At 72.7% G+C, this 57671-nt stretch carries 43 protein-coding genes and 2 pseudogenes (2 of these 45 only partly in view); 30 read left to right on the top strand and 15 right to left on the bottom strand.

All coding sequences use genetic code 11. The features are described 5' to 3' along the window. A protein-coding gene (locus ACFY0F_RS30280; RefSeq protein WP_388801370.1) for a pyruvate carboxylase crosses the window boundary here: on the top strand, positions 1-1387 show its end. 1988 nt of this gene lie to the left of the window's left edge; only the last 1387 of its 3375 coding nucleotides appear in the window; the start codon falls outside the window, past its left edge; it ends in the stop codon at positions 1385-1387. Between the two features lie 189 nt (positions 1388-1576). On the opposite strand, the pseudogene ACFY0F_RS30275 reads toward ACFY0F_RS30280, so the two are convergent. The 7 genes and pseudogenes from ACFY0F_RS30275 to ACFY0F_RS30245 form a co-directional block, all read right to left on the bottom strand. Next, positions 1577-2419: pseudogene (locus ACFY0F_RS30275) on the bottom strand (patatin-like phospholipase family protein). 129 nt (positions 2420-2548) lie between these two features. Beyond that, the gene (locus ACFY0F_RS30270) at positions 2549-2743 is read right to left on the bottom strand and encodes an antitoxin (protein WP_388801159.1); all 195 of its coding nucleotides are present in this window, start codon (positions 2741-2743) and stop codon (positions 2549-2551) included. A gap of 102 nt (positions 2744-2845) precedes the next feature. Then, positions 2846-4951 carry a SpoIIE family protein phosphatase gene (locus tag ACFY0F_RS30265; RefSeq protein WP_388801156.1) on the bottom strand — a complete coding sequence of 702 codons (2106 nt, stop codon included), beginning with the start codon at positions 4949-4951 and terminating at the stop codon, positions 2846-2848. 132 nt (positions 4952-5083) lie between these two features. Beyond that, positions 5084-6388, bottom strand: a complete 1305-nt coding sequence (locus ACFY0F_RS30260; protein WP_388801153.1) for a serine/threonine-protein kinase — start codon at positions 6386-6388, stop codon at positions 5084-5086. 197 nt (positions 6389-6585) lie between these two features. After that, the gene (locus ACFY0F_RS30255) at positions 6586-7245 is read right to left on the bottom strand and encodes a DUF305 domain-containing protein (protein ID WP_388801150.1); all 660 of its coding nucleotides are present in this window, start codon (positions 7243-7245) and stop codon (positions 6586-6588) included. Positions 7246-7337: 92 nt separating this feature from the next. Further along, positions 7338-7736, bottom strand: a complete 399-nt coding sequence (locus tag ACFY0F_RS30250; protein ID WP_388801147.1) for a DUF6153 family protein — start codon at positions 7734-7736, stop codon at positions 7338-7340. A 230-nt stretch (positions 7737-7966) separates the two neighbouring features. After that, positions 7967-8089: a hypothetical protein gene (locus ACFY0F_RS30245; protein WP_388801144.1), complete on the bottom strand. Its 123-nt coding sequence runs from the start codon at positions 8087-8089 to the stop codon at positions 7967-7969. Positions 8090-8222: 133 nt separating this feature from the next. On the opposite strand from ACFY0F_RS30245, the gene ACFY0F_RS30240 reads away from it, so the two are divergent. From ACFY0F_RS30240 to ACFY0F_RS30225, 4 genes are all read left to right on the top strand, one after another. After that, a complete protein-coding gene (locus ACFY0F_RS30240; RefSeq protein WP_388801141.1) occupies positions 8223-8888 on the top strand; it encodes an SDR family NAD(P)-dependent oxidoreductase in 666 nt (221 codons plus the stop codon). Positions 8889-8981: 93 nt separating this feature from the next. Next, on the top strand, positions 8982-9779 hold the full coding sequence (locus tag ACFY0F_RS30235; protein ID WP_388801120.1) for a restriction endonuclease: 798 nt from the start codon (positions 8982-8984) through the stop codon (positions 9777-9779). A 197-nt stretch (positions 9780-9976) separates the two neighbouring features. Further along, a complete protein-coding gene (locus ACFY0F_RS30230; protein WP_388801117.1) occupies positions 9977-11470 on the top strand; it encodes a PP2C family protein-serine/threonine phosphatase in 1494 nt (497 codons plus the stop codon). Then, the gene (locus tag ACFY0F_RS30225) at positions 11467-11826 is read left to right on the top strand and encodes an STAS domain-containing protein (protein ID WP_388801113.1); all 360 of its coding nucleotides are present in this window, start codon (positions 11467-11469) and stop codon (positions 11824-11826) included. Before ACFY0F_RS30230 ends, ACFY0F_RS30225 begins: the two co-directional genes overlap by 4 nt. A gap of 103 nt (positions 11827-11929) precedes the next feature. Here ACFY0F_RS30225 and ACFY0F_RS30220 read toward each other — a convergent pair whose 3' ends face one another. Continuing rightward, positions 11930-12103: a CsbD family protein gene (locus tag ACFY0F_RS30220; RefSeq protein WP_388801110.1), complete on the bottom strand. Its 174-nt coding sequence runs from the start codon at positions 12101-12103 to the stop codon at positions 11930-11932. 199 nt (positions 12104-12302) lie between these two features. Between ACFY0F_RS30220 and ACFY0F_RS30215 the strand changes: the two genes are divergently transcribed. The 3 genes from ACFY0F_RS30215 to ACFY0F_RS30205 all read left to right on the top strand — a co-directional run bounded on the left by ACFY0F_RS30215 (position 12303) and on the right by ACFY0F_RS30205 (position 18831). After that, entirely contained in the window at positions 12303-16751 is a 4449-nt protein-coding gene (locus ACFY0F_RS30215; RefSeq protein ID WP_388801106.1) for an HAD-IC family P-type ATPase, read from the top strand. Between the two features lie 53 nt (positions 16752-16804). Next, a complete protein-coding gene (locus tag ACFY0F_RS30210; protein WP_388801104.1) occupies positions 16805-17074 on the top strand; it encodes a hypothetical protein in 270 nt (89 codons plus the stop codon). Between the two features lie 74 nt (positions 17075-17148). Beyond that, positions 17149-18831: a RecQ family ATP-dependent DNA helicase gene (locus ACFY0F_RS30205; protein WP_388801101.1), complete on the top strand. Its 1683-nt coding sequence runs from the start codon at positions 17149-17151 to the stop codon at positions 18829-18831. 33 nt (positions 18832-18864) lie between these two features. Here the strand turns inward: ACFY0F_RS30205 and ACFY0F_RS30200 are convergent, their stop codons facing one another. Beyond that, positions 18865-20049, bottom strand: a complete 1185-nt coding sequence (locus tag ACFY0F_RS30200; protein ID WP_388801098.1) for an amidohydrolase — start codon at positions 20047-20049, stop codon at positions 18865-18867. Positions 20050-20229: 180 nt separating this feature from the next. Between ACFY0F_RS30200 and ACFY0F_RS30195 the strand changes: the two genes are divergently transcribed. Both ACFY0F_RS30195 and ACFY0F_RS30190 read left to right on the top strand, forming a co-directional pair. Next, positions 20230-21693 carry an aminotransferase class I/II-fold pyridoxal phosphate-dependent enzyme gene (locus ACFY0F_RS30195; protein ID WP_388801095.1) on the top strand — a complete coding sequence of 488 codons (1464 nt, stop codon included), beginning with the start codon at positions 20230-20232 and terminating at the stop codon, positions 21691-21693. Positions 21694-21845: 152 nt separating this feature from the next. Then, positions 21846-22763 (top strand): SGNH/GDSL hydrolase family protein, encoded by a 918-nt coding sequence (locus tag ACFY0F_RS30190; protein WP_388801092.1) that lies wholly within the window; start codon positions 21846-21848, stop codon positions 22761-22763. A 29-nt stretch (positions 22764-22792) separates the two neighbouring features. Here the strand turns inward: ACFY0F_RS30190 and ACFY0F_RS30185 are convergent, their stop codons facing one another. Continuing rightward, positions 22793-23974 carry an acyltransferase family protein gene (locus ACFY0F_RS30185; protein WP_388801090.1) on the bottom strand — a complete coding sequence of 394 codons (1182 nt, stop codon included), beginning with the start codon at positions 23972-23974 and terminating at the stop codon, positions 22793-22795. Positions 23975-24104: 130 nt separating this feature from the next. Between ACFY0F_RS30185 and ACFY0F_RS30180 the strand changes: the two genes are divergently transcribed. Then, positions 24105-25307, top strand: a complete 1203-nt coding sequence (locus ACFY0F_RS30180) for an MFS transporter (protein WP_388801367.1) — start codon at positions 24105-24107, stop codon at positions 25305-25307. Between the two features lie 81 nt (positions 25308-25388). Continuing rightward, positions 25389-25628: a hypothetical protein gene (locus ACFY0F_RS30175; RefSeq protein ID WP_388801087.1), complete on the top strand. Its 240-nt coding sequence runs from the start codon at positions 25389-25391 to the stop codon at positions 25626-25628. A 62-nt stretch (positions 25629-25690) separates the two neighbouring features. On the opposite strand, the gene ACFY0F_RS30170 is transcribed toward ACFY0F_RS30175, so the two are convergent. After that, positions 25691-27496 (bottom strand): hypothetical protein, encoded by a 1806-nt coding sequence (locus ACFY0F_RS30170; RefSeq protein ID WP_388801084.1) that lies wholly within the window; start codon positions 27494-27496, stop codon positions 25691-25693. 311 nt (positions 27497-27807) lie between these two features. Between ACFY0F_RS30170 and ACFY0F_RS30165 the strand changes: the two genes are divergently transcribed. The 4 genes from ACFY0F_RS30165 to ACFY0F_RS30150 all read left to right on the top strand — a co-directional run bounded on the left by ACFY0F_RS30165 (position 27808) and on the right by ACFY0F_RS30150 (position 32598). After that, positions 27808-28653, top strand: a complete 846-nt coding sequence (locus ACFY0F_RS30165) for an RNA polymerase sigma factor SigF (RefSeq protein WP_388801081.1) — start codon at positions 27808-27810, stop codon at positions 28651-28653. A 137-nt stretch (positions 28654-28790) separates the two neighbouring features. After that, positions 28791-29264 carry a carboxymuconolactone decarboxylase family protein gene (locus ACFY0F_RS30160; RefSeq protein WP_388801078.1) on the top strand — a complete coding sequence of 158 codons (474 nt, stop codon included), beginning with the start codon at positions 28791-28793 and terminating at the stop codon, positions 29262-29264. A 181-nt stretch (positions 29265-29445) separates the two neighbouring features. Beyond that, positions 29446-29646 (top strand): DUF6229 family protein, encoded by a 201-nt coding sequence (locus ACFY0F_RS30155; protein WP_388801075.1) that lies wholly within the window; start codon positions 29446-29448, stop codon positions 29644-29646. 105 nt (positions 29647-29751) lie between these two features. After that, positions 29752-32598: a type 2 lanthipeptide synthetase LanM family protein gene (locus tag ACFY0F_RS30150; protein ID WP_388801072.1), complete on the top strand. Its 2847-nt coding sequence runs from the start codon at positions 29752-29754 to the stop codon at positions 32596-32598. Between the two features lie 20 nt (positions 32599-32618). Here the strand turns inward: ACFY0F_RS30150 and ACFY0F_RS30145 are convergent, their stop codons facing one another. Further along, on the bottom strand, positions 32619-35042 hold the full coding sequence (locus tag ACFY0F_RS30145; RefSeq protein ID WP_388801069.1) for a SpoIIE family protein phosphatase: 2424 nt from the start codon (positions 35040-35042) through the stop codon (positions 32619-32621). Positions 35043-35323: 281 nt separating this feature from the next. On the opposite strand from ACFY0F_RS30145, the gene ACFY0F_RS30140 reads away from it, so the two are divergent. After that, positions 35324-36682 carry an alpha/beta hydrolase gene (locus ACFY0F_RS30140; RefSeq protein ID WP_388801067.1) on the top strand — a complete coding sequence of 453 codons (1359 nt, stop codon included), beginning with the start codon at positions 35324-35326 and terminating at the stop codon, positions 36680-36682. A 108-nt stretch (positions 36683-36790) separates the two neighbouring features. On the opposite strand, the gene ACFY0F_RS30135 is transcribed toward ACFY0F_RS30140, so the two are convergent. Then, positions 36791-37636: a CAP domain-containing protein gene (locus ACFY0F_RS30135; RefSeq protein ID WP_388801064.1), complete on the bottom strand. Its 846-nt coding sequence runs from the start codon at positions 37634-37636 to the stop codon at positions 36791-36793. 510 nt (positions 37637-38146) lie between these two features. Between ACFY0F_RS30135 and ACFY0F_RS30130 the strand changes: the two genes are divergently transcribed. Then, a complete protein-coding gene (locus ACFY0F_RS30130) occupies positions 38147-39055 on the top strand; it encodes a serine hydrolase (protein WP_388801061.1) in 909 nt (302 codons plus the stop codon). Between the two features lie 27 nt (positions 39056-39082). On the opposite strand, the gene ACFY0F_RS30125 is transcribed toward ACFY0F_RS30130, so the two are convergent. Beyond that, positions 39083-39877, bottom strand: a complete 795-nt coding sequence (locus tag ACFY0F_RS30125) for a hypothetical protein (RefSeq protein ID WP_388801058.1) — start codon at positions 39875-39877, stop codon at positions 39083-39085. After that, the gene (locus ACFY0F_RS30120) at positions 39867-40454 is read right to left on the bottom strand and encodes an RNA polymerase sigma factor (protein ID WP_388801364.1); all 588 of its coding nucleotides are present in this window, start codon (positions 40452-40454) and stop codon (positions 39867-39869) included. The genes ACFY0F_RS30125 and ACFY0F_RS30120 overlap by 11 nt, the downstream gene beginning before the upstream one ends. 186 nt (positions 40455-40640) lie before the next feature. On the opposite strand from ACFY0F_RS30120, the gene ACFY0F_RS30115 reads away from it, so the two are divergent. The 12 genes and pseudogenes from ACFY0F_RS30115 to ACFY0F_RS30060 form a co-directional block, all read left to right on the top strand. Beyond that, complete coding sequence (locus tag ACFY0F_RS30115) at positions 40641-41486, top strand: maleylpyruvate isomerase family mycothiol-dependent enzyme (RefSeq protein ID WP_388801055.1); 846 nt, start codon at positions 40641-40643, stop codon at positions 41484-41486. 127 nt (positions 41487-41613) lie between these two features. Continuing rightward, on the top strand, positions 41614-44343 hold the full coding sequence (locus ACFY0F_RS30110; protein ID WP_388801052.1) for a SpoIIE family protein phosphatase: 2730 nt from the start codon (positions 41614-41616) through the stop codon (positions 44341-44343). 131 nt (positions 44344-44474) lie between these two features. Then, positions 44475-45212: a flavodoxin family protein gene (locus ACFY0F_RS30105; RefSeq protein WP_388801049.1), complete on the top strand. Its 738-nt coding sequence runs from the start codon at positions 44475-44477 to the stop codon at positions 45210-45212. 66 nt (positions 45213-45278) lie between these two features. Then, on the top strand, positions 45279-45503 hold the full coding sequence (locus ACFY0F_RS30100) for a hypothetical protein (protein WP_388801046.1): 225 nt from the start codon (positions 45279-45281) through the stop codon (positions 45501-45503). A 441-nt stretch (positions 45504-45944) separates the two neighbouring features. Then, positions 45945-46307: pseudogene (locus ACFY0F_RS30095) on the top strand (Ig-like domain-containing protein); the annotation flags it as partial. A 243-nt stretch (positions 46308-46550) separates the two neighbouring features. Beyond that, positions 46551-49112, top strand: a complete 2562-nt coding sequence (locus ACFY0F_RS30090) for a Pls/PosA family non-ribosomal peptide synthetase (protein ID WP_388801043.1) — start codon at positions 46551-46553, stop codon at positions 49110-49112. Further along, entirely contained in the window at positions 49097-52360 is a 3264-nt protein-coding gene (locus ACFY0F_RS30085) for an amino acid adenylation domain-containing protein (protein ID WP_388801040.1), read from the top strand. The genes ACFY0F_RS30090 and ACFY0F_RS30085 overlap by 16 nt, the downstream gene beginning before the upstream one ends. Positions 52361-52411: 51 nt before the next feature. Further along, positions 52412-53419: a TauD/TfdA family dioxygenase gene (locus ACFY0F_RS30080; protein WP_388801037.1), complete on the top strand. Its 1008-nt coding sequence runs from the start codon at positions 52412-52414 to the stop codon at positions 53417-53419. An 8-nt stretch (positions 53420-53427) separates the two neighbouring features. Then, a complete protein-coding gene (sbnB, locus tag ACFY0F_RS30075) occupies positions 53428-54486 on the top strand; it encodes a 2,3-diaminopropionate biosynthesis protein SbnB (protein WP_388801034.1) in 1059 nt (352 codons plus the stop codon). 37 nt (positions 54487-54523) lie between these two features. Next, positions 54524-55558, top strand: a complete 1035-nt coding sequence (sbnA, locus tag ACFY0F_RS30070) for a 2,3-diaminopropionate biosynthesis protein SbnA (protein ID WP_388801031.1) — start codon at positions 54524-54526, stop codon at positions 55556-55558. Positions 55559-55576: 18 nt separating this feature from the next. Next, positions 55577-56527, top strand: a complete 951-nt coding sequence (locus ACFY0F_RS30065; protein WP_388801028.1) for a cyclase family protein — start codon at positions 55577-55579, stop codon at positions 56525-56527. Between the two features lie 144 nt (positions 56528-56671). Beyond that, a protein-coding gene (locus ACFY0F_RS30060; RefSeq protein ID WP_388801025.1) for a SpoIIE family protein phosphatase crosses the window boundary here: on the top strand, positions 56672-57671 show its 5' portion. Its footprint extends 1850 nt past the window's final position; the window shows 1000 of its 2850 coding nt (coding positions 1-1000); it begins with the start codon at positions 56672-56674; its stop codon lies beyond the right edge, outside the window.

The raw sequence follows: 57671 nt of genomic DNA, 5'->3' as shown, positions 1-57671 counted from the left end.
GGTCGCCCTCTGCTACACCTCCGACCTGTCCGACCCGAACGAGCGTCTCTACACCCTCGACTACTACCTCCGCCTGGCCGAGCAGATCGTCGAGGCGGGCGCCCACGTCCTCGCGATCAAGGACATGGCGGGTCTGCTGCGCGCCCCCGCCGCCGCCGAGCTGGTCTCCGCGCTGCGCCGCGAGTTCGACCTGCCGGTCCATCTGCACACCCATGACACGGCGGGCGGCCAGCTCGCCACCTACCTGGCCGCGATCCAGGCCGGCGCGGACGCGGTGGACGGCGCGGTGGCCTCCATGGCGGGTACGACCTCCCAGCCGTCGCTGTCGGCGATCGTGGCCGCCACCGACCACTCCGCACGGCCCACCGGCCTCGACCTGCAGGCCGTCGGAGACCTGGAGCCGTACTGGGAGAGCGTCCGCCGGGTGTACGCCCCCTTCGAGGCGGGCCTGGCGTCGCCCACCGGGCGCGTCTACCACCACGAGATCCCCGGCGGCCAGCTGTCCAACCTGCGCACCCAGGCGGTCGCGCTCGGTCTGGGCGACCGCTTCGAGGACATCGAGGCGATGTACGCCGCGGCCGACCGCATGCTGGGCCGCCTGGTCAAGGTCACCCCCTCCTCCAAGGTGGTCGGCGACCTGGCCCTGCACCTCGTCGGTGCCGGCGTGGACCCGGCGGACTTCGAGGCCGAGCCGAACCGGTACGACATCCCCGACTCCGTGATCGGCTTCCTGCGCGGCGAGCTGGGCACCCCGCCGGGCGGCTGGCCGGAGCCGTTCCGCAGCAAGGCGCTGCAGGGCCGCGCCGACGCCAAGCCGGTGCGGGAGCTGACCGCCGAGGACCGCACCGGTCTGGAGAAGTCCCGGCGTGCCACGCTCAACCGGCTGCTGTTCCCCGGCCCGACGCGCGACTTCGACACCCACCGTCAGGCCTTCGGCGACACCAGCGTGCTGGACAGCAAGGACTTCTTCTACGGGCTGCGTCCCGCGAAGGAGTACACCGTCGACCTCGAGCCCGGCGTACGGCTGCTGATCGAGCTCCAGGCCGTCGGCGACGCCGACGAACGCGGCATGCGCACCGTGATGGCCAGCCTCAACGGCCAGCTCCGGCCGATCCAGGTACGGGACAAGGCGGCCGCCTCGGACGTACCGGTGACCGAGAAGGCCGACCGGTCCGACCCCGGCCATGTCGCGGCACCGTTCGCCGGGGTGGTGACCCTCGCGGTCACCGAGGGCGCGGAGGTCGCGGCGGGGGCCACCGTGGCGACCATCGAGGCGATGAAGATGGAGGCCACCATCACCGCGCCGAAGGCGGGCCGGGTGTCCCGGCTGGCCATCAACCGGATCCAGCAGGTGGAGGGCGGCGACCTGCTGGTGGAGATCGCCTGAACCCGCCGGCGCGCACCAGGGGGTGTCTTGTGGATCAGGCCGGTCCAGACCGACGGCGTCTTCCAGCCGACCCCGGCATGGCCCTGGGCGTTCCCGACCCGCCGACGGCATCGCGCCGGGCCGTCGGCGGGGTTCGGGGCGTCGCCGGCCATGGTGCGCCTGTGGCGTGCACCGGCTCGGGCGACCGCTTCAGGCACGGCTCCACTCGAGCCGCGAGGCGCGTCCCTGCGCGCGCCCGGCCTCGGCGGCCGGGCCGCGTGTGGCCGGGTCGAGCGGGTTGGCGCCGATCGCGGCCCGGGACGCCTCGTCGGGTTCCACGACCGCCACCAGGGAGCCACTGGCACGCAGCTTCTCCACGGCCTGTTCCAGCGGCGCGTCGCTGGGGAACGGCTCGGTGCCCCCCATCGGTGTGATCACCAGCACCCGGGAGGCCCCGGCCGCGTAGTCGGCGTTGGCGACGGAACGGACGCCGCCGTCGACGTACCGGCGCCCGTCGATCGTCACGGGCGGCCACACCCCCGGCACCGCGCAGCTCGCCGCCACGGCGTCCACCAGGTCCACGTCCGAGGACCGGTCGAACACGCGCGGCTCCCCGCTCTCGGCGTCCACCGCGACGATCCGCAACTCCCGCTCGGGCCACCGGTGCAGGGGCAGCCGCGATTCGATGACCGCCCGGCGTTCGGGCTCCGGCACGGTCGTCGCCTCCAGCGCCACCTTGCCGACCGCGCGCCGCATGTCGGCGACGGTCGCCGCGCCGCCCATCGCGCCCGCGATGTCCGCGGCGAAGGCCTCCAGGTCCATCTAGGCCACGATCTCGGCGGCCTGCAGCGCGGGGTCGACCTGCCGGGCGTAGAGCTCCTCCAGCGTCAGTCCACTGCCCAGCTGCGCCGCGACGGCCGACCCGGCCGAGGTGCCGACGATCAGATCGGCCCCCGTCACGTCCTGTCCCGCGTCGGCCAGCCCCGCCAACAGCCCCGTGATCCAGGCGATTCCACCGACCCCGCCACCACCCAGTACCAACGCCTCGGTCATGCCCGCCCTTTTGTCCGTCGACAACGTCGATGTGTCCATGTGCAGCCAAGTATGCGGCGGCGGCCGGCCCTCGAGGTGGTTTCTCCGCCGGCCGCCGGCTTCTCGGCCTGTTCGTGTTCCCGCGGTGGGTCAGGTCGGGGGCGGGTTGTCCCGGCCCTGCTCGCGGCCCAGCTCGTCCTTCAGCCTCTCCTGGGCGGTGTCGACCTGGGAGCGGTACTTGCCCTCGGTCCTGTCGTCGACGTAGTCGCCGGCCTTGTCGACGCCCTTGTCGGCCTGGCTCTCGTGGCCCTTCAGCATGCTCTTGATCTTGTCCATCATGGACATGATGTGCCTCCTCGGTGAAACGGGCGGACGGGGCCCCGTCACCAGGGTCGGCACAGCTCCCCTGATCCGCATCTCGGCGGCGCCGGGCGGCCGCGGCGGCCGTCAGCCGTCCGCGCCCAGGGCGCTGTTGCGGGCGATGAGCAGGGCGACGTCGTCGTGGTTCGCCGGGTGTCTCAGGTCGTGCAGGAGCCGGTCGCAGGTCTCCTCCAACGAGGACTCCGGCGTGTCGAGCAGATGCAGGAGGGTTTCGAGGCGCTCGTCGATGGAGTGCTCGCGGGTCTCGACCAGTCCGTCCGTGTACAGCACCAGCTGGTCACCCGGGACCAGCGGCACCGTCGCGGTCTCGAAGGGCACGCCGCCGACGCCGAGCGGCGCGCCGGACGGCAGGTCCAGCAGCCGGGGGCGTTCGCCCCGGCGGACGAGGACGGGCGGCAGATGACCGGCGGTGGCCAGGCGCCACCGGCCACCGCGGGGGTCGTGGACGGCGTACACGCAGGTGGCGATGTACTGCTCGAGCCGTGAGGTGATCGTGTCGAGGTGGTGGAGCACTCGCGCGGGGTCGAGGTCGAGGTCGGCGAACGCGGTGGTGGCGGTGCGCAGGCGGCCCATGGTGGCGGCGGCGTCGATACCGCTGCCCATCACGTCGCCCACGACGAGGGCCGTCCGGTCGCCGTCCAGCGGAAGGACGTCGTACCAGTCGCCGCCGACCTCGTAGGCGGCCTGCGCGGGCTGGTACCGGGAGGCCACCCGCAGGCCGGGGAGGCCGGGCGGATGGTCGGGGAGCAGGCTGCGCTGAAGGGCCTCGGCCGCGTTGCGCACGCTCTGGTGCGCCCGGGCGTTGTCGATGCACACGGCGGCGCGGGACGCCAGCTCGACCGCGATGGCCATGTCGTCCTCGTCGAACGGCCGTGGATCACGGGCCCGGGCCAGGCCGAGGAAGCCCAGGGTCTCACCGCGGGCGGTGAGCGGCACGGCGAGGTAGGAGTGCACCCCGGCACGGGCCAGCAGGGTCGCGGCCTGCTCGTCCCGGGCGATGCGCGACAGGGCGTTGCCGTCGGCGTGCCGGACCAGGATCGGGCGGCCGGTGCGCACACACCTGGTGGCCAGGCGGTCGGCGGCGTACGTGGTGAGCTCGCCCGGCTGGTCGACGGCGCGGACGGCGTCCGTGGGGTAGGCGGCCTTCACTGCGAGCGCGCGGAAGGCCGCGGGAGCGCCTTCCCGGGAGGCGGGCCGGTGCTCGTCGAGGGCGGAGTCCAGCACGTCGACGGAGACCACGTCGGCGAAGGCGGGGACGCTGACGTCGGCCAGCTCCCGGGCCGTCTGGCCGACCTCCAGGGTGGTGCCGATACGGGCGGAGCCGTCGGCGATGAGGGTCAGCCGCCGCCGCGTCTCACTGGCCTCCTTGGCCGCCTGGTACCGCTCGGTGACGTCCACCACCAGCTCGGCCAGCCCGATGACCCGGCCATGGGTGTCCTCCAGCCGATACAGCGAGAAGGTCCAGGCGTGCGTGTGCTCCGGATCGGCCCTGGTGCGGCCCACCAGCGGCGACTGTTCGACCACCGGTGCCCCGGTCCGCAGGACCTCGCGCATCGCCGTCTCGGCCGTCTCGAACTCCGGGGCGCTCATGATCTGGCGGTACGGCTTGCCGATGTGGTCCCTCGCGGGAATGCCGTGGATCCGTTCCAGAGCCGGGTTGACGGCGAGATACCGCAGACCGGTGTCGAAGATGGCGATCCCTATCGGGGACTGGGAGATCAGCCGTGTGGACAGGGCCAGGTCGCGTTCCATCTCGCGCAGTGTCGGTGAGTCGGTGCCGAGACCCAGGGCGTAGAAGTCGCCGCGGTCGTCCAGCAGCCGCATATTGCGCAGCTCCACCAGCCGGGTGCTGCCGTCCTTGCGGAGGATGGGGAAGGTGCCGCTCCAGCTCCGGCCTGTCTCCATGACCTCGGTGAAGGTCTTGACCACCCAGTCCCAGTGCTCCTCGCGCACCAGCAGCCGCGCGGCGTACTGCCCGAGGGCCTCCTCGGCGCTGTAGCCGTACAGCTGCTCGGCCTGCGGGCTCCACAGGGCGACCCGCCCGTCCGCGTCCAGCAGGACCGCCGCGACCCCGAGCAGGTCCATCAGCCCGCTGGGCTGCGAGGGCTCGCCCTCCGGCCGCCCGCTCCCGGTCGGACCGCGCGTCGCCGGAGCCCGTTCGGCCTGGCTCATCGCAGGCACTCCTTCCGCCGGCCGGCGCCGGACCGTCGGCCGTCGGGAAGGCGGCCCGTCTGCGCCGGAAGACGTTCGCCCTCCCATGGTCCCCCGGATGAGCCGGTCGGCACACCCCGTGGTCGCCGACGGTCAGTGCCTGCCCTTGCCTCCGTGCCGGCCTTCCTTCCCGGCGGCCGCCCGGGCGTCGCCGGCCGGTCCCGGAGGCTGTTCGCCGACGGCCCGCTCGGGGGAGGGGGAGACCGTGAAGTCCGACACGGCGGACGGTGTGGCGGGGGGCGCCGAGGACGGTGCAGTGGAGGCCGGCACGCTCGTCGAGGGCTCGGCTTCCCGGCCCCGCGTCGGACCGCCCCCGGGCGAGAACCACACCATGCCGGCGATCAGTGCCGCGACGAACAGGCCGGCGCAGCTCAGCAGCACGACCGTACGGGGGCTGCGCCGGGAGGACGGGCGGGAGCGGTGCGGCGTGGCCCGGTGCACCGTCGTACGCCACTGGGTGTCCGCCGCCGGGAAGCCCTGGCCCGTGCCGGGACCGGTGGCCGTGGCGGGGGGCGGGGGCCACTGCGATCCGAAGGGAGCGGCCACCCGGTCCTGGCCGGGCTCCTCCCGCGGCAGGGGCTGCGCCGTCCCCCGCCAGGCGCCGCGCCCGAACCAGTCGGCCACCTCCTCGGCCGAAGGGCGGTCCTCGGGCTGCTTGGCCAGGAGCCCGAGGAGGTAGTTCTCGAAGGCGGCCGGCAGTTCGGTGCCGAGCCGGCTGGGCGGCACGGGAGCGGCGTCGAGATGCTGGTGGAGGATCGCCAGGGCGCTGTTCCCCTCGAACGGTGTACGGCCGGTGAGGAGCTGGTAGAGCACACAGCCCAGGGAGTACACGTCCGATGCGGGTCCGGCGGGCTTGCCCAGGGCGCGTTCCGGCGCCAGGTAGAGACTGGTGCCGACGATCTGCCCCGTGGCGGTGAGGGCGGCACCGGGGTCGTCGAGGAAGCGGGCGATGCCGAAGTCGCCTATCTTCAGCGTGCCGTCGGCGTCCAGCAGGAGGTTGGCGGGTTTGATGTCGCGGTGCACTATGCCCTGCCGGTGTGCGGCGGCGAGCCCGGCGGCCGCCTCGGCGGCGATGCGGGCGACGCGCGCGGGGGGCAGGGGGCCGGTGGTGGTCAGCAGCCGGGCGAGGCTGTCGCCCTGGACGAGTTCCATCACCAGGAACAGGTGGTTCTCCTGCTCACCGAAGTCGAGTACGCCGACCACGTTCGGGTGGTGGAGGGAGCCGGCGGTCTGCGCCTCGAGGTGGAAGCGTGAGGTGGCGGTGGGGTCCGACGCCTGGGGCAGCAGAAGCTTCACCGCCACGGGTCTGCCGACCCTCTCGTCGAAGGCCCGCCAGACCTCCCCCATGGCGCCCCGCCCGATCGCGTCCTGCAACCGGTATCGGCCTGCTGCCAGCACCTGTCGTCCCACCCTCTTGCCTACGACGTCTCGACCGCCGCTCGCGGCAACTCCCCACGTGGACAAGGGTGTAGACGCTGCGACGACCCCAGAGTAGCGGCTCCGCGAGGCCGGTACCCCCGGTCCGCGCAGGTGACGGCCCGGGGCGGCCCGCAGGGGAGCCGGCGCGGCGGCCGGCCCCCGTGCACCGACGAGTGTCAGCGCTTGCCGAGGAGCTTGTTCATCTCGGTGATCTCGGCGGTCTGCCCGGTGACGATGTCGTCCGCCATGGCCCGGGCGGGGCCGTACCGGCCCTTGGTCTTCTCGGCCGTGGCCATCTCGACGGCGCCCCGGTGGTGCTCGACCATCATGGTCAGGAACATGGTGTCGAAGTCGGCGCCGGACGCCTTCTCCAGCTTCTCCATGTCCTTGCCGTCCATCATGCCGGGCATGCTCGACCCGTCCATGCCGGGCATGTCCGAGTGGTCCATGCCGGGCATGCCGGAGCCCGTCGAGCTCCCGGACGGCATCTTCTCGTCCCAGGACTTCAGCCAGCCGCTCATCGTCCTGATCTCCGGGTCCTGGGCCTTCTCGATGCGGGCGGCGAGGTCCTTGACCTTGGCGGAGGACGCCCGGGTGGCGGCGAGACGGGCCATCTCCAGGGCCTGCTGGTGGTGGGGGATCATGCCCTGCGCGAAGGAGACGTCCTGGGCGTTGTGGGCGCCCGCCGCGGCGGTGCCCGCCGACGGCGACGCGGAGCCGTGGCCCTGGTGGCCGCTGCCGGCGGTGTCGCTGTCGTTGCCGCAGGCGGCGAGGACGAGGGCGGCGGTGACAGCCGTGGCCGCGAGGGCGGCGCGGCGGATACGGGTGTTGCGCATGGGGGAACTCCTGCTGTGCGTAAGGGATCTGGACATGCCGGGGCGCACTGCGTCGCCGGGTCGTGCCGAGGCCGACGCGATGCGGGCGGTGTCTAGATCCGCAGGAGTTGGAGTTCGGCCAGGGAAGGCGGGGCCCGGGCGCCGTCGGGGGTCGGGGCCCCGCACGAGCGTGCCGCTTCGGCGTGTACGGGTACCGGCGCCGGGTCGGGCGCCAGGGCGGGCAGTGCCGGTCCTCCGCTCACCGCCGCCGCCTTGCAGGTCGGGTCGGCGTGCTGGAGGTGACCTCCGCCGCAGTCGTCGCCGGCACAGCCGTCGTGCGCTCCCGCCACGGCCGTGACATGCGGCATCCCGCCGTGCGCGCGGTTGTCGTGGAGCCCGCCGCCGGGGGCCAGGGCGTGCATGGCCATGAGGCCGGCCAGCACCCCGAGCACGAGCAGCATCCTGGACCACCGCACGGGCGGTCGCTCGGAGTGCTGCTCGGGAGTGGTCATCGGGATCATCCTAGACACGACTGCGTGGCCGTGTTCACACCGGTGCCTCTGACGCTCGTGGAGCGCTGACGCCAGTGGTGCCCGTGGTGCACCCCGTCCGGGGAACCGGTCCGGGGCAGCGCGGACTCGGAAACGTAGCCGAGCCCGCCCAGCAGCGCGCCCGCGAGGACCAGGCCATGAACACACCGGCCACCGCGCCGCCCGCCAGGAGCAGACCGCAGGACGGCAGATCACGCCACCACCAGGGTGAGCACCGCCCAGGGAACAGTCGGTACGGCCGCCATCACCATGCCGACGCGCACCCCGCGCCCCAGCGCGCCCTGCCCGCGTACAGGTCCACCCTGGCCGATCATCGTTGCAGCGGGCAGACTACTCAGGCCCGCCGGCCGGCGGGCCCGGCCCGTTCACGGCCCCCGTGGCCGCACCAGGAACAGGAGGCGAACCGGTGACCGTCCCCGTCAGCCGTACGGCCACCACGGCCGAGTCATGACCGTGATCGCGATCGTCGGAGCCGGCCCCGGCCTGGGCGCGGCCGTCGCGCGGCGGTTCGGCCGGGAGGGCCACGACGTCGCTCTCCTCGCCCGCGACCAGGACCGACTGGACGCCCTGGCCGGTGAACTCGTCGCCGACGGCGTGAGCGCGCGCGGCTTCGCCGCCGACGTACGGGACCCCCAGGCGCTCGCGGCGGCTCTGGAGGCGGCCGCCTCGGCCCTCGGCCCGATCGAGATCCTGCAGTACAGCCCCGTCCCGCATCGTGACTTCATGCGTCCCGTGCTGGTGACCAAACACACGGATCTGCTCGGTCCGGTCGAGTTCTCGGTCTACGGGCCGGTCGCGGCCGTCCAGCAGGTGCTGCCCGGGATGCGTTCCCTCGGACGCGGCACGATCCTGTTCGTCAACGGCGGCACCGCGGCCGTCCCGCACCCCGACCGGGCCGGCACGTCCATCGCGTTCGCCGCCGAGAGCGCGTACGGCCACCTGCTGCACGACCGACTCTCCTGCGAGGGCATCCACGTCGCCCAGCTGATCATTCCCGGGGCGATCGTCCCCGGCCACCGCCGCAAGGACCCCGCCGCGCTCGCCGACGTCCTGTGGTCCCTGCACCGGGACCGGCACGGCTTCCGGCACTTCGCCGACGACCTGGACGGCTGAGCCCGGCCGACGGCGCGGCACCGGTGAACGGTGCGATCCAGGGCACACGGCAGAGTGATCTTCACACTTGCCACAGGGGGGAGCCTCGCCGTCATGACCACACCCGCGCGCCGCCTGAGCCGGTACGGCCGCCGACGCCCCTTCGATCTGCGTGCGACGGCGGTGTACTTCGGTCTTCTGGCCCTGCTCCTGTGCGTCGTGGGCCTGACGGCCCGCGCCGTGGCGGCCGCCTTCGAACGCCGTCCGGTCTGGATCGTCCTGCTGTGCCTCCTCGCCGCGTCGGCCGCCGTGTCACTGCGCCGCAGGCGGCACCGGTGGAACGCCCAGAGGGCCGCGCAGCGGGCCGCCGCCGCACTCGACGCGGCGACGCGCACCGCCGTCGAGGCGCTGGAGCCGCCGCACACGCCCGGTCACCCGTCGGCCGAGCCGGCGCAGACCGCCGCCGAGGCCACGCTGATCGCGTACGGCGAACCCGGCACCGTCGACTGCCACCTCGCCCCCGTCGACTACGACGCCCTGGATCCGGACGAGTTCGAACAGGCGATAGCAACGCTGTGCGAACGGGACGGATGCTCGCAGGTGGAAGTCGTCGGGGGAGCGGGGGACCTCGGTGCCGACATCCTGGCCGTGGCCCCGGACGGGCGGCGCCTCGTCGTCCAGTGCAAGCGATACGCCGACGCGCACCGGGTCGGCTCCGAGGAACTCCAGCGCTTCGGCGGCACGTGCTTCACCGTCCACCGGGCCGACGTCGCGATCATCGTCACCACCAGCGACTTCACCGCTCCGGCGGCCGAGTACGCCGAACTGTGCGGGATCGTCTGCGTCGACCGGCAGGCGCTGGACGCCTGGAGCGACAACGCGGGTCCGCGACCCTGGGCCTGCCCCGGATGACCGGCGGTCCCGGGGCGGCGGAGTGCGTCGTGGCCGCAACGGCCCACCGATGACAGCGCCAGGTGCCGAGCCGACCAGAAATGTTGCTCCAGCAAATCCAGGTGGCGGTCACCGAGTTGGATGCGCACGAGTGATCCGTCTAGGCTGCCTCGGTCTGTGCCGCACCCGTCGGCCCGGGCGACGGAGGTGGAAGGCCGATGACCCAGCAAGCCTCGGCGACCGAACCTGTCCCGGAACGGCGCCCGGAGCTGGTTCTCGACGAGGACGCGGAGGCGAACCGGATCGCGGCGGTACGTCGCTACGACATCCTCGACACACCGCCCGACGGGGCGTTCGACCGGGTGGCGGCGATGGCCGCCCGGCTCTTCGACGTCCCCGTGGCGACCGTCTCGATCGTGGACGCCGACCGGATCTGGTTCAAGGCGGCCCACGGGCTGGAGGGCGTACGGCAGATCGGCCGGGACCCTGGCCTGTGCGACTCGGCCGTACTGCGCGACGACGCGCTCGTGATCCCCGACACGCTGCTCGATCCCGTCGCGATGGGCAACCCGCTGGTGGCGGGGGAGATGGGCGTGCGTTTCTACGCGGCCGCCCCCATCGTCACCCGCGACGGTCACCGGCTGGGCACGGTCAATGTGCTCGACACCAAGCCGCGTGCGATCACCGCGGACGACACCGCCGTACTCACCGATCTCGCCGCGATCGTGATGGACGAGATGGAACTGCGGCTGTCCGCACTGCGGGCGCTCCGTCACGAACAGCAGCAGAGAGAGGCCCAGAGCCGGCACGCGGAGGCCGAGCGGGAGAGGGCGGAGGAGGAACGCGCGGCGCGGGAGCAGGCGGAGAAGGACAAGGCCGCCATCGCCGCGTTCGCCTCCACCCTGCAGCGCACGCTGCTGCCCCCGGCGCTCCCCACCGTGCCCGGACTGGAGCTGGCCTGCCACTACAGCACCGCCTCCGCCTACGACGTCGGCGGTGACTTCTACGACATCTTCCCACTGGGCGACGGACGGTGGGCGTTCTTCCTCGGCGACGTCTGCGGCAAGGGCGCGGAAGCGGCCACCGTCACCGCGCTGGCCCGCCACACCCTGCGCGCCGCGGCGCAGATCGACCCCGACCCGGTCGCCGTGCTCACCGCCCTCAACATGGTGCTGCTCACGGACGTCACCGCCGGCAGCCGGTTCTGCACCGCCGTCTTCGGTGTCCTCAGCCCGGACGAGACGGGCGCCTTCACCGTCACCGTGGCCACCGGCGGCCATCCGCCCGCCTACCGCCTGGGCCGCGACGACACCGGCGCTACGCGGGTGAGGGCGGTGCGCCCCCAGGGGGGCATGCTCATCGGCGCCTTTCCGGACGCGCAGTTCGCCGAGGTCACCTTCGACCTGTCACCCGGCGAGGCCCTCCTCCTCTACACCGACGGCCTGATCGAGGCCCGCAGCGGAGAGGGTGAGATGCTGGGCGACGAGGGGCTGACCGGCTTCCTCCACCGGCGCGACGGCCGCCTCACCGCCACCCGGCTGGTGGAGGACACCGTCACGCTCCTCACCTCGCTGCCCGACAAAGCCGGCGACGACGTCGCCCTGCTGGCCCTGTCCGTCCCGGACGCCCACGCGGCACCGGAGACCGGCACGGCGGCCACCGTCCACACCGTCGCCGCCCCCGAGCACCCGGCAAGGAGTGAGACCACGTGACCGACGACCTCCGTCTGACCGTCCAGCACCCCCGCCCTGGGCTGGCCGTCGCCGCCGTCACGGGAGCACTGGACCTGCAGGCCGCCCCCACCCTGCGGTCCCAGGTCCTGGAGATCGTCCGGCGGGGCCACCCGCATCTGATCCTGGACCTCGACCAGGTCGGCTTCTGCGACTCCACCGGCCTGAGCGTCATCATCGAGGCCTGGCACGCGGCCCGGGAGGCCGGGGGCTCACTGGCCCTCGCCCACGTCCCCGGCCGCCTGATGCGCATGCTCACCCTCACTGGCGTCGACACGCTGCTGCCCGTGCACGCCACGACCGCCGACGCGATGGGCAGGGGCGCGGAAACCGCTTGACGGGCGGCGCCGGGCCGAGCCGTCGCCCGGAAACCGTGACCTTGACGCGGCGAGGCCCCCGTTCCATATGGAACGGGGGCCTCGCCCGGTGGATGCTCGCCGGTCAGTGCCGGAAGGCGTCCTTGGCCTTCTCCTTCGCCTGACGCAGGTCACCCTTCGACTGCTTGGCCTGGCCCTCGGCCGCCAGCCCCTCGTCGTCCGTGGTGCGGCCGACGGCTTCCTTGACCTTGCCCTTGGCCTGCTCCATCTTGGCCTTGGCCTTCTGCTCTCCAGCCACGTTGCTCACTCCAAGTCGCGTTCGACATCGGGGTCACTACGCCGGGTGACCTCCATGCGAAGCCGTAAACCTCGACGCGCTCCGATCGCGGTCGGCCGGGCCCGCCCGGTCCGCTGCCTCCGATCCGGTGACTCGTATGTGATGACCAGGCAAAGCGGGAACCCGGTACTCAGGAGCGCCGTGCGACTGAGGGAGCGAGATGAGGCTTGCGGGAGTGGTGCTGGCCGGTCCCCGCCTGCTGGCGGGCGGCGCCGCGCCGGCGGCGGGCCTGGCCGCCGGCGCGGCCGCGGCGGCGGCACGGGCGGGCGTGCGCGGCGCCGAGAGCACGGCGCGGGTCGGAAGGGTCGTACGGAACGCCCTGCCCGGCAACACCGGTCAGTGGCGGTCGGGCGCGCGGGCCCACCTCTCGCTGCGCCGGGCCGACACCGGACGCCCCGGGCTGGGGGACGACGCCCGGGAGGTCGCGCGGATCGGCCGGAAGGTGGCCGAGGCGCTGGCCGAACACCCCGACGTGGTACTCGCCTACTGGGACGGCGGGCTCGGCCGGCTGGTGGTCACCGCGGCCGACGAAGCGCTCACCGACACGGTCGTGGAGCACGCGGCCACCCTCGCCGAACGCCACGGCCTGGCCGTGAGCGACGACGAACCTGAGGAGTTCGCCCATCCCGGCGACCCGGGCGCCGTACGAACCGCGGCCGCCACCTTGGCGGTCGACGTCATCGGCGCCGCCATCGGCTTCAGCTCGTCCACGCTGCCCCTGCCCCGTACCCCCCGCGTGGTGACCGCGGGCGTGACCCTGCTGCGCGAGAGCCCCCGCTTCCGCTCCTGGCTGGCGAGCCGTGTCGGCCGGTCCCGGATGGACCTGGTGCTCGCCACCGCCAACGCGGCCGCCCACGCCGCCGACCGCACGCCCACCGCCCTGGTGCTCGACGGGACGCTGCGCACGTGCCAGCTCGCCGACCGGGTGGCGCGCGCGGCCGCGTTCGACGCCGCGCACGACAGCCTGTCCGGGCCCGACCGGGCGAGCGTCGCCGCCGACCGCTTCCCGCGCCCCGCGCTGCGGACCGTCCCGGAACAGGAGTACGCCGCCCACGCCTCCGTCGGCAGCGTGCTGGGGGCCCTGGTGACCGAAGTGGTCAAACACGACGTCAACGAGGCCGCGGAGGCGCTGCTGGCCGGCTCGCCGAAGGCCGCCCGCTACGGGCCGGGCGCCTTCCACGCCGTGCTCAGCGGAGCGCTCGCCCGGCAGGGTGTGCTGGTGCGGGAGACCGCGCGGCTGCGCGAGCTGGAAACGGCGCAGACCCTCGCGCTGCACGCCGACGCGCTGCGCACACCGGACGGTGTCGCGGACCCGTGGTGCGAGGCCGTGCTCGACGCCGCGCGGCACGCGGGGCTGCGCGTGGTGATGACCGAGGATCCGGCCCTGACCGACTTCGCGGGGCTCGCCGACCAGGTCGTCGAGGCCGGCCGGCCGTGGCACGAGGTGGTGCGCGAGCTGCGCGAGAACGGGGGCACCGTCATCACGGTCGCCCGGCCCGTCTCGCCCGACGACACCGATGTGCTCGCCGGCCTGCTCGGCGGTGACGTGGCCATCGCCCTCACCGACCGCGACGGGGCCGTCGTCTGGGGCGCGGACGTCCTGGCCGCCCACGGCCTGACCGATGTGTGGCGGCTGCTCACCGCCGTCCCCGCCGCACGCGACGTGGGCCGCAGGTCGCAGACCCTGGCCCGGTCCGGCGCCGTACTGTCCGGGCTGATGGTGGCCGTCGGTGAGGCCAGGAAGAAGACCCCCGGGCCACTGCCCGGGCTGCGGCACGCGCCCGTCGACGCGGGCGCGGCCGTCGCCCTGCTCAGCGGGGCACGCGCGGCCCTCGGCGTGGCGACGGCCCGCCCACCACACCCCAGCCCGCGTGTCGCATGGCACGCCCTGGAACTCGACGAGGTCCACGAGCGACTGGCCCAGCAGACGGAACCACAGCCCACGACCGTCGAGCGGACCACCGCCCGGGTACGCGACGCGGCCGTGGCCGCCGGCCGGCACCCCGTGCTCGGCCCCGCGTCCGCCCCGGCCCGCTGGTCGGTACAGCTCGGCCGCGCGGTACGCCGCGAACTCGACGATCCGCTCACCCCGGTGCTCGCCGTCGGTTCCGCCGCGTCGGCGATCCTCGGCTCCGCCGTGGACGCCCTGCTGGTCGTCGGGGCGCTCGACCTGAACGCGCTGATCGGCGGCGTCCAGCGACTGCGGGCCGAACGGGCCCTGTCCGGGCTGCTGGCCGAACACAAGCAGAAGGCACGCCTCAGCCGCCCGGCCCGGCAGCCGGGCGAACCCGGGGAGCCCGAGGAGGCCGTGCCACCCGAAGCGGCGCGGACCATGGACGCCGCCGAACTGCGCCCCGGCGACGTCATCGCGCTCGGCGCCGACGACGTCGTGCCCGCCGACGCCCGACTGCTGTGGGAGGACGGGCTGGAGGTGGACGAGTCGGCGCTGACCGGCGAGTCCCTGCCGGTGGACAAGCACACCGACCCCACCCCGGGGGCCGCCGTCGCCGACCGCCGGTCCATGGTCTTCGAGGGGACGACCGTGGTGGCCGGACACGCCGAGGCGATCGTGGTGCACACCGGCAACCGCACGGAAGCGGCCCGTGCGGTCCACCTCGCCGCCCGCAAGCCGCCGTCCGCCGGGGTGCAGGCCCGGCTCCAGGAACTCACCCGCAAGGCACTGCCGCTGACGCTCGCGGGCGGAGCCGCGGTGACAGGGCTGTCCCTGCTGCGCGGTGCCCCGATCCGCCGGGCGGTGAGCGGCGGCGTCTCGGTGGCCGTCGCCGCCGTCCCCGAAGGACTGCCACTGGTGGCTACGGTGGCCCAGCTCGCCGCCGCCCGGCGGCTCAGCCGGCGCGGCGTCCTCGTCCGCACCCCGCGCACCCTGGAGGCGCTGGGCCGGATGGACACCCTCTGCTTCGACAAGACCGGCACGCTCACCGAGAACCGGCTGCGTCTGGTCCGGGTGGCCGACGCCGACGGGACGGTCCGCAGGGCCGACAGCCCCGAGTCCGCCGAGACCCTGCGGACCGCCGCCCGGGCCTGCCCCCGGCTGAACGGCGACGGGGGACGCAGGCCCGCCCACGCCACCGACGAGGCGGTGCTGGACGCCGCCGGGCCCGACCCGGACTGGGTGCAGACCGAAGGCCGTCCGTTCGAGACGGGCCGCGGTTACGCGGCAGCCGTCGGCCGCACCGCGGACGCGACCCGCGTCCTCGTGGTCAAGGGCGCCCCGGAGACCGTTCTGCCCGCCTGCGCAGACCTGCCGCCCGAAGCCTCCGAGGCGGCCCACGCGCTCACCGGCGACGCACTGCGCGTCCTGGCGGTGGCACACCGCCCGCTGCAGGACGGCGAGGACGACGCCGACGCCCTCGACCAGGCCCTGGAGGGCCTCCGCTTCACCGGCCTGCTGGGACTCTCCGACGTGCCGAGGGAGAACTCCAGGGACCTGGTGCAGGAGTTGCGGCAGACGGGTGTCCGGCCCGTGATGCTGACCGGTGACCATCCGCAGACCGCCCGGGCGATCGCGATCGAGCTGGGCTGGCCCGAGGACACCGCCGTCGTCACCGGCGACGAGCTCGCCGCCGCGGACCGCTCGCAGCGGGCCCGGATCCTGCGGGACGCGGACGTGGTCGCCCGCGTCGCACCCGAGCAGAAGCTCCTGGTGATCGAGGCGCTGCGGGACGCGGGCCGGGTGGTCGGCATGGTCGGGGACGGCGCCAACGACGCCGCGGCCATCCGTGCCGCCGACATCGGCGTCGGCATCAAGGCCCGTGGCTCGGCGGCGGCCCGCAACGCCGCGGACATCGTCCTCACCTACGGCGACCTCTCGGTGCTGACCGACGCGGTGTCCGAGGGCCGGGCCCTGTGGCGCTGTGTCGCCGACGCCATCGCCATCCTGATCGGCGGCAACGCCGGCGAGGTGAGCTTCGGCATCCTCGGCAGCCTGCTGTCGGGCTCGGCACCGCTGTCCACCCGCCAGATGCTGCTGGTGAACCTCTTCACGGACCTGTTCCCGGCCATGGCCGTGGCGGTCACCCCGCACGAGGACGACCGGGACGAGACCGAGGGCGGTGCCCCCGACGCGCAACTCGTCACGTCCCTCCTCGGCAGGCCCCTGATCCGCCAGATCCGGCACCGCGCCCTGACCACCTGCCTGGGCGCGACCACCGCCTGGCTGATCGGCCGCTTCACCCCGGGCACGGCCCGCCGTTCCACCACGATGGCCCTGTGCGCCGTGGTCGGCACCCAGCTGGCGCAGACCCTCGCCGACCGCCGGGACAGCCCGCTGGTGCGGGTCACCGCGCTGGGCTCGGCCGCGGCGCTGGTGGCCCTGGTCCAGACGCCCGGGATCAGCCACCTCTTCGGCTGCACGCCGCTCGGCCCGCTCGGCTGGGCCGGAGTGGTCGCGGCCATCACGCTCGCGGTGGCCGGGCAGCGGGCGCTGCCGCAGGTGGAGCGGGCCGTGCTGCGCTGGTGGGGGCCGTCCGCGGGCCGGCCGTCCGGCGGGAGCACGCCGGAGCGGGTCGTGGACGCGGTGCGCGGGGCCTGGGAGTCGCTCGACCGGGCGCTCTCCGGCAGGACCCCCGCGGCCGCCCCGGCGACGTAGCGCGCCCGCACAGCGGGCCCTCGTTGTCAGTGCCGGATGCGAGGCTGCCCGGCATGGATGAGCAGGAGTTCATGCGCGGCCGGGTGTACGGGGCCGACCACGAAAACGCCGGCCCTCGTCCGGACCGCGCCTACGCCCAACTGGTCGGCGGTCCGCTGGACGGGCTGCTGCTCGATGTCACCGACCGCCGCGGCCGCGCCGCACCGGGTGAGCCGGTGGCGCTGGTGACGGAGATAGGCCGCTACGGCCCCGGCGGCCGCGCCCTGTACGCGCCCCGGCCCCACGACGCCACCCGCTACGACTGGCACGGCGACATGCCCTGACCCGTCCGGTCGGGCATGTCGCCGTGGCATCGAGGTGGGTGACCGGTCGGCGTCATGGGGTACCCGGGCGGCCCATGGACGAAGAGCAGACCGCACGACTGACCAGAACCGCCGCCGAGGTGTTCGGCTGGGACACCCTGCTGCCCGAGCAGCTCACGGCCATGGAGTCCGTGCTGGACGGCCGGGACACCCTCGTCGTCATGCCGACGGGATCCGGCAAGTCCGCCGTCTACCAGGTCCCCGGCGCGTTGCTGCCCGGGCCGGTGGTGGTCGTCTCACCACTGCTCGCCCTCCAACGGGACCAGATCGCGGGCCTGCCCGAGGGCGACCGAGCGCCCGGCGCCGTGGCCGTCAACTCCGATCTGACGGCGGCGCAGACCCAGAGCGCGTGGGCGGCGGTGCGCGAGGGCGACGCGCGCCTGGTGTTCCTCGCGCCGGAACAACTGGCCAAGGACGAGGTCGTGGAGCGGCTCGCCGAGACGGGGCCGGCCCTGTTCGTGGTCGACGAGGCACAGTGCGTCTCCTCCTGGGGCCACGACTTCCGGCCCGACTACCTGCGTCTGGAACAGGCGGTACGCCGCGTGGGGCGGCCCCCGGTGCTCGCCCTCACCGCGACCGCGGCTCCGCCCGTACGCAAGGAGATCGTCGAGCGGCTCGGCATGGACCGGCCGCACGTGACGGTCGCGGGCTTCGACCGCCCGAACATCAGGCTGGAGGTACGCCGCTTCCTGGCCGATGACGAGCGGCGCGGCGCGGTCCTCGAGCGGGCGGCCGGGGAACCCAAGCCGGGCATCGTCTACGCCGCGACCCGCAAGGACAGCGAGCACTACGCCCGGGAGCTGGCCTCCCTGGGCTTCTCCGCCGAGGCGTACCACGCCGGACTGCGCGCCGCCGAACGCGCCCGGATCCACGACGCGTTCCTGAACGGGGAGGCGGATGTGGTCGTGGCGACCTCGGCGTTCGGGATGGGCATCGACAAGGAGGACGTACGGTTCGTCCTGCACGCCTCGCTGCCGGGCTCGCTCGACGCCTACTACCAGGAGATCGGCCGCTGCGGCAGGGACGGACAGCCGGCCCTCGCCGTACTCCACTACCGGTCCGAGGACAGCGGCATGCAGACCTACTTCGCCGGCCGCACCCCCGGCCACGACGTCCTGGCCGAGGTCGTGAACGCCGTGCACGACCACCGCGCCGACCCGGCAGGCCTCGACGAGTTGCGCCGGGACACGGGCCGGTCCCGCAACCGGGTCACCGCGGCGGTCAACCTCCTGGAGGAGGCCGGCGCCGTCACCACGGGGGCGGAGGGCGAGGTCCACCCGTCCCCCGGAGCACCGCCGGACACCGCGGTGGAGCGGGCCGAGCGGGCGGCCGAGGCGCACCGGCGCACCGACCGGTCCCGGGTCGACATGGCCCGGGCCTACGCCGAGACCACCGGCTGCCGGCGCCGCTTCCTGCTCGGCTACTTCGGCGAGGAGTACCGGGCGCCGTGCGGAAACTGCGACGTGTGCGACGCCGCCGACGCGCACGCAGCCGGCGGCGAGGAGGACCGCAGCGGCCTCGGGCACCCCGCCGCGTCCGCCTACCCGGTCGGCGCCCAGGTCCGGCACGCCGAGTGGGGCGGGGGCACGGTGCTCAGCGAGGACGGGGACCGCATCACCGTCCTGTTCGACCAGGCCGGCTACCGCACACTGTCCCTGGAGGCCCTCGAAGAACACGACGACCTGCTCACGGTGGTACGGCCACCGGACGGCACCTAGAAGCTCTCGTGGACCACGCCCCGCCGATCTCGCTCAGAGCGCGACGGACGAGCGGTGCCGAGCCCAGGCCTCCTCGCGCAGCTCCGGGGACAGCAGGACGTCCGCCGCGGTGCACGCCAGTGCCTCCGCCGAGGCCAGCAGCACCTCGCGGGCCCGCTCCGAGGCGGCCGCCTCGGCGAACTCCACGGTGTGGTCCGAGCCGTCCTCGCCCATGATCGCGACGAACGGGTGGATGGCGGGCACCCGCGTACTGACGTTGCCGATGTCCGACGACCCCAGATACACCCCGGGCACCGGCGGCGTCAGCACGATCCCCGCCCGGGACAGATGTCCGGCGAACCGGTCGGACAGCACCTCGCTGTCCCGGAAGTGGTCGTAACGCACCGTGGCCCGCCGCACCTCGGCCCGCGTCCCGGTCGCCCGCGCCACGCCCTCGGCGCACTCGCGCAGCTGCCCGATCAGCTCGTCCAGCGCGCGGTCGGTGGCCGCCCGCAGCCCGAACCGCCCCTCCGCGTACTCGGGGACGATGTTCGTCGCCGTGCCGCCCTCGGTGACGATGCCCTGGACGTGGGAGGCCTCCGGCAGGCGCCGGCCCAGCACCGCCAGGACGTTGAACAGCTCGATCAGGGCGGCGAGCGCGTCGATGCCCTCGGCGGGGTTGCCCGTGGGGTGGGCGGCCCGGCCGTGGAAGGCCACCTGGTACTGCACCTGCGCGGTCAGCGGCGCCCGACGCCAGTCGTACACCCCGGGATGGAACATCAGCGCGGCGTCGACGTCGTCGAACAGACCGGCGTCCACCTCGACGGCCTTCCCGCCGCCACCCTCCTCGGCGGGTGTGCCCACGGCCAGCACCGAGCCGGTGGAACCGGCCAGTACGGCGTGCACCGCCAGCGCGGCGCCCAGGCCCGCGGCCGCGATGAGATTGTGGCCGCAGGCGTGGCCGAGCCCGGGCAGGGCGTCGTACTCCAGCAGCAGCGCGACGGTGGGCCTGCCCCGGCCGGAGCGGGCGGTGAACGCGGTAGGCATGCCCGCCACCCCGCGCTCGACGGCCAGACCGGCGCGTTCCAGTTCGCCCGTCAGCAGGGCCGCCGCCCGGTGCTCGGCGAAGGCGTACTCGGGATCGGCGTGCAGCCGCAGGGCGACGTCCCACAGCGCGTCGGCCCGGTCGGCCACCTCCTTGCGGATGTCCTCGTGGACGTCGTCCGGCGTGCGGGCCACGCGGCCTCCTCGGCGTCGGGTGCTTCTCCTGCGTACCGCTGGTACCGCTGCGGGTTCCACCGTCCGGGTGCCGCGACACCCATCGGGTTTCGGCACCCCGGCCGGGTGCAACCCGGGTCCCTGGGGCCACGGCCGTGCGCCGCCCGCGCCAGGAACCGGGGGACCGACATGGGAGGAACGATGGACCACTCGCGGGTGCCCGTGCTGGAGGCGCTGCAGGAGTTCCGGCGCCGTGGAGACGTCGCCTACGGCCCGCCCGGACACAAGCAGGGCCGGGGTGTGGATCCGCGGGTGGCGGAGATCGTCGGGATGGACGTGTTCCGCTCCGACGTGCTCTCCCTCAACGGACTGGACGACCGCCGTCAGTCCCAGGGCGTCATCAGCCAGGCTCAGGAACTGATGGCCGACGCCGTCGGCGCCGAGCAGGCCTTCTTCTCCACCTGCGGCAGCTCCCTGTCGGTCAAGACCGCCATGCTGTCCGTCGCCGGGCCCGGAGAGAAGCTGCTGATCTCCCGCAACGCGCACAAGTCGGTGATCTCGGCCGTCGTCGTCAACGGGGTCGAGCCGATCTGGGTGCACCCCAAGTACGACACCGAGCGCCACATCGCCCACCCGCCGGAGCCCGACGACGTGCGCCGCCGCCTCCAGGAGCACCCGGACGCCAAGGGGATGCTGCTGATCACCCCGACCGACTGGGGGACCTGCGCCGACATCCGGGGCGTGGCCCGGGTGTGCCACGAGTTCGACGTGCCCCTCATCGTCGACGAGGCCTGGGGCGCCCACCTGCCGTTCCATCCCGCCCTGCCGGCCTGGGGCATGGACGCCGAGGCGGACCTGGTGGTCACCAGCGTCCACAAGATGGGCGGCGCCGTCGAGCAGAGTTCCGTCTTCCACCTCCAGTACGACCGGGTGTCGCCCGAGGTCCTCAAACAACGGGAGGACCTGCTCGGCACCACCAGCGCCTCCACCCTGGTGTTCGCCACCCTCGACGGCTGGCGCCGCCAGATGGTCGAGCACGGACACGATCTGCTGGAAGCCGCGCTGCACCGGGCCGAGCGGGTGCGCGCCGCCGCCGCGGAGCTGCCCGGCCTGAGGCCCATGGGCCAGGAGGTCGTGGACGAGGGGCTGGCCGCCGAGTTCGACCCGCTGAAGATCGTGATCGACGTACGGGAGCTCGGTATCAGCGGTATGCAGGCCGCCGAGTGGCTGCGGGCCGAGCGGCACGTCGACGTCGGCGGTTCCGACACCTGCCGCATCAGCGCCTCCATCACCTACGCCGACGACGACGAGACCGAGAAGCTCCTGGTGGACGCCCTGCGCGCGCTCGTCGAAGGCGCCGACTCCATCGAGCGGCAGCCGGCGGTCCATCTGCCCGCGCCCGCCGACCTGGAGCTGGAACAGGCCATGCTGCCGCGCGAGGCGTTCTTCGCCGAGGCGGAGCATGTGCCCGCCGAGCGGGCCGCGGGCCGGATCGCCGCCGAGATGATCAGCCCCTACCCTCCAGGGGTGCCCGCGATCGCTCCCGGAGAGGTCATCACCGACGACGTCCTCGACTACCTGCGCAGCGGCGTCGAACACGGCATGCTGATCCCCGACGCGGCCGACCCGTCGGTACAGACCCTGCGGGTGGTGGCCCGGAAGTGACGTGACCGCGCCGTCGGCCACCCGGCCCGGATGACCGTCCGTCAATTCCCTGCCCCGAAACCGGCAGTCGGTTCCCGCCTCTGGCTTCGCGGACGTACCGGACGGTATACAGACCCCGTCGAACGTGCGAAGGCATCAGGGGGAGGAATCCGATGGCGGGCGATACGCATCCGGGCGGAGCGGCGAGGCGCCGGCGGCGGGCGGTGGTGGGGGCGGCGCTCGCCGGATGCGCCCTCGTCGCCGCTTCCACGACACCCGCCGCCGCAGGCGGAGCCGGCGGACACGATCGCGACACGCGGTACGTGTCCCTCGGCGACTCCTACACGGCAGGCCCCTTCATCCCGCGGCAGGTGGACGCGAACTGCGCGCGGTCCGACCACAACTACCCGTCGATCGTGGCGGCCGAACGGCAGGCGACCGCCTTCGAGGACGTCAGCTGCAGCGGGGCGACGACCGAGAACATGTGGAAGGCGCAGGGCTCCAACGCCCCTCAGCTGGACGCCCTGCGACGGGACACCGATCTGGTGACCGTCCAGATCGGCGGCAACGACATCGGCTTCGGCTCCATCATCGCCACCTGCGCCCGCATCGGCTCCCAGGACCCGACGGGAGACCCGTGCGAGCGCTACTACAGCTCCTCGGGCGTCGACCAGCTGGCGGTGAACATCATGCGGACCGCCCCGAAGGTGGACGGCGTCCTCAGGGCCGTGCGTGCCAGGGCCCCGCACGCGCGGGTGCTCGTCGTCGGCTACCCGGACCTCCTGCCCGACGACGGCAGCGGCTGCTACCCCTCGGTTCCGTTCGCGACCGGCGACTTCCCCTACCTCCGGGACACCGGCAGACGGCTGAATCTGATGCTGCGTCTGGTGGCCGCGTGGAACCACGCCGGGTATGTCGACACCTACGGACCCACCCGCGGGCACGACATGTGCAAGGCGCCCGCGGACCGCTGGATCGAACCACTGCAGCCGGCCTCGCCCGCCGCCCCCGCCCACCCGAACGCCAAGGGCGAGGACGTCATGGCGCGTGCCGTGCTGGCGCGGCTGGACCGGGGGCGTGGCCACGACTGACCAGGAGCCGAGCGGTCCGGCCGGGTGGCTCAGTCGCCCGCCGCCGGAGCGGACGGTGGCAGGGTGGACGGCGCCGGCTGCGACGCGGCGGCCGGTCGCCGCCCGCGCAGGAGCAGTCGTCGGGCGGGACGTTCCACCGCCTCGTACAGGAGCCAGGACAGCCCGAGCGACAGGGCGAAGACGATCGCGGTGACGGCGAGGCCCGCCGGCAGGCCGAAGTGCGGGGACTTGCCCAGCACGTCGGCAGCGGCCCGGATCACCAGAAGGTGGACCATGTAGAAGGCGAACGACAGTTCCCCCAGGCGCACCAGCCGTCGACGCCGCCACAGCGACGGCAGGCCTTGCAGGTCGGCGACGGCCGCGGCCGGGATGAGCAGGGCGAATCCGATGATGGTGCAGGTCGTGGCCGGATAGCCGGCGGTGACCTGGGGGACGAGGAAGTAGCCGATGATCGCCAGGGCGAGTGAGGCCTCCAGACCGGGCCCGCGCCACCGGCCGAGGAGCACCAGGCGGGCGGTCGCGGCGCCGAGGACGAACTCGGGCAGGCGGGCAGCGGGGAAGGAACTGATCGACTGGCTGAACCAGTGGTGTGCCTCCGCACGGGCGAGCACCAGCACCGCCAGCACCGACACCCCGGCCAGGGCCGCCGATCCCCGGGCGCCGAGACGGCGCAGCAGCAGGGCCAGCAGCGGGAAGGCGGCGTAGAAGAAGGCCTCGCAGGCGAGCGACCAGCTGACCGGGTTCAGGGTCTGCCACCACGGACGCCACCACGAGTGGACCAGCAGCACGTCCGCCAGTCCCTGACCCAGCGTCGGCCTCGCCTGATGGGCCAGGGTGCAGGACATGAGCAGCGCCATCGCGACGGTGACCAGGTGCACCGGGTAGATGCGGGCGATACGCCGCCACCAGAAGCCGGGTGCCCGGTCGTCCGGGCGCGCGGACCACGTCAGCACGAACCCGGACAGGATGAAGAAGAACGACACTCCACTGGCCCCGGCCCCGAACGCCCACGTCATGATGCGGCCGCCGGTGCCGCCGAAGTAGCCGAAGTTGTGCACGTGCAGCCCGAACACCAGCAGCGCGGCCACCCAGCGCAGCCCGGTGAGGGAAGGGAGCGAGGGTCTCGAAGCCGACGGTGGGACAGTGGTGGTGGGCTTGGTGGCCGGGGCGGCGGTGGCGGGCGGCGTCCGGGTCGCCGTGGTCGCCGTCATGTAATCTCCTGCCGTTCGACGAACGCTCGGGGCATGAATCGGGGCATGAATGGGAACGTTGCCCATTCGTCCGCGTTCAAGCCGTTCTCGTGCGAAACATCACACCGCCGGGTGTCTATGGTGAGGTGTGATCAGAAGTGAAGCCGCAGCCGCCCGGCAGAGCCGTCGGCCCGGATACAAGGCCGCGGCGGGCGTCTTCGCCGTCGGCATGATGGGCACCACCCTGCCGACACCGCTGTACGGGCTGTACCGGCAGCAGATCGGCTTCTCCGAGCTGATCGTGACGGTCGTGTTCGCCGTCTACGCGGTGGGCGTCATCACCGCCCTGCTGGTCGCCGGCGGCTTCTCCGACGTGCTGGGGCGGCGTCCGATGCTGCTGTGGGCCCTCGCCCTGTCCGGCTTAAGCGCCGTGTGCTTCCTCTTCGAGGGAGGACTGCCACTGCTGTACACCGGCCGGGTGCTGTCGGGTTTCTCGGCGGGCCTGCTGAGCGGCACGGCCACCGCGACCGTCCTGGACCTGGCACCGCCGGGACTGCGGGCCCGCGCCGGGCTGGCGGCGACCGCGGCCAACATGGGCGGCCTCGGCCTCGGCCCCCTCGTCTCCGGCATCCTCGCCCAGTACGCGCCCTGGCCGCTCGTACTGCCCTTCGTCGTCCATCTCGGGCTCCTCGCGGTCGCCGTGGCGGTCACCTTCCTGCTGCCCGAGACCGTGCACCGCTCCGGCCCCCGGCCCCCCCTTCGGCCGCAGGGCATGACCGTGCCGCCCGAGGTGCGGGGGGTGTTCGCGCCCTGCGCCCTCGCCGCCTTCGCGGGCTTCTCCCTGCTCGGTCTGTTCACGGCCGTGGCCCCCGCCTTCCTCGCCCAGACACTGGGTGAGCGCAACCTGGCGGTGACCGGAGCCGTCGTGTTCTGTGTGTTCTGCGCCTCGACCGGCGGACAACTGCTCATGGGACGCGTCGGCGCGCGCAGAGCCCTGCCGTGGGGCTGCCTGGTACTCGTCCTCGGCCTCCTCCTCGTCGGCGCCTCGCTGCTGCTGACCTCCCTGCCGGTGCTGCTCGCGGGAGCGGTGACGGGCGGGGTGGGGCAGGGCATGGCCTTCCGCGCGGGCCTGACCGCGGTGAGCGCCGCGGCTCCCCAGGAGCACCGGGGCGCCACCATCTCGGCGTTCTTCGTCGTCGCGTACGTGGGCATCTCGCTGCCGGTGGTCGGAGTGGGCGCCCTGGCGGTGACCCTGGGGGTGCGCAGCGCCGGCCTGGTGTTCGCGGGATGCGCGGTGCTGCTCGTCGCGGCGGTGGGCACCCGCGTGTGGCGGCACCCGCCCCGGGCTTCGTGACTCCCCATCAGCCGCAGTCGAGCTGCCGGCTGATCCCCGCCTGCCGTGAAGCCGCAGTGCGAAGCGGGGTATCCGCCGTGAATGAAGCGCTGGTGGAAGTGGGTGGGTGCGCCGGTCGTCCTGGGGATCGCAGCGGGCGTGGTCATGACCCTGATCATCGACAGGTCATGGAGCTCTGAACTGGGCCCTCGCTGCCTGATGATGTCGGTCCTCTACATGGCGATCGCGCCGGTTGTGACTCTCTCGCGACGTCGTGCGGAGCAACGGGACCAACAACACTTCCGGGACATCGAGAAGGCGCGGCGCGGACGACGCGGGTGACCGATGGCGGTCCGAGCGGAGCGCCGATCGATGTCGTTCCGCCGGGAACGGGGCGAGACGGGTCAGCTTCTGCGCAGGACCCTGTTCGCGCCCGCCGCGGCAGTGGTGGCGAGCAGCCAGCCCGAACCGACCAGGACGACGGCCGCCCACTGTGTGGCGCCGCGTGCCGTGAAAGCCGGTTGCTGCCCGAAGTCCACGACGGGCAGAAGCAGGTCCAGGGTGTAGATGGCGGGCTGGAAGTCCGGACGCGCGCCGTCGCCGGTGAACCGCGGGGGCCAGGTGGCGAAGACGGCGGTGCCCGCCGCGAAGAGCGCGGCCAGCAGCCACACCGCGCGGGCCGGCCGGTAGCCGTAGCCGACGGTGAGGTCCTGCAGGATGCTCCAGGTGCGGGCGGCCCGGCTGAGGGTGGCGCGGGTGCGGCGCTGCTCGGCCAGCAGCACGGTGCGCGCGTCGGCGTCACGGCCGTGCTGCCGGTAGGTGCTCGCCAACTGCTCGTAGGGCTGGAGGGCGAAGCCGGTGGGGTCCCGGTCCAGCCAGGGGAGCCGTCTGCCGCCGGGCAGGGTGGGGTGCACGCTGTCGTACACGAGGCCTTCCAGGAGCAGCGCGCGCGGCCAGGTCGCGGGGTCGTCCCGTAGCACGCCGACCCGGGTGTGTCTGAGGTCGATGGTGCCGACAGGGGCTTCGCGGGGCTTCAGCGCGAGTTCGGAGGCCGTGGAGCGGCGGCACGTCAGCGCGGTCCTGCCGCTCGGCACGTCGAACAGCGCGTCCTTGAAGCAGAGTTTGGCGCGTACGGTGATGCTGCTGAGCGAGACCCGGCCGTGCGCGGTCAGCCCGTCGCAGCAGTTGAACTCGGCCCCCACCTCTATGCCGTTGGCGCGCAACGCCGGGCCCGTGAGACCGGTCAGGTCGGCGCCTTCGAAATGCGCGGATCCGCCGATCCGGGCGTCGCAGAGGTCCACGGTCCCCCGCGCGGCGAACCCGCCGCGGCAGTCGAAGTTGCCGCCGACGTGGAGGCGTTCGGCCATGAGTGCCGTGCCGTCCGGGCGGTGCAGCCGGGCTCCTCGCAGCACGACGCTGCCGCGCACCGTCGTGTCCCGCAGGTCGAAGCATCCCCGCACCTCGAGTCCCCGGCCCGCCTGGATGTCACCGCCGACCGTGGCGCACAGCAACTCCAGCGCCGGTGCGCCGTGTTCGTCGCCCGTGCCGGCCAGGGTGCTTTCCTCCAGGTGCAGCGATCCGCCGATCGAGGCGCCGTAGAGGCCAATGCCGCCCCGGATCCGTGCGCCGCGCAGAGTGAACGCGTCCCGGATCTGGGCGCTGGTGAGACGGACCGGCCCGGCGCATTCCAGGCCGGCCGCCGTGAAGCCCTCCTCCACGGAGAGGGACTCGGCGTCGATCGCGGGCTGTCCGCCCGAAGCCGTCGTACGCGTGCGGTTCAGTGAGAGCCGAGTGCCCACGCTCAAGGACCGCAGATCGAGCGTGCCGTCGATCGCGCAGTCCGCGAGCACGCACTCCTGATCGATCCGGGCCCCCACCGCGGTGAGTCCGGGCAGGGTGCAGTCCCTGACCTCCAGGGCGTTGAAGCGCCCGCCGTCGAAGCAGGGCGCCTCGTCCAGCCGGCAGGACCGCAGGCGTATCGCCCCCCGCACGTCCGCCTCGGCGAGGTCGAGCCGTCCGGTGATCCGCGTTCCCCGCAGCCGCAGGCGTGCGAGGCTGCCCTGCACCGGGCGGGGTGCGGCGACGAGCAGCCACCGTACGACCTCGGCGCGAACCTCCGGCACGTCCTCGCACCACTGGCCCCGCCGGTACGCCTGCCAGAGCCGGCGCTCATGCGGCTCCCAGGTATCCGGCGGCCTCGCATCCGACACCGAGAGCCTCCCCCTTCCGTCCGGCACTGGTGAAGCACCGCATGGCTACCCGACCCGGAGCGGCCTCACGCCCGCGTCCCCGGGCCGCCGGTCCTCACCAATCGGCGGCCCGAGCCCACGACAACTCCCCCTTGCGTGCCTCCTGTTACCACTTCGTGATGCTCCGGTCCGCCCTTCGGTCGCCGCTTCGGCCGACCGCGCCCGAAGTTCGGTGACATGAGGGGGCGTGAGGGGGGTACGCGGTGCCTCGTTGGCCGTCGCCGGTCTCCTGACGGGCGACGGGATCACCTACTTTCGAAGGGGCGGCATTCATGGCGGCGACTGCGCAGGTGAAGAGGGAGGCGGCCCCGGCCGGGCTGCCGGAGGTCGCCGACCCCTCCAAGGTCGCCCCGCGGGACGCCCGGGAGCTGTCCCGGCTGTTCTTCGACGAGCTGGCGGTGCTGGAGGAGGGCACGCCCGAGTACAGCTACGCGCGCAACACGCTGATCGAGATGAACATGTCCCTCGTCCGCTTCGCTGCGGGCCGGTTCCGCAGCCGCGGCCCGGAGGAGATGGAGGACATCGTCCAGGTCGGCATGATCGGACTGATCAAGGCGATCGACCGGTTCGACCTGTCCCGCGAGGCCGAGTTCACCTCCTTCGCCGTGCCCTACATCGTCGGCGAGATCAAGCGGTTCTTCCGCGACACCTCCTGGGCCGTGCACGTACCCCGGAGGCTGCAGGAGGCCCGGGTGCAGTTGGCGAAGGCCACGGAGGAACTGCGCAGCAGGCTGGGACGGACGCCGACGGTCAAGGAACTGGCGACGCTGATGTGCCTGTCCGAGGACGAGGTCGTCGAGGCCCGGCTGGCGGCCAACGGCTACAACTCCTCCTCCCTGGACGCCGCGATCAACAGCAGCGAGGACGGCGAGACCGCACTGGCCGACTTCGTCGGCGCCGAGGACACGGCGCTGGAACTGGTGGAGGACTTCCATGCCCTCGCACCCATGATCGCCGAGCTGGGGGAGCGGGACCGGCAGATCATCCACATGCGGTTCGTGGAGGAACTCACCCAGGCGCAGATCGGTGAACGCCTCGGCATCTCCCAGATGCACGTCTCCCGGCTGCTGTCCCGCACCCTGGCGAGGCTGCGCGAGGGCATGCTCGCCACCGGCTGACGTCTGCGAAGGAGCCGACCGTGGCGCGGGTCGAACCCGCGCCACGGGTGTGACGCAGACCACTTTCCTGGCTGTCACATCGGGGCGAGCGCTTCCGTCAGAGAGGTGTCCCCCTCGATGACGACACAGGAGCCACCATGGAAGCTCGTCTGAACCTCTTCGCCAACCCGGTCGCGGGCAAGTTCGCGCGGTACCTCAACTCGGCGGGCAAGGTGGTGTCGGACTCGGCACTGCCGGCCGCGACACAGGAACTCGTGAAGATCCGTGCCAGCCAGATCAACGGCTGCGGATTCTGCACCGACATGCACACCAAGGACGCCGCGCACGCCGGGGAGACCGCCACCCGTCTGCATCTGGTCGCGGCCTGGCGCGAGGCCAAGGTGTTCACCGACGCCGAGCGCGCGGCGCTGGAGCTGACGGAGCAGGGCACCCGCATCGCCGACGCCGCCGGTGGTGTCACGGACGAGGCCTGGGCGAACGCCGCCAAGCACTACGACGAGGACCAACTCGCCGCCCTGGTGAGCCTGATCGCCCTGATCAACGCCTACAACCGCGTGAACGTCATCGTCCAGTTGCCCGCCGGCGACTACCAGCCCGGCCAGTTCGGCTGAGGAGGAGCTCCCCACCTCGGCGCCGGGAACCCGCCCGTGCGCCGCTGGGGCCCCGCAGGCCGTCGCACACCCCATGAACACCACGCGAGTGTGGCCGGATTGCTCGTCTGACCGGCGTTCGAACCCGACGATACTCAGGGGCTGGGCAATCCGTCCCAATCCCCTCGTTCGGAGGCCGTCCATGCCCCAGAACAGAGTTTCCACCGCCGCCGTGCTCGACGCCTGGCTGTCGGGCGCCGAGAGCGCCTACGGGCAGGCCAACCCGGCCGGGCCGCTCTACGTCGGCGGCAGCGCGGCCGAGGCCGCGCTCACCGACCCGAGCGACTCCCTCTACGGCTTCTGTTCCAGCCCGAGCGGGTCGCACGGCAGCTGGTGCTGCTGATCACCTGAGGCACTTCCAGAAGGACGCGAGCGCGGGGAGCCGCACGCCGAGCCACGACCGGTCGCGCGGTTCCCCGTGCTCCTTTCGGTACCAGGAGGGTGGACGGTGAGCGGACCGGTGCCGGTGAGGCCGGACGGAAGCGACGAGCAGCAATGGTTCGACCGACCCGTGCGGGCCATCGCCCGCCCGTGGCGTGAAGAGCTGGCCCGGCGGCTGGCGGCGATGCCCGGCCTCGGCCGGGAGGAGCGGGACACGATGCTGGACGCCGGAGACAGCGCCCTGCGCAAGTCCCTGCACGCCAAGCTGTCCCGCCTGTTCCTGATCGAACTGCACGCGCTGCACATGGTGGCGGGCGGCGGCAGGTCCGCCGAGGGCCCGGGGCCCGGCTCAGACACGCAGACGTGGGCCGCGTTCATCGAACAGGCCGGCGAGGACGGCTATCTGGACCGGCTCGCCGACCGGTACCCGACCGTGGGGCAGCGGATCGCGTCGGTGGCGCGGCTTTCGGTGGCGGCGACGGCCGGTTTCGCGCAGCGCCTCGCCGCGGACCGTGAACTGCTGCGGCCGCTCCTGGGCGGCCCTGCGGGCGACGTGCGTGCCGTGACGTTCGGTGCGGGTGACACCCACCGGGGCGGACTGACGGTCAGCCGGGTCGACTTCGCCGGCGGAAGCGTCATGTACAAGCCGCGGCCGTCCGGCACGGATGTGGCGCTGGGCGCGCTGCTCGACGACCTCTACGCGGACTTCCCCGGCGCACCGGCGCCGGACCAGCGCATCCGCGTGCCGCGCACGCTGGCCCGCGACGGCTACGGCTGGGCCGAGTTCGTCCGCCACCGCTACTGCGCCGACGACGCCGAACTCGCCGTGTTCTACCGGGGCATCGGACACTGGCTGGCCGTCCTCCGCTTCACCGGCGGCACCGACATGCACGCCGAGAACATGATCGCCGAGGGCCCCGTGCCGGTGATCGTGGACGCCGAGACACTCTTCGACGCCCCGGCGCCCTTCCCGCCCAGCGGCCGGGGAGACGCGGTGGACGTGGCGGCGGCGGCCATCCGCCGCACGGTCCTGCGCACCGGACTGCTGCCCGTACGCGGCACCGGCTTCGCCCTCGGCGGGGTCGACATCTCCGGGGTCGGGGCACTGCCGGGCCAGCAGCCGCTCATCCCGAACCCGGTGATCGCGGACGGTGGCACCGCGGCGGCCCGCTTCCAGGTCGACCTGGTGGCGATGCCCGCCACGGGCAACCACCCCAGCCCCACCCCGGTGCTGAGCGCCTACTGGGACCGGATCCTGGCCGGCTTCCGGGAGATGACCGCGCACCTCCACCGGCCCGGCACCGATCCGTACCGGCTGCTGCGCCGTTTCGAAGGCGTCCGGGCACGTCGCATCCTGCGGCCGACGCAGGCGTACGTCGACATCGGCCGCATGCTGTGGCACCCGGCGTCGTTGCACGACGAGGCGGCGGCCGTCGAACGGGCCCGGGACATCCTGCGGCGCAACGCCGAGGTGCTGCCCGGCGCCCCGACCGAACGCGCGGCCGTCGACGGCGAGATCGCGGACCTCCTGGTCGGCGACGTACCGATGTTCACCTTCACCGTGGACGCGGCGGCCGTACGGTCCACCGTCGAGGACTGGCGCACCGCCGACCTGGCGCTGGAGGAGTCGGTGATCCAGGACGCGCTGGTGGGCGCCTACCTCAACGAGCGTTCGCTGCCCCAGCGGGTGCAGGCCGCCGCCCACGACCCGCACGCCCGTGACCGGGAGCGGCGCCGCCGTGACCTGGCGGCGCGGATGGTGCGGCGGCTGTGCGACGGGGCGGTGCGCGGCGACGACGGTACGGTCACCTGGATCAGCCCCGTCTTCGCGCCCGCCGGGTGGTCCATCAGGGTGCTGCCCGCCGACCTCTACACCGGGCAGGGCGGCGTGGCGCTGACCCTCGCGGAGTACGTCACCGAGGTGCGGGCCGGACGGGCGGACGAGGTACCGGGCGTCACGGAGACCTTCGAGGGTGCGCTGCGGGTGCTGACCGGCACCGAGGACAGTACGCCGACGCCGTCACCCGGGGCGTTCAGCGGTGCCGCGTCCCAGGTGTGGACATGGCTCGCGCTGCACCGGGTGCTCGGCGAGGACCGGCTGCTGCGGCGGGCCGCCGACAGAGCCCTGCAACTCACCGCGGGCAGCAGGCTGGTCGAGGACGACATCGAGGTGGACCTCCTCAACGGGGCGGGCGGCGGCATCGTCCCCCTGCTCGACCTGGCCGCCGCGACGGGACAGGACCGCTGGCTCGACGCCGCCGCGCACATCGGCCGCCGGCTGACCGGGCTGGCCACCGTCGACGAAGGCGGCGCCCGCTGGACGACCAGGCTCAACCCCGAGGGCATCGGCGGCTTCGCCCACGGCGCCACCGGCATCGGCTGGGCGCTGACCCGGCTCGCCCTCAGCGACGCGGGTACCGCGGCCGAACGGCGTGGCTGGGCACACCTCGCCGAGCGGGCGTTCGCCTTCCAGGAGTCCCTCTACCTGCCCGAGCACGGCAACTGGCTCGACGTCCGCGTCGGCGCCGAGGAGGACTTCTTCACCAGCTGGTGCCACGGCAGCGCGGGGATCGGCATCGGCATGCTCGACCTGTACCGCCGCGCGGGCGATCCCGCACACCTCGGCATGGCCGAGCGAGCAGCGCACGCCTGCGCCGCCGAGGGCTTCGGCTGGAGCCACACCCTGTGCCATGGCGACCTCGGGCTGTGGGAGTTCCTCACGGCCATGAACCACGGTGACCCCCTCGCCCTCGACGCCGAGATCCTCACCGGCCTCGAACAACGCGGCCCGGTCGGCGGCCTGGCCCGTGAAGCGTTCTCCCCCAGCCTCATGTCCGGTCTGGCGGGAGTCGTGCACACCCTGCTGCGCATGCACCCCGCGGCGGAGCTGCCCGATCCTCTCCTCCTCGAGTGACCTCGGCGAGTTCAGCCCGCTCAGTGCGCAGGGAGGAACTGTTCGGCCCAGACGGTCTTGCCGGTGGGGTGGTGGCGGGTGCCCCAGCGGCGGGTGAGCTGTCCGACGAGGAGGAGGCCACGTCCTCCCTCGTCGTAGGTGTGGGCGCGGCGCATATGGGGGGTGGTGTTGCTGGAGTCGGTGACCTCGCAGGTCAGGGTGTGGGGGGTGTGGATCAGACGGAGCCGGACGGGGGGCCGGCCGTACCGGAGGGCGTTGGTGACGAGTTCGCTGACGACCAGTTCGGTGATGAACGCGGCGTCGCCGAGGTGCCAGGCGGTGAGGCGGTCGGTGACCTGCCGGCGGGCGTGGGCGACGACGGCGGGATCGAACGGCAGGTTCCAGGTGGCCACGCGGTCGGAGTGCAGGGCGTGGGTGCGGGCGACGAGGAGCACGATGTCGTCGTCGGGGCGTTGGGTGAGCAGAGTGGTCAGCACGCGCTCGCAGACGGTGTCGGGACTGGCCGCGGGACGCGCCAGGGCCGCGAACATGCGGTCCAGGGCGTCGTCCATGTCGTGGCCGCGGGTCTGCAGGAGACCGTTGGTGTAGAGGACGACAAGACTTCCCTCGGGCAGTTCGGTCTCGAAGGCCTCGAAGGGCAGGCCGCCCAGGCCGAGCGGCGGCCCGGGACGTGCGTCGAGGAAGCGGACCGCGCCGGCGGGGGTGACGACGGCCGGCGGGGGATGCCCGGCGCTGGCGAGGGCGAGCCGGCGGGTGACCGGGTCGTAGACGGCGTACAGGCAGGTGGTGCCGACACCGCCGACGGCTTCCGCGGTGGCCTCGGCGGTGTCGGTGCTGTCGGGACCGGCTTCGTCGGCGGCCATGTGGAGGACGAGGTCGTCGAGATGGGTGAGGAGTTCGTCGGGGGGCAGGTCGACGTCTGCGAGGGTGTGCACGGCGGTGCGGATGCGTCCCATGGTGGCGGTGGCCCTGATGCCGTGGCCGACGACGTCACCGACGACCAGGGCGGCACGAGCCCCCGACAGCGGGATGACGTCGAACCAGTCGCCACCGGCGCCGGCGCGGCCCGTGGCGGGCAGGTAGCGGGTGGCGATCTCCACCGCGCCCTGCTCGGGCAACGTCCGGGGCAGCAGGCTGCGCTGCAGGGTCATGGTGGTGGTGTGCTGCTGGGGGTGGCGCGAGCTGTGGATGCCGGTGGCGGCGCCGGCCACCAGCTGCTCGGCCAGCCACAGATCGTCCGCGTCGAAGGGCTCCGGGCGCCGGTGGCGCGCGAAGAGGGCGACGCCGAGCGTGGTGCCGGCCGCCCGCAACGGCACGACGATCAGCGAGTGCGTGCCCGTCCGGCGGATCCACGCGGCCTGAGGATCCTCTTCCGCCCATCGGGCGAGGGCCGCGTCGCCGCCCGCGTACATCGCGCCGCGTCCGCGTACCAGACACTCCGCCACCGGCGACCACGCCGGGTAGCGCGGCTCTTCTCCCACCGTGCCGACGCGCGCCGGGCCCTGCCCGGGCGCGCACGGCACGGATCGCACGGCGGCCCGGTCCAGCGCCGGCGGCCCGCCGCCCGGCGTGACGGGAGCCGGACCGGGCCGGCGGTCGGGCAGCAGGTCGACGACGGCCACGTCCGCGAACCGCGGAACGGCGACCTCGGCCAGTTCCTCAGCGGTGCGCCGGGTGTCGGAGTGGGCGCCCACCCGAGACCCGGCATCGCTCAGCAGCAGCATCCGCTGCCGCATGAGCTCCGTCTGCACATCCACCGCCAGGCACACGCCACGCATCCGCCCGGTGGGGTCCTCCAGCGGCGTCACAGAGCCCTGCCAACCACGTTCGGCCTGCCCGTCGGCGGGATGCAGACAGACCCGCACCGACTGTGGCCCGCCGCCGGCGAGGGTCAGCCGCATGGCCGTCTCGGCCCGGTCGTTCAGCGGATGCGGCGCGATCTCCGGCAGACGCAGTCCGCGCATCTGCTCCTCACCGAGGGCCAGCACACGCTCCATTCCGGCGCTGGCCCGCACCAGGCGCGGATCCGTGTCGAACACCGCCAGGGCGAAAGGCGACCCGGCGAAGGCCCGCTCTCCGAGGGCCGCGCCGGCGGGCTGCGGTGCCGCACCCGCCACGGCGGACACCACCAGCCACTGCGCGCCGCCGGCGTTCGTGGTGCGGCGGTGCGCCAGCACCCGAGGCTCCAACCGGTGGCCGTCGCGGTGCCGCAGCGCCACGGTGCCGCTCCACCGCTCCCGCCCGGCCGCCTCCCGCCACGTCCGCTCACCGGACCGGCCGGTGTCGTCGGATGCGCCGGTGTCGTCGGCCAGCAGGCGGGTGGCCGGGTACCCCACGACCTCCGGGGCCGTATAGCCGAGCAGCCGTTGGGCGCCGTCGCTCCACCCCGTCACGACGCCGCGCTCGTCGACGGTGACCGTGGCCGTGCTGGGCGTTTCGGGCACCGCGTGCGACTGCCTGCCAGAAGGCGTGGGAAGTTGCTCCATCGCCGCTCGTCCTCCGGAAACCCGCGTGACCCGGGCCCCTCTTCCCCAGCATGATCCTGAAGACCGCGGAGCACCAGTCCACACCCGAGGGTCCACCCGGCATGCGGCTGGAGCGCGCGACGCAATGTCGTGCATTCTGTTGACTGCCGCAAGAAAAGTGCCCTAGATTCCCTGGCGTTCAGCGCACCGAGCCTCGACACGACCAGCTCCCGCCCCCCACTCCGACAGGAGCCGCCGTCATGCGCACCCGCCTCCGCCTTTCCCTCGTCGCCCTGGCCACGGCCGCGGTCACCGCACTCACGACCGGTTCCGCCCCGGCGGCCGTTCGGGCGAGCACGGCGAACACCGGCCATCTCACCGGCACCCTCGCCGACGGAGCCACCTGGACCGCGGACGTCCCCGCCGACTGGAACGGCACCCTGCTGCTGTTCAGCCACGGCTTCGGCCCGCTCGTCGCTCGCGACGCGCCCACCGACGCCGTACGCGACGAGCTCCTCACCGAGGGGTACGCGCTCGCCGGCTCCTCCTACGACCCGAACGGCTCGATGTGGGCCCTGGCCAGCGCCGAACGCGACCAGTTCGCCACGCTCGACGCGGTCACCGCGCGGATCGGTGCCCCGCGCCGCACCCTCTCCGTGGGGCAGTCCATGGGCGGGCTGGTCAACGCCCGGATCGCCCGCGACGGCGCCGGCCGCGTCGACGGCGCGCTGGGCCTGTGCGGGCTGGTGGCCGGCGGCACCGACCTGGACAACTACCAACTCGACGCCGAGTACACCCTGGCGCGGCTGCTCCTGCCCGAACAGGACGTGAAACTCGTCCGGTTCGGCTCCGCCGACGAGGCCGCCGCCACCGCCCAGAAGCTCACCGCGGCCGTCACCGCCGCACAGTCCACACCACAGGGCCGCGCCCGCATCGCGCTGGCCGCCGCCTTCCTCAACCTCCCCACGTGGGCCCCGGGCCGGACCGCTCCCGCGCCGGCCGACTGGGCGGGCCAGCAGGAGCAGCAGTACGCCTGGTTCGCGAGCGGCATCCTCGCCTTCGTCGAGGGCGGCCGGTACGCGGTGGAGCAGTCCGTCGGCGGCAACAACTCCTGGAACCGGGGCATCGACTACACCCGCCTCCTCGCCGGATCCGCACACGCCTCCGAGGTCCGCGCCCTGTACCGGGCCGCCGGACTCGACCTGCGCGCCGACCTGAGGGCCCTGACCTCGGGCGCCGCCGTCACCGCCGACCCGGCAGCCGTCCGCACCGCCGAGCGCACCTCCAGCGCCGGCCAGGGTCTCGCAGTGCCGCTGCTGGACGTGCACACCACCGCCGACAACCTGGTCCCGGTCGAGCAGGAGCGCCGGTTCGCCGACCGGGTCCACGCGGCCGGCCGGGGAGCACTGCTGCGCCAGGCCTACGTCGAGCGCCAGGGCCACTGCGCCTTCACCACCGCCGAGACGGTCGCCGCCCTCCACGCACTCGAACACCGCGTCGCCACGGGCAGTTGGGACGCCGCCACCCCGGAGGCCCTGCAGCGGTCGGCGACTGCGCTCGGTCTGGACGGGGCGGCGTACGTCCCCTACCGTCCGGCGGCCCTGACGGTCGGCCGCTAGGGGGTGTCTTGTGGATCAGGCCGGTTGAGACCGACGGCGTCTTTCGGCCGGCCCTGCCCCGGGCCGGCCGTAAGGACCTTCGGTCACCAGGCGTGGCCGGTACGACGCCTACCGGGCCGTGCCGAAGTCCTGGGTCCAGTAGGAGTCGGGCTGGGCGAGGCCGACGCCGATCTCCTTGAACGAGCAGTTGAGGATGTTGGCCCGGTGACCGGGACTGGCCATCCAGCCCGCCATGACCTGCTCCGGCGTGGAATAGCCGTAGGCGACGTTCTCGCCGTAGGCGCTCCAGTCGTAGCCGGCACTCGTGAGCCGGTCACCCGGGGAGGACCCGTCGGACCCGGTGTGCGACATGTTCTGGTGGGCTGCCATGTCCGCACTGTGTGCCTGGGCGACCTTCGTGAGGGTCGCGTTCGGGGTCAGGGCCGGGCAACCCACCTTGGCGCGCTCCGCGTTGACGAGCTCGATGACGCGGGCGGTGGCCCCGGACGCCGTGGCCGTGGCCTTCGGTGTGCTCGGCGCGGCGGGAGCCGCGGAGGTGCCGGCGGGCTTCGGCGTGGTGGGCTTGGGCGCCGCGGTCGTGCTCGGGGAGGCGACCGGGGCCGGTGACGCCGGTGGAGCGGTGGGCGCGCCGTGCCGGTGACGAATTCGGTGGCCCTTCCAGTGCCGATGCCCGTCGGTGCGGCGCCACTGCTCGGCCTTGTTCGCCGGGGTGCCGAAGGCGTCCGCCGGTGTGCCGTCGAGACCCGCGGGTGCGCCGCTGTCGAGACCCGTGGGTGCGCTGTCGAGACCCAGCGGTGTGCCGGCGATGTCCGCCGGGGCGCTGGAGAGCCGGGTTCCGTCGCCGACGCCCCAGTCGGAGCAGGCCATGGCGACGGACGGCACGCCCACGGCGCCCACGACGGCGGCAGCGACAACTATCCGCCGGTAATGCTGCTTCTTGCGGTGCTTTCCCATGCGTGACCTGTCCTGAGCTGCGACGACGTCCTGCGGGCCGTCATTGTTAGAACGGCCTCACACGGAGTGCAAAGAGCCACTGGTACTACCAGGGTCCGTAGGTCCTGACGGCCCTTGAAACGGCAGGGCGAGCGTGCTGGTCGGGCATCCACAGAGGGCACCGGCCCCTGATTACCCGTCAGGCACCCTTTGGTGCGCAGCCGTGCGGGAAATGTCCGCGTGAACGCGAGGCGGGCGAACCCGCCTCGGCATCCGTCCGCAACAAGACGGACAAAGGCCCATTTGTCTTCCGGGCGTCGTCTACTAACCACGACCAGTAGTTCTCTTGGTCGACGTGACGGATGTCACGAACGTGGGATGCGGCCCCTTGGTGCCCGGCCGCTCTGTGAGTCCTTTCACAGTTCAGTCGAAAGCGGGCTTTTCGTGGCGGCGGTCACGCCGTACGACAGTCGTTTTGCTTAGGTTCGCGGAACTGTGCCCTTTCCCCACGAACTGCCGAGGTCCCTGACCATGCCGTACCGCCCCCGCTCCCTGTCGCATGTCCGCACCGCCATGTGGGCCGGTGTCGTGGCGGCCTCGACGGCGGGCCTCCTGGCGGCGGGGACGGTGGACCCGGTACCGGCGGCAGCGGCTCCGGAGCCCGCGCGGTCCGACAGCGCAACCTTGCGGTCGGACCCTGCGACGGCCGCGTTCCTCGCGCGGGTGCAGCCCCGCGGCAAGGAGCGGGTGACGGCCGCCGTACTGGACCTGGACGGCGGTGACGGCCGGCCCGTGGTGTACGGCGACGACACCCCGTACGACACCGCCAGCATCGTCAAGGTCGACATCCTCGCCGCCGCGCTGCTCGAGGCCCAGGACGCCGGACGGGATCTCACCGCGCAGGAACGCGCCGAGGCGGAAGCGATGATCGAGCACAGCGACAACGCGGCGGCGGGCGCGCTGTGGCGGCGCATCGGCCTGGCGCCGGGTCTCGACACGGCCAACAAGCGGCTCGGGCTGACCTCGACCGAGGGCGGATCCGGTCCGACGTGGGGACTGACGCGGACGACGGCGAGCGACCAGATACGACTGCTGTGCGCGGTCTTCGCCCCCGACCACGCGCCCGACCGCGCCCCCGGATCCGCCTCCCCGGCGCTCAATGAGGAGTCCCGCACCTACCTCCGCGCGCTGATGTCCCGTGTCTCTCCCGAGCAGGCCTGGGGTGTCTCGGCGGCCGGGTCCGGCTGGGCGCTCAAGAACGGCTGGTTGCAGCGCACCACCACCGGGCTGTGGGACGTCAACAGCGTCGGACGGATCACCACCGGCGGACGGCGGTATCTGGTCGTGGTTCTCTCGGACGGCAGCACGACGATGCGGGACGGTGTCTCCATGACCGAGCGCGCGGCACGGGCGGCCGTCTCCTCGGCCGCCGCCCGCTGACGCCGTGGTCCTGCCGCTGTCCGGTCGTCACCAGGATGCGGGTGTCCAGAGCCCCGGCCCCTGGGCGGCCACATCGGAGGTGCCCAGGTGCGCCGTCGCGAGCACGGTGCCGTCGGGCGTCGTCAACTGTGCGCCGGTGAGGGCCGAGGGGTCGACGGAAGCGGGTCCGCCCCAGGAGCCCCTGCCCTGGCGCAGTGCGAAGCTGCCTATGGGGACCGTGCTGCCGTCCCTGTGGGTCAGGAGGCAGAAGACCTTGCCGCTGTAGGGGCGGCCGGTCTCGGCGAGGTCGAGCGCCATGTAGACCCAGCCTTCGGGGCCGGGGTGCGCGTAGATCTCGCCGACCGGACTGCCCCGCGTGCCGGCCGAGGTCAGATTGCCGGACAGGAGATGCGTGCCGGTGTCGGCCGAGGTCGACGAGGGCCCGGCCGCGACATCCTCGATCGCCGTGCCGACCGCCCAGCCGCCGAACCCCACCGCGACGAGCAGCGCGGCGGCGACGGAGGCCGCCCGTAGCCGTATCCGTCCGCGCAGGCCCTTGGCCAGGGCGGGAGACCCGCGGTTGTGCGGACTGCCCTCGTGCCCGGGCGCCGCATGCGTCAGCGCCTGCGCCACCCGGGTCTCGAACCCGACGGGCGGCTCGCTGCCGGGCAGCAGCCCGATGAGTCCGTCACCCACCAGGGTCAGCTGCTCGACGTACTCCCGGCAGTCCGCGCACACGTCCAGATGAGCCACCGCGCCGGCCCGTTCCCGGCCGGGCAGCACACCGAGCGCCAGCTCGGCCCCGATGCTCCGCAGCTTCTCGCAGGTGACGTCACTGGACATGGTCGCCTCGTTTCGGAGACGTGAGCGTGGTGCGCAGCTTGCCCATCGCCGTTCTGACGCGTGTCTTGGCGGTGCCCAGCGGGATCTTCTCCGAGTCGGCGATCTGCTGGGCGGTCATGCCGTAGATGCCCGCCATCACCAGCGCGCGCCCCTGTTCGGGCGGCAGCTGCGCCACGGCTGCCCGGAGCCGGGAGGACGCCTCGTCGGCCAGCGCATGCTGCTCGGGCGTCTCACTGACGACCCCGATGATCGCTTCGAGGTCCTCGGGTGCCACCGGCTCCGGCCGCCGCGAGCGGACGGCGTCGATGGCGAGGTTGTGGGCGATGGCCGTCAGCCAGGTCCGCACCGAGCCCCGGCGCGCGTCGTAGATCTGCGCATGCCGCCACGCCCGCTCGAACGTCTGCTGGGCGACGTCCTCGGCGAGCTGCGGATCACCGGTCACGGCGATCGCGACACCGAACACCGTGTGCTGGAACCGGCGCACGAATGTCACCGCGAGTTCCGGATCACCCGTGGCCAGCCCGGACAGCAGCGCCTCGTCCGGAAGGCGGCCCGCGGGAAACCGGAATCTCGACATATCTCTATGTACGGGCCACGCGAACCTCGGGATTGCCCGGCCGTCATAGAAACGGAAGGTCATCTTCCGATTCTCTCTCCGTACGGCTTCCGTTGCCTGGGGCACTCGACGGATTTGCCTTCGAGCGCACTCCAGCCGTCACACTGGGCGCGACGGAGAACGGGTGGGGCGGAAGGACGGCAGCGCATGGAGACGACGGGCACCAGGGCGACCGGTGGCGGGTCGGTGGGCAGGACGGGGCACCCCCTGCCGTACGACACGTACCGGCAGGCGATCGAGCGGGAGACCCTGCGCTTCGCCGAGGTGGTCAGGGGCGCGGACCCCGCCGGCGCCGTGCCCTCCTGCCCCGACTGGACGCTGGCCGAGCTCACCCGGCACGTGGGAGCCCTGCAGCGCTGGTTCTCCGCGCTTCTGACCCGGCTGGTGCAGGAACCGCCGCGCAGCCGCGACGTGGAGCTGGGGCTGCCGGAACGGGCGCGTGACTATGCCGACTGGGTGGCGGCGGGGGTGCCCCAGGTGGCAGCCGTGCTGCGGGCGACGGACCCCGGGGCGGCCATGTGGGCCTGGGGTGAGGACCAGCACGCACGGTTCTGGGCCCGCCGGATGCTGTTCGAGACGCTGGTGCACCGGGTGGACGCGGAGCGCGCCGTCGGCGGTGCGTCGGCCGTCGACCCGGTCCTGGCGGCGGACGGCGTGGACGAGTTCCTCGTCAACCTGCCCCACGCGGGTCTCTTCGCCCCCGCGGTGACCGAGCTGCGGGGCGACGGCGAGAGCATCGCCTTCAGGTGTACGGACTCCGCCGGCGGAACCGGCGAGGAATGGCGGGTGCGGCTCGATCCGGACGGCTTCCGCCTCCTGCCCGCACCGGCGCCGGGGGCCGCGCCGGCCGAGCAGCCCCACGTCACGGTGCGGGGGCCGGCCGAGGACGTGCTCCTGCTGCTCTACGGGCGCCGTTCGTACCATGAGGCCGTCTTCGGCGTCTCGGGAGAGCCGGCGATTCTCGACTCCTGGTTCACCCGCACCGCCTTCTGAGCGGCCGCCCCGGACCGGGCGAAGTCGTCGTGACATCTGTGACCGGTGTGACCAGAGGGGAAGCAGTGGTCAAGGATTGTCGGACCGGGTGGTGACGACTGGGGACCGGCAATGTTAGAAAGGCCGGATGCGAGACCGATTTGCCCGGCTTAGGCGTGTATCACTGCCTTCGCTGACGGGAAAGAGCCCACGAAGCGTCGCAGGGCAGGTGTTCCTCCTGCAGGTGGCGCTCGTGGTGCTGCTCGTGGTCTGCGCCGTCTTCGCCCTCTTCCTGCAGTCGCGGCGGGACACCAACGCCGAGGCCAAGCGCCGCTCCATAGCCGTCGCGCAGACCTTCGCGCACTCACCGGGCATCCTCGCCGCCCTGCACACCCCCGCCCCGTCGAAAGTGCTCCAGCCACTGACCGAGGCGGGACGCAGGTCCGCGGGTGTCGACTTCGTCGTCGTCATGGACACCCACGGCATCCGCTACACCCATCCCATACCGAGCCGGATCGGCAAGCGCTTCGTGGGCACCATCGGCCCGTCGCTGGCCGGGAAGGTCTACACCGAGAGCGTCCACGGTCCGCTGGGCCAGGAGGTCCAGGCCACCGTTCCCGTATGGAACGCCGACCACAAGGTGGTGGCCCTGGTCTCCGCCGGGCTCAAGGTCAGGAACGTGACCAACCAGGTGGACCGGCAGCTGCCGATCATCCTGGCCGCCGGCGCGGGCGCCCTCGGAGCGGCGACCGGGGTGACGGCGCTGGTGAGCAGACGGCTGCGACGGCAGACCCACAGTCTGGCCCCGCACGAGATGGCCCGCATGTACGAACACCACGACGCGGTGCTGCACTCCGTACGCGAAGGGGTGCTCATCATCGATGACGACGGGGTGCTGCTGCTGGCGAACGACGAGGCCAAACGTCTCCTGGACCTGCCCTCGGACGCCGAGGGCAACCACGTGAGCGAACTGGCGACCCTGGAACCCGAAACCGTCGCGCTCCTCACCTCCGGCCGCGTGGCCACCGACGAGGTGCACTTCGGCGGCCCCCGGCTGCTGGCGGTCAACCAGCGGCCCACGGACAGCCGCGGAGGCCCCAGGGGAACCGTGGTCACCCTGCGCGACTCCACCGAGCTGCAGGCCGTGTCCGGCAGGGCTCAGGTGGCCCGGGACCGGCTGAAGCTGCTGTACGACGCCGGACTGGGCGTCGGCACCACCCTGGACATGGTTCGCACGGCCGACGAGCTCGCGCGCGTCGCCGTTCCGCGCTTCGCCGACTTCGTCAGCGTGGACCTGGCCGACGCCGTGCTCCACGGAGAGGAACCCGGCACCACGGCGACCGGCATGCGACGCATCGCCGTGTTCGGCATCCGGGACGACCACCCCCTCTACGAGAAGGACCGGCTGATCGACTTCCTGCCCTCCACGCCCCAGGCGCGCGGTTACGGCGCGGGCCGCTCCGAACTGGTGGCCGACCTGTCGACCGCCGCGGGCTGGCACGAGCAGGACCCCGAGCACACCGCGAGGATCCTGGAGTACGGCATCCACTCCCTCATCGCGGCCCCGATCAAGGCCCGTGGCGTCGTACTGGGCCTGGCGAACTTCTGGCGGACCGAGGAACAAGGCCCCTTCGACGAGGAGGAGCTGTCGCTGGCGGAGGAGCTGGTGGCCCGCGCCGCCGTCAGCATCGACAACGCCCGCCGCTACACCCGCGAGCACGCCGTGGCGGTCACCCTCCAGCGCAGCCTGCTGCCGCGGGCCCTGCCCGAACAGAGCACCCTCGACGTCGGCTACCGCTACATCCCCGCCCAGTCGGGGGTGAGCGGCGACTGGTTCGACGTGATCCCGCTGCCCGGCAGCCGGGTGGCCCTGGTCGTCGGCGACGTGGTCGGCCACGGTCTGCACGCCGCCGCCACGATGGGCCGGCTGCGGACCGCGGTGCACAACTTCTCCACCCTGGATCTGCCGCCCGACGAACTGCTGAGTCATCTGGACGACCTGGTCGGCCGCATCGACCAGGACGAGACATGTCCCGAGACCCCCGCGGCCGTCGTGGGCGCCACCTGCCTGTACGCGATCTACGACCCCGTGAGCCGCCGCTGCGCCATGGCGCGCGCCGGGCACCTGGCCCCCGCGCTCGTCCTCCCCGACGGCAGCGCCACCTTCCCCGACCTGCCGGCCGGGCCGCCGCTCGGCCTGGGGGGCATGCCGTTCCAGACGGCGGAGCTGGACCTCCCCGAGGGTGCCCAGCTCGTCCTGTACACCGACGGCCTCGTCGAGGACCGTTCGCGTGACCTGGACGTGGGAATGGAACTGCTGCGCCGGGCCCTGGCGGGCCACCCCGACCGGGCGCCGGACGACAGCTGCCGGGCCGTGCTGGACGAACTGCTGCCCGGGCGCCCCCAGGACGACGTCGCCCTGCTCATCGCCCGCGCCCGGGGACTGCCCGCCGACCGGATCGCCGACTGGGACGTCCCGGCCGACCCCGCCGCCGTCGCGAAGGTGCGCCTCGCCGCCTCCGAGAGGCTCGACGAGTGGGGCCTGACGGAGCTCGGCTTCAGCATGGAACTGGTACTGAGCGAGCTCGTCACCAACGCCATCCGCTACGGCAGCGATCCCATCAGCGTCCGGCTGATCCACGACCGCACCCTGGTCTGCGAGGTGTCCGACGGCAGCAGCACCTCGCCGCATCTGCGGTACGCCGCCACGACCGACGAGGGTGGCCGCGGCCTGTTCCTGGTCGCGCAGCTCACCGAGCGCTGGGGCACCCGGTACACCCCCCAGGGGAAGGTGATCTGGGCGGAAGCGGCACTGCCGAAGCCCGGCGAGGACGCCGGCCCGGCACTGGCCGACATGGACTTCGGCGCAGAGCTGTGAGCGCGACGGCTGACCCGGACCGCCGTTCGGACGCCCTGCGGTGGCGTCGGTCGTGGCCGTCCCGCACGCTTGACCCGGACACGGACGTGCCGCCCCGGCCATGAGCGGCGGCAGGCATCTGGGAGGATCGTGTGACCGCTTCGTCGCCCGCCACCGACGCACCGCCCGCCCGGTACGACGATCTGCGTGCACTGGTGATCAATTGCACCCTCAAACGGTCCCCGGAACCGAGCAACACCCAGGGGCTGATCGACCGCAGTACCGCCATCATGGACGCCCAGGGCGTGCGGGTCGACCAGGTGCGCGCCGTGGACCACGACATCGCCACGGGTGTGTGGCCGGACATGACGGAGCACGGCTGGCGGAGCGACGACTGGCCGGAGCTGTACCGGCAGGTGCTGGCCGCCGACATCCTCGTACTGGCGGGCCCCATCTGGCTGGGGGACAACAGTTCCGTGATGAAGCAGGTGATCGAGCGGTTGTACGCCTGCTCCAGCCTGCTCAACGAGTCGGGTCAGTACGCGTACTACGGACGGGTCGGCGGCTGCCTGATCACCGGCAACGAGGACGGCGTCAAGCACTGCGCCATGAACGTGCTCTACAGCCTGCAGCACCTGGGCTACACCATCCCCCCGCAGGCGGACGCCGGGTGGATCGGTGAGGCGGGCCCCGGTCCCTCGTACCTCGACCCCGGCTCGGGCGGCCCGGAGAACGACTTCACCAACCGCAACACGACCTTCATGACCTGGAACCTGCTGCACCTGGCCCGGGCGCTGAAGGACCTCGGCGGCATCCCCGCCTACGGCAACCAGCGCACCGCCTGGGACGCGGGCTGCCGACGCGACTACGAGAACCCCGAGCACCGGTAGAGAGGGCGCCCCGCTTCAGAGCCGCCGCACACCGCCCCCGCCGCAACGTTCCGCCAGCTTGTCGGCGTGGGCTCCGACACCACCCAGGACGTGGTGAACGCCCTGGCCGGCGACACCGTGAACGGCAGGAGCTACAGCTCGACCGCCGTGAAGGCGGCGAGCGGCGCCGGTATCGCCTTCTACGACGCCATCGAGCCCGGCACCGGCCCACCACGTCGAACATCACCACCCGCTCCGGCGGCCCGTCCTTCCTGCGCCCGAACAGCTCCGGCAAGGGCCGCCTGGCCCTGAGCGAGTCCCTGACCGGCGACAAGTACCCGGACTCCGCCGGTGTCTCCATCGGCGGCCAGGTCGACTTCGCCCGCTCCTCCAGCGGCCCGAGCAACTCCGGCACCGCGCTCACCGACATCCCGTTCACCCGGGACGCGGTCGGCGTCGCGGTGAAGGGCCCCGCCCTGGACACGCTGACCGTGGACCGGCTGCATGACATCTACTCCGGCACGCTCACCACCGTGAACGGCCAGACCGTGCACCCCGGGATCCCGCAGAGCGGCTCCGGCACCCGCAAGTTCTTCCTCGGCGCGATCGGCCTGACCGACGCGACGCTCTCCCCGAACATTCCGGTCGTCCAGGAGCGCCACGGTCTGCGCCGCCAACCTCAACGGCACGGGTGCGGCCGCCACGTGGAAGGGCTCCGTCACGTTCGCGAGCACCACGAAGACGACCGCGGCGACGACCGCGTACGGCAGGACCCCGAAGGTCGCCGTCACCGTCACCGGCTCGCACGGCGCGGTCCCCACCGGCAAGGTCACGGTGAAGGAGAGCGGCACCGTTCCGGGCACCGCCACCCTGGACAGCTCCGGCAAGGTCGGCGTCGGCCTGTCCAACCACCTCGAGGTCGCCACACACACGCTGACCGTCTCCTACGCGGGCGACGGCAAGCTGGGCGCGTCCTCGACGACCACCACGCTGAAGATCACCAAGACGACGCCGTCCGTCAGCACCACCGCGCCGTCCTCGGTCAGCCACACCGCCCGGGCCGAGGTCACCGTCAAGCACCGCCACCGGCACCACACCGACCGGCGCTTCGGCTGACAGCCGCCCCGGGCGGAAAAGTCCATACGGGTGATCCCCGTCCAGGACCGGTCGACGCCTGAAGTCAAGGCAGACAGGCTCTTCGGCCCCTCGCTCCCCGCACGACGGCCCATCCGGAGTGGCAGCACGGTGGCAGCCGACCGAAACTGAGATCCACGGTTCGTGATCAGTGATTGACCCACGGCGACCGCGGTTCTCCCGTGGTTCGGTCGCAGGCTGTCGCAGAGTGCGCCAGGAGGTCGCATGGTGGAGCAGTCCTCCGAGACCCATATATTCGGGCCGGACCAAGCGGTTGTCGACATACGCGGCAGTTCCGGCCCGTCGGCGACCGAGACGGAGCGCCGGCTCGCGGACGTACTGGCCGACGTGACGTGCCGCGAACGCATCCCGGTCGACAGTCACTTCTTCACCGACCTCGGCGCCAACTCCCTGCTGATGGCGCAGTTCTGCGCGCGGATCAGGAAACGGCCGGACCTGCCGTCCGCGTCGATGAAGGACATCTACCGGTATCCCACGATCCGGAGCCTCGCGGCGGCCCTCGAGACGGCGACGCCCGCTGCCGCCGGATCACCGCTCCAGAAGCCGCCCTCCTCTTCGGCACCGACCACCGCGCCGGCGCCCGCGACGACGAGTCGGCTGACCCACTTCCTCTGCGGCACGGCCCAGCTGCTGGTCTTCCTGGCGTACTCCTTCGTGACGGGGCTGGTCGCGGCCCGGGGATACGAGTGGATCGCCGACGGGACCGGTCTGGTCGACATCTATCTGCGGTCGCTTCTCTTCGGCGGCGCCTGTTTCGTGGCCATGTGCCTGTTCCCCGTCGTTGCCAAATGGCTGCTCGTCGGCCGCTGGAAACCCGCGGAGTTCCCCGTCTGGGGTCTTGCCTATCTGCGCTTCTGGCTCGTCAAGGCGCTGCTCCACGCGAACCCGATGGTTCTCTTCGCCGGGAATCCGCTCTACGTGCTGTATCTGCGGGCCCTCGGCGCGCGTATCGGCAAGGGAGTCACGATCCTGTCCCACTCCGTACCCGTCTGCACCGACCTGTTCACCGTCGGAGCCGGGACGGTGATCCGCAAGGACGCCTTCTTCCTGTGCTACCGAGCGCACGCGGGGCGCATCCAGACCGGACCGGTGACACTCGGCCGAGACGTGTTCGTGGGGGAGAAGACCGTCCTCGACATCGACACGTCGATGGGTGACGGCGCCCAGCTCGGTCACTCCTCCACCCTGTACCGCGGCCAGACGGTCCCGGCCGGCGAGCGCCGGCACGGCTCCCCGGCCGAGCCCACGGAAGTCGACTACGTGAGGGTCGCGCCGGCGAGCTGCGGCACGCCACGCCGGGTCTGGTTCGGGTGCGTCACCCTGGCCCAGCTCTTCCTCGTGTACATACCGGGGGCGTTCGGCGGGGTGTACATGCTGTTCACCGAGGTCCCGGCGCTCGGTGGGCGACTGGGCCCGGACACGTCCGGACTCGCGCTGTCCGTCCTGGTCACCGACGCCCTGCCCCTGTCCCTCGTGCTGTTCTTCGGCCTGCTGGTCCTCGGTCTCGTCGCGCTGTACACCGTGCCGCGTCTGCTGAGCCTGGCCCTCGAACCCGACCGGGTCTATCCGCTGTACGGCTTCCACTACGCGGCCCACCGGGCGATCGCCGGCATGACCAACGTGAGGTTCTTCGCCTGGCTCTTCGGGGACAGCTCGTACATCGTGCACTACCTCCGCGGCCTCGGATACGACCTGTCCCGGGTCGAGCAGACCGGGTCCAACTTCGGCACCGAGCTGCAGCACGAGAGCCCGTTCCTGGTCTCCGTCGGCAGCGGCACGATGGTGGCCGACGGGCTCTCGATCGTGAACGCGGACTTCTCCAGCACGTCCTTCCGGGTCTCCCGGGTGTCGATCGGGGCCCGCAACTTCCTCGGCAACAACATCGCCTACCCCGCGGGTGGCAGGACGGGGGAGAACTGCCTGCTCGCCACGAAGGTGATGGTTCCCCTCGACGGCGAGGTCCGCGAGGGCGTGGGGCTTCTCGGCTCGCCCTGCTTCGAGATCCCGCGGTCGGTGGAGCGCGACGCCCGGTTCGACGAACTCAGGACCGGGGACACACTGCGCCGCCGTCTCGCGGCGAAGAACCGGTACAACCTCCGCTCGATGGCCGTGATGCTGTTCGCCCGGTGGCTGCACACCTTCGTCCTCACGGTCCTGGCCCTCGCCTCCGTCGATCTGTACGGCGTGCTCGGCCATATGGTGATCGCCGGATACCTGGCACTGACGCTCGCGTACACCACCGTCCACTACGTGCTGGTGGAACGCTGCACCATGTCCTTCCGCAGGCTGCGGCCACGGTTGTGCTCCATCTACGACCCGCTCTTCTGGCGGCACGAGCGCCTGTGGAAGGTCCCGGACCACTACCTGAACATCTTCAACGGGACCCCGTTCAAGGCGCTGGTCTGGCGGCTGCTGGGTGTCCGTATCGGCAGCAGGGTCTTCGACGACGGCTGCTACCTGACCGAGCGGACACTCACCACCCTCGGGGACGAATGCACCCTGAACGCCGGGAGCAAGGTCCAGTGCCACTCGCAGGAGGACGGCACCTTCAAGTCCGACGGCACCACCATCGGCCCCGGCTGCACGCTCGGCGTGGGCGCCCACGTGCACTACGGCGTGACGATGGGCGACGGGGCCGTGCTCGCACCCGACTCCTTCCTCATGAAGGGCGAGGAAGTCCCCCCGAACACACAGTGGGGCGGCAACCCCGCTGCGGACATGCCGGACGCCGAGTTGAGGAAGGCCATTCGATGGGATCGCGCGTAGAGGCGGACCGGGAGTTCTGGAGCCGTGTGCTGACCGCCGGTGGTTTCACGGCGGTGCCGCGGTGGGCTCCCGAGCCGGCCGCGGGAGTGGCCGAGTACGAGGTGACCGTGCCGGACGACGTCGCCGGGGCGGTACGTGAGCTGGCGCGGCGCTCGGCGGTACCGGTGAGCGCGGTGCTGCTGGCCGCGCACGCCAAGGTGCTGGCCGCGCTGTCCGGTGAACAGGAGGTCGTGACCGGTTACGCCGCGGGAGCGCGGGGCGGCCCGCTGCCGTGCCGGCTGACCGTTGCCCCCGGGCCCTGGCACACGCTCGTGTCCGAGGCCCACCGCGCTGAGACGGAGCTGCTGGCGCACCGGCACTACCCGGTCGAGGAGCTGCGGCAGGAACTCGGGGTCGCCGGGCCGTCGTACGAGGTCGTGTTCGACCCGGCGGGGGAGGAGACCGGGCTCGTCGACGACGCCGCGCTGGGGGTGGGCTGGTGCCACCGGGACGGGCGGACGGCGGCGCGGCTGCGGTACCGCACCCAGGTGCTGGACACCGACTGCGCGGCCCGGATCGGCGGCTACCACCTGGCCGCGCTGCGGTCGATCACGGCGGACCCGGACGCCGATCACACCCGGCAGAGCCTGTTGTCCGCCGACGAGGTGCAGGAACAGACCGAGGGGCTCGCCGGTCCCCGCCGGGCACTTCCGCGGGCACGGGTGCACGAGCTGTTCGAGCAGCGGGCCCGCGCGCATCCGGAGTCCGTGGCGGCGGTGCACGGCGCGCAGCAGTGGACGTACCGCGAGCTGAACGCACGTGCCAACCGGCTGGCGCGCGCCCTGCTGGCGCGGGGACTGGGCCCGGAGGACCCCGTCGCGGTGGTCACCGAACGCCGGCTCGACTGGCTGGCCGCGACCCTGGCCGTCTTCAAGGCGGGCGGTGCCTACCTGCCGGTGGAACCGCACTTCCCCGCCGGACGTATCGCGGCAACCCTGTCACGGGCCGGATGCCGGCTGGTGCTGACCGAAGCCGGCAGCACCAGCACCCTGGAGGAGGCCCTGGCCACCCTGCCGGAAATCGAGAAGCTGCTGGTCGAGACCGCTTACGAGCAGCAGCTGGACGGCTCGGACGTCGGGGTGGAGGTCGCCGCCGACCAGCTCGCCTACATCTACTTCACCTCCGGCTCCACCGGAGAGCCCAAGGGCGCCATGTGCGAGCACGAGGGCATGCTCAACCACATCCACGCCAAGATCGACGATCTGGGGATCGCCGAGGGGGCCGTGGTGGCCCAGACAGCCCCCCAGTGCTTCGACATCTCGCTGTGGCAACTGGTGTCCGCGCTGCTGGTGGGCGGGCGGACCCTGCTGGTCGGGCAGGACGTGGTCGTCGACGTGGAACGCTTCCTCGACACCCTCGTCCGCGGCCGGGCCGGTGTGGTGCAGGTCGTGCCGTCCTACCTGGAGGTCGTCGTCTCGTACCTGGAGAAGCATCCCCGCGCGTTGCCGGACCTGAGGTGTGTGTCGGTCACGGGTGAGGCGCTGAAGCGGGAACTGGTCCAGCGCTGGTTCGCGCTCCAGCCCGGGATCAAGCTCGTCAACGCCTACGGCCTGACCGAGACTTCGGACGACACCAACCACGAGGTCATGGAGAACGTACCCGAGCGTGTGCTGCTCGGGCGTGCGGTCAACAACGTGCGCGTCTACGTCGTCGACGAGCACCTGGCGCTGGTGCCGCTGGGCGCCCCGGGGCTGATCGCGTTCGCCGGCGTGTGCGTCGGGCGCGGCTACGTCAACGATCCCGAGCGGACCCGTGAGGCCTACCGGCAGGATCCGTACCGGCCGGGGGAGCGGCTGTACCTGGGAGGTGACTGGGGGCGCTGGCAGCCCGGCGGGAAGCTGGAGTTCCTCGGCCGCCGGGACAACCAGGTCAAGATCCGCGGCTTCCGCATCGAGATCGGTGAGATCGAGAACACCCTCCTCGGAGTGTCCGGGGTGCGGGACGGCGCGGTGGTCGTCGCCGAACGGGCCGGCGACAGCAAGCACCTCATCGCCTTCTTCACCGGCCGGCGCCGGCATCCGGACGAACTGCGCGACGCGCTGGGCGCCCGGCTGCCCGCCTACATGGTCCCCTCCGCCTTCCACTGGCAGCCGAGCCTGCCGCTCACCGGCAACGGGAAGATCGACAGGAAGGCCCTGACCGCGCTGGCCGAACAGACGGCACCGCCCGCACGGAGCGACGCCTGCGGCGACCAGGACCGTGCCCCGCTCACCCCGACCGAGCGGAAGCTGGCCGCAGCATGGGCCGAGCTGCTGGGCGTCCCCGAACACGGGATCGGCCGCACGGACCACTTCTTCGACTCCGGCGGCACCTCGCTGACGGCCGTGAAACTCACCATCGCCCTGGACCGCGCCGTGTCCCTGAAGGACATCACCCGGCACCCGGTACTGGCCGACCTCGCCGCCCTTCTCGACGGCGCCGCCCGGCAGCGCCCGGAACTGCTGCAGCCGCTGTCGGAACCGGACGGCACCGCACGGTGCGTGCTGGTGTGCTTCCCCTACGCGGGCGGCAACGCGGTCAACTACCAGCCGATGGCGGGCGCCCTGGCGGCCGACGGGGTCGCCGTCCACGCCGTGGAACTGCCCGGTCACGACCTCGCCGCCCACACCGAGCCGTTCGTGTCGATCGAGGAAGTGGCGGAGCGGGTCGTCACCGAGATCACCGGGCGCGGTGCGGCCAGGGTCCTGCTGTGGGGCCACTCGTCGGGCGCCGCCCCGGCGGTGGCGACGGCGAGACTGCTGCAGGAGCGCGGTGTGGACGTCTCCCGGGTGTTCCTCGGGGCGCAGTTGCTCGGCACCGCCGACGGCCGGCGCGCCGCCGTCGGCGAGCTGACGGGCCGGAGCAACGCCCGGATCGCCGCGCGGCTGACCGCGGACAGCGGCTACACCGAGCTGCGGGAGCTGGACGCCGAGCACGCCGAGCACGTCGGTGCCGCCTACCGGCACGACTACGTGTCCGCGCACCGCTATTTCGCGGCCGCGCTGGAGACCCCGCCCGCGGTGAAGCTGTCGGCACCGGTCACCGTGGTGGTCGCCGCCGACGATCCGGTCACCGCCGGGTACGCCGAGCGCTGGCGCGACTGGCAGCTCCTGGCGGAGCACGTGGAGCTGCACGAGCTCACCGACGGCGGCCACTACTTCCTGCGTACCCGGCCGGCCGAAGCCGCACGGGCCGTCCTGGGCGCCGTCGCACCACTGGCCTCCCCCTGAGCCTGACGTCATCTGTGCGGATGGCGACCGGGCAACCGAAAGGAGACACGCATGTCGTCCTCACCACCCCTGGCAACACCGCTCGACGTACAGCTGCGGCCGGACAGACCTCCGATCCTGCGGATCGACGCCCCGGGGGACGCCGTGAGCTGGGCGGCCGCGCACCGCGAGGCGCTGCGTGCCCAGGTCACCGAGCACGGCGCGCTGATCGTCCGGGGTCTGCGACCGCGGGACGCGGCCGAGGCCGGTGCCGTGTTCACGGCCCTGGCCGGTGAACCGATGGCGGAGAAGGAGGCGTTCGCCCCCCGCGAGACACTCGGCCCGGGGGTCTACTCCTCCACGCCCTGGCCGGCGAACCAGCCGATGTGCATGCACCACGAACTGAGCTACCTCCTGGAGGTGCCCGGCCTGATGCTGTTCGCGTGCCTGACCGCGCCCGCCGAGGGCGGGGCCACCGCGGTCGCCGACGCGGAGGAGGTGCTGCGCGCGCTGCCCGTCGAGCTGAGGACACGGTTCGAGCGCGAGGGGTGGCTGCTGACCCGGGCCTACAACGACGAGATCGGGGCGTCCCTGGCGGAATCCTTCGGCACCGACGACCGGACCGCCGTCGAGGACTACTGCCGTGCCAACGCCATCGAGTTCGCCTGGCAGCCCGACGGGTCCCTGCACACACGGCAGCGGCGCAGTGCCGTGGTACGGCACCCGGTCACCGGCCGGCACTGCTGGTTCAACCAGATCGCCTTCCTCAACGAGTGGACGCTCGACCCCGAGGTGCGCGAGTACCTGGTCGACGTCTACGGCGAGGACGCCCTGCCGTTCAACACCCGCTTCGGGGACGGCACCCCGATCGGCGAGGACGTCGTCCAGCTGCTCAACGCCACCTACGACGAGCACACCCGCCGTGAGCCCTGGCAGGCCGGCGATCTCATGCTCGTGGACAACATCCGCACCGCACACAGCCGAGAGGCCTTCGGCGGGGAACGCCAGGTGCTCGTCGCCATGGCCGAGCCCCGACGGCTGCCCGACCTCGACCCGGCCCCGGAGGCGAGCAGGAGATGACCAAGGCAATGTCAGCCACCACGCGGCAGACCGACCCCGGCCAGGCCCCCGCACCGGCCTTCGCCGTGATCTCCGGTGCCCAGGTCCAGCAGGCCCTCCGCGGTCGCGAGAAGGAGATCGTCGAACTCGTCGAGGCCACCTACCGGTTGCACGGCGCCGGGGACTCGGTCAACCCACCGTCGTACTTCCTGCGCTTTCCGGACCGCCCCGCGGACCGGATCATCGCGCTGCCGGCCTCCATCGGCGGGTCGGTCCGGGTCGACGGCCTGAAATGGATCTCCAGCTTCCCGGCCAACGTGAATGCCGGCCTGCCCCGGGCCTCCGCGGTCCTCATCCTCAACGACCACGAGACCGGCTACCCGTTCGCGTGCCTGGAGAGCTCCGTCATCAGCGCGACCAGGACCGCTGCCTCCGCCGCGCTGGCGGCCGACTGGCTCAGCCGCACGAGGCCCCGGCCCGCACGTGTCGGCTTCTTCGGCACCGGCCTGATCGCCCGCTACATCCACACCTTCCTGACCGGGACCGGCTGGACGTTCGACACGGTCGGCGTGTACGACGTCTCGGCCGACAGCGCGGCCGGTTTCCGCGGCTACCTGGAGCAGAGCGGTGCCCCCGGCCGGGTCACCGTCCACGACAGCGCCGAGGACCTCGTCCGCTCCAGCGACCTGGTGGTCTTCGCCACCATCGCGGGAGAACCCCATGTCACCGACCCGGCGTGGTTCGCCCACCATCCGCTGGTGCTGCACATCTCCCTGCGCGACCTCGCCCCGGAGATCCTGCTCTCGGCGGCCAACATCGTCGACGACATCGAGCACTGCCTGAAGGCCGACACCTCTCCCCACCTGGCCGAACAGCTCACGGGCAACCGTGACTTCCTGGACGGCACCCTCGACGACGTCATGACCGGACGGCTCACCCCGCCGTCCGACCGGCCGGTGATCTTCTCACCCTTCGGACTCGGCGTCCTCGACCTCGCCGTCGGCAGTTACGTCCACGACGAGGTGGCCCGGGCGGGACAGCTCCGCCTCATCGACGACTTCTTCCACGACCTGCGCCGGTACGGCTGAGGCGCACCCGCTCGGCCCTGGCAACCGGAGGCCCACCGTGCCCGTCATATCCGCTCCCCACGCCTTCAACGAAAGACACCTGTACGTCGACCTCGAGCCGGTGCTCGGAAGCCGTCTCTATCTGAAGTGCGAGGGATTCAACTTCGCCGGCTCCATCAAGTTGAAGGCCGCGAACGAGATGGTGGAGGCGGCCGAGCGCGACGGAGTCCTCAAACCGGACTCGGTCCTGGTCGAGTCGTCGTCCGGGAACCTGGGCGTGGCGCTCAGCATGATCGCCGCCAGCAAGGGCTACCGGTTCCTGTGCGTGACGGACTCCCGCTGCAACCTGTCCACCAGACTCCTGATGGAGGCGCTGGGCAGCGAGGTGCACATCGTGGCCGACCTGGACGCCAACGGCGGCTTCCTCGGCAAACGGATCGACTACGTGCGCGAGCTCTGCGCGTCCGACGACCGCTACGTGTGGCTCAGCCAGTACACCAACGCGGGCAACTGGCGGGCGCACTACCGCACCACGGCACCGGAGATCGCCTGCCACTTCCCGCGGCTCGACGTGCTGTTCGTCGGGGCCGGCACGACCGGGACCCTGATGGGCTGCGCGCGCTGGTTCCGGCAGTGGCACCGCCCGGTGCGGATCGTCGCCGTGGACAGCGTGGGCTCGGTGTCCTTCGGCGGCGAACCCGGCCGCCGGATGATTCCCGGCCTCGGCATGAGCATGCGCCCGCCCCTGCTCGACGAGTCGTACGTGGACGAGGTCATCCGGGTCGAGGAGGCGGACACCATCCGCACCTGCCACCGGCTGGCCCGGCGCGGTTTCCTGTTCGGCGGCTCCACCGGGACCGTGGTGAGCGGCGCGACGGACTGGCTGGCCCGGCACGACACCCGGGGCCTGACCGCGGTGGCCATCGCCCCCGACCTCGGCGAGCGTTATCTCGACACCATCTACCAGGCCAACTGGCTGCAGGACCTCTACGGCGAGAAGATCCTCGACGAGGAGGTACCCGCCGCGTCCCCGCGGTCCAAGCCCGTGTCACGGCGCCGAGCCGTCGGGAAGGACCGTGGAGGGGAGCACTGAGACCGTGGCGCCGGTGTCATGACCGCGAACCCCGGGCCGGCCGGTGACGGCGGCGGGCCCGCCGTCTCCCGCCAGGAGTTCGACGCGATGTTCGCGGCGGTGCGCACCTGGGGGCGCTGGGCCCCGGCCGACCGCGGCGCGTGGAACCGTGTGACGGCGGACCACGTGCGGCGGGCCACGGCCACGGTGCGGTCCGGGACGGTGGTCCCGCTGGCGCTGCCGTGGAACACCCGGGCCGGTCCCGACAACCGCAGGCCCGCCCTGCACCACATGACCGATCTCGGTGACGTGGAGAGCCCGGAACCGTCCACGTACAAGGACTTCATCGCCGCCGACTACCACGGCAAGGGCGTCACCCATCTCGACGCGCTGAGCCACATCGCCTACCAAGGGCAGCTCTACGACGGCCGCACGGCACACGAGGTCGTCGACGCCGCGGGCGCCCGCTTCGGCACGGTGTCCGCGCTCGGATGCCTGGTGACGAGGGGCGTGCTCCTCGACCTGCCGGCCGTCCTCGGGGTCCGCTGGCTGGAGCCGGGGCAGGCGGTGCACGCGGCCGACGTCATCGCCGCCGAGCAGGCACTCGGGGTGGTGATCGGTGAGGGTGACGCGGTGCTGCTGCGCTCGGGACACGTCCGCCGACGTGCCGAACTCGGTGCCTGGGACCCCGACACGGGGAGCGCGGGTTTCCATGTGGACGCCGTACCGCTGCTGGCCGAGCGGGGTGTCGCGCTGATCGGCGGTGACGGCGACAGCGATGTGCGGCCCTCACCCGTCGAGGGCGTGCACTCACCGGTGCATGCGCTGGCCGTCGCGGCGATGGGAGTGCCGCTGCTGGACAACCTCGACCTGGAAGCCCTCTCCGCCGCCGCGGCCGAGGCCGGACGGCACGCGTTCCTGCTGGTCGTGGCCCCGCTGAACATACCGGCCGGGACGGGCTCGCCGGTGACCCCGGTCGCGGTCCTCTAGGCGAGCCGAGGAGCGGACGGCGCGGCGGTCGCGTGTGTGGGTGCGGAATTCGCGAACCGTGACTCGTGACCCCATTGCCCGTATCCTCGTCAATGCCAGGTATGTCCGATTGGCTGACTTACGTAGGTGCGAGTGGGGCGAAGCGTGGTTCGATCCGGCGGGGAGCCGCTACCGACAGGGCGTGCGACAGACGGCACGGGCCCCGCCCGTATCCGTGAGCGTTTTCTGCAGGGGGAGACGGTCGAGGCGGGCGTGCGATCGTCGATCCTGAACTCCTGGCAGCGCTGCAGGTCCCTCGGACTCTCCCCGGACCAGGCCGACCTTCCCTACCGGGACGACTTCGATCCAGGCGGCCGGATCGTCCGCGCGGCCGTGCCCGTGCTCGACCGGCTGCAGGCCAGGTTCTCCGGCAGCGAGATGAACATCTCCCTCGCCGATCCGAACGGCACGGTCCTGCTGCGCCGTTTCGGACGGGCGTCACTGGCCGCGAGCCTCCCGGCGATCCAGGCAGTGCCCGGATTCGTCTTCTCCGAGCAGGTCGCCGGCACCAACGGAATCGGTCTCGCCCTCGCCGAGCGTCGGCTCATCCGGGTCTACGGGGCCGAGCACTTCGCCGAGCGTGCCCAGCAGAACGCCTGCCTCGCGCTGCCCATCCGCGACCCGCTCAGCGGGTGCATGGAGGGCGTGCTGTGCATGGGCTATCCCCGCAGCGCCGAGAACCCGGCGCTGGGCCCGGTCATACGCAAGGCGGCCGCGGCCGTGGAGCGGCGGCTGCTGGAGCAGAGTTCCGAGCGTGAGCGTGCGCTGCTGAGGGCGTACCGGGCCGCCGAGGCCGAAGCGGCGGCCGGCCCGCACCGCGGCATCTCGGTGGACGAACTGGCCCTCGAGCTGCGCCCCCGTGACCAGGCCGTCCTCATGGAGAAGGCGACCGAGCTGATCTCGCGTGCGCAGTGGGGCGCCGTGGACGTCGCCCTGCCCGGCGGGCGGTGGATCAGGCTGGTGAGCCGTCCGATGACGAGCGCCCTCGGCGTGGAGGGCGTCGCCGTCGAAGCCGTCCTCCCGGGCGTTCTCCCGATGGAGGCGCTCCTCGTCCCGCGCCAGGCCGCCGAGCGGTCGGGCTTCCGCGCCGAGCCCGCCGCCGCCC

The sequence above is a fragment of the Streptomyces sp. NPDC001544 genome (genome assembly GCF_042894285.1).
Lineage (GTDB): Bacteria > Actinomycetota > Actinomycetes > Streptomycetales > Streptomycetaceae > Streptomyces.
This window is presented reverse-complemented; position numbering and strand designations above follow the sequence as displayed.

Coding starts and splice junctions, on each gene's coding strand:
- ACFY0F_RS30270 (WP_388801159.1), bottom strand. CDS start 2,743: ATGTCCATGATGGACAAGATCAAGAGCATGCTGAAGGGCCACGAGAGC.
- ACFY0F_RS30265 (WP_388801156.1), bottom strand. CDS start 4,951: ATGAGCCAGGCCGAACGGGCTCCGGCGACGCGCGGTCCGACCGGGAGC.
- ACFY0F_RS30255 (WP_388801150.1), bottom strand. CDS start 7,245: ATGCGCAACACCCGTATCCGCCGCGCCGCCCTCGCGGCCACGGCTGTC.
- ACFY0F_RS30250 (WP_388801147.1), bottom strand. CDS start 7,736: ATGACCACTCCCGAGCAGCACTCCGAGCGACCGCCCGTGCGGTGGTCC.
- ACFY0F_RS30245 (WP_388801144.1), bottom strand. CDS start 8,089: ATGATCGGCCAGGGTGGACCTGTACGCGGGCAGGGCGCGCTGGGGCGC.
- ACFY0F_RS30240 (WP_388801141.1), top strand. CDS start 8,223: ATGACCGTGATCGCGATCGTCGGAGCCGGCCCCGGCCTGGGCGCGGCC.
- ACFY0F_RS30235 (WP_388801120.1), top strand. CDS start 8,982: ATGACCACACCCGCGCGCCGCCTGAGCCGGTACGGCCGCCGACGCCCC.
- ACFY0F_RS30230 (WP_388801117.1), top strand. CDS start 9,977: ATGACCCAGCAAGCCTCGGCGACCGAACCTGTCCCGGAACGGCGCCCG.
- ACFY0F_RS30215 (WP_388801106.1), top strand. CDS start 12,303: ATGAGGCTTGCGGGAGTGGTGCTGGCCGGTCCCCGCCTGCTGGCGGGC.
- ACFY0F_RS30210 (WP_388801104.1), top strand. CDS start 16,805: ATGGATGAGCAGGAGTTCATGCGCGGCCGGGTGTACGGGGCCGACCAC.
- ACFY0F_RS30205 (WP_388801101.1), top strand. CDS start 17,149: ATGGACGAAGAGCAGACCGCACGACTGACCAGAACCGCCGCCGAGGTG.
- ACFY0F_RS30195 (WP_388801095.1), top strand. CDS start 20,230: ATGGACCACTCGCGGGTGCCCGTGCTGGAGGCGCTGCAGGAGTTCCGG.
- ACFY0F_RS30190 (WP_388801092.1), top strand. CDS start 21,846: ATGGCGGGCGATACGCATCCGGGCGGAGCGGCGAGGCGCCGGCGGCGG.
- ACFY0F_RS30185 (WP_388801090.1), bottom strand. CDS start 23,974: ATGACGGCGACCACGGCGACCCGGACGCCGCCCGCCACCGCCGCCCCG.
- ACFY0F_RS30175 (WP_388801087.1), top strand. CDS start 25,389: ATGAAGCGCTGGTGGAAGTGGGTGGGTGCGCCGGTCGTCCTGGGGATC.
- ACFY0F_RS30165 (WP_388801081.1), top strand. CDS start 27,808: ATGGCGGCGACTGCGCAGGTGAAGAGGGAGGCGGCCCCGGCCGGGCTG.
- ACFY0F_RS30160 (WP_388801078.1), top strand. CDS start 28,791: ATGGAAGCTCGTCTGAACCTCTTCGCCAACCCGGTCGCGGGCAAGTTC.
- ACFY0F_RS30155 (WP_388801075.1), top strand. CDS start 29,446: ATGCCCCAGAACAGAGTTTCCACCGCCGCCGTGCTCGACGCCTGGCTG.
- ACFY0F_RS30140 (WP_388801067.1), top strand. CDS start 35,324: ATGCGCACCCGCCTCCGCCTTTCCCTCGTCGCCCTGGCCACGGCCGCG.
- ACFY0F_RS30135 (WP_388801064.1), bottom strand. CDS start 37,636: ATGGGAAAGCACCGCAAGAAGCAGCATTACCGGCGGATAGTTGTCGCT.
- ACFY0F_RS30130 (WP_388801061.1), top strand. CDS start 38,147: ATGCCGTACCGCCCCCGCTCCCTGTCGCATGTCCGCACCGCCATGTGG.
- ACFY0F_RS30125 (WP_388801058.1), bottom strand. CDS start 39,877: ATGTCCAGTGACGTCACCTGCGAGAAGCTGCGGAGCATCGGGGCCGAG.
- ACFY0F_RS30120 (WP_388801364.1), bottom strand. CDS start 40,454: ATGTCGAGATTCCGGTTTCCCGCGGGCCGCCTTCCGGACGAGGCGCTG.
- ACFY0F_RS30115 (WP_388801055.1), top strand. CDS start 40,641: ATGGAGACGACGGGCACCAGGGCGACCGGTGGCGGGTCGGTGGGCAGG.
- ACFY0F_RS30110 (WP_388801052.1), top strand. CDS start 41,614: ATGCGAGACCGATTTGCCCGGCTTAGGCGTGTATCACTGCCTTCGCTG.
- ACFY0F_RS30090 (WP_388801043.1), top strand. CDS start 46,551: ATGGTGGAGCAGTCCTCCGAGACCCATATATTCGGGCCGGACCAAGCG.
- ACFY0F_RS30085 (WP_388801040.1), top strand. CDS start 49,097: ATGGGATCGCGCGTAGAGGCGGACCGGGAGTTCTGGAGCCGTGTGCTG.
- ACFY0F_RS30080 (WP_388801037.1), top strand. CDS start 52,412: ATGTCGTCCTCACCACCCCTGGCAACACCGCTCGACGTACAGCTGCGG.
- sbnB (WP_388801034.1), top strand. CDS start 53,428: ATGTCAGCCACCACGCGGCAGACCGACCCCGGCCAGGCCCCCGCACCG.
- ACFY0F_RS30065 (WP_388801028.1), top strand. CDS start 55,577: ATGACCGCGAACCCCGGGCCGGCCGGTGACGGCGGCGGGCCCGCCGTC.